This is a genomic window from Marmoricola sp. RAF53 (assembly GCF_052114005.1).
In the GTDB taxonomy this organism is placed as follows: Bacteria; Actinomycetota; Actinomycetes; order Propionibacteriales; family Nocardioidaceae; genus Marmoricola.
On the sequence record NZ_JBFRDX010000004.1, the window covers coordinates 112,629 to 166,917 of the forward strand.

Annotated in this window: 56 protein-coding genes (2 of these 56 only partly in view); 28 read left to right on the top strand and 28 right to left on the bottom strand. The window is 72.6% G+C overall.

All coding sequences use genetic code 11. The annotated features are described in order from the left end of the window. Together AB4Y76_RS04705 and deoC are read right to left on the bottom strand one after the other, a co-directional pair. A protein-coding gene (locus tag AB4Y76_RS04705; protein WP_441922635.1) for an aldehyde dehydrogenase family protein crosses the window boundary here: on the bottom strand, nt 1–327 show its 5' portion. Its footprint begins 1,131 nt before the window's first position; the window shows 327 of its 1,458 coding nt (coding positions 1–327); its start codon is at nt 325–327; its stop codon lies beyond the left edge, outside the window. A gap of 2 nt (nt 328–329) precedes the next feature. Next, complete coding sequence (gene deoC, locus AB4Y76_RS04710; protein WP_441922637.1) at nt 330–1,301, bottom strand: deoxyribose-phosphate aldolase; 972 nt, start codon at nt 1,299–1,301, stop codon at nt 330–332. 93 nt (nt 1,302–1,394) lie between these two features. On the opposite strand from deoC, the gene AB4Y76_RS04715 reads away from it, so the two are divergent. After that, nucleotides 1,395–1,982: a hypothetical protein gene (locus AB4Y76_RS04715; protein WP_441922639.1), complete on the top strand. Its 588-nt coding sequence runs from the start codon at nt 1,395–1,397 to the stop codon at nt 1,980–1,982. A 10-nt stretch (nt 1,983–1,992) separates the two neighbouring features. Here AB4Y76_RS04715 and AB4Y76_RS04720 read toward each other — a convergent pair whose 3' ends face one another. Then, a complete protein-coding gene (locus AB4Y76_RS04720; protein ID WP_441922641.1) occupies nt 1,993–3,627 on the bottom strand; it encodes a phospho-sugar mutase in 1,635 nt (544 codons plus the stop codon). Between the two features lie 31 nt (nt 3,628–3,658). Between AB4Y76_RS04720 and AB4Y76_RS04725 the strand changes: the two genes are divergently transcribed. Next, nucleotides 3,659–4,120 carry an SRPBCC family protein gene (locus tag AB4Y76_RS04725; protein ID WP_441922643.1) on the top strand — a complete coding sequence of 154 codons (462 nt, stop codon included), beginning with the start codon at nt 3,659–3,661 and terminating at the stop codon, nt 4,118–4,120. On the opposite strand, the gene AB4Y76_RS04730 is transcribed toward AB4Y76_RS04725, so the two are convergent. The 5 genes from AB4Y76_RS04730 to AB4Y76_RS04750 are packed head-to-tail and all read right to left on the bottom strand — an operon-like array spanning nt 4,095 to nt 7,336. Continuing rightward, nucleotides 4,095–4,514 carry an OsmC family peroxiredoxin gene (locus AB4Y76_RS04730; protein ID WP_441922645.1) on the bottom strand — a complete coding sequence of 140 codons (420 nt, stop codon included), beginning with the start codon at nt 4,512–4,514 and terminating at the stop codon, nt 4,095–4,097. The two genes, AB4Y76_RS04725 and AB4Y76_RS04730, sit on opposite strands and share 26 nt — an antisense overlap. A gap of 34 nt (nt 4,515–4,548) precedes the next feature. Further along, nucleotides 4,549–5,043 carry a thiol peroxidase gene (gene tpx, locus AB4Y76_RS04735; protein WP_441922647.1) on the bottom strand — a complete coding sequence of 165 codons (495 nt, stop codon included), beginning with the start codon at nt 5,041–5,043 and terminating at the stop codon, nt 4,549–4,551. A gap of 32 nt (nt 5,044–5,075) precedes the next feature. Beyond that, nucleotides 5,076–5,879 (bottom strand): crotonase/enoyl-CoA hydratase family protein, encoded by an 804-nt coding sequence (locus tag AB4Y76_RS04740; protein ID WP_441922649.1) that lies wholly within the window; start codon nt 5,877–5,879, stop codon nt 5,076–5,078. 33 nt (nt 5,880–5,912) lie between these two features. Beyond that, entirely contained in the window at nt 5,913–6,917 is a 1,005-nt protein-coding gene (locus AB4Y76_RS04745; RefSeq protein WP_441922651.1) for an aldo/keto reductase, read from the bottom strand. A 47-nt stretch (nt 6,918–6,964) separates the two neighbouring features. Beyond that, nucleotides 6,965–7,336 (bottom strand): MerR family transcriptional regulator, encoded by a 372-nt coding sequence (locus tag AB4Y76_RS04750; protein ID WP_441922653.1) that lies wholly within the window; start codon nt 7,334–7,336, stop codon nt 6,965–6,967. Nucleotides 7,337–7,446: 110 nt separating this feature from the next. Between AB4Y76_RS04750 and AB4Y76_RS04755 the strand changes: the two genes are divergently transcribed. Next, on the top strand, nt 7,447–7,887 hold the full coding sequence (locus AB4Y76_RS04755) for a cyclic nucleotide-binding domain-containing protein (RefSeq protein ID WP_441922655.1): 441 nt from the start codon (nt 7,447–7,449) through the stop codon (nt 7,885–7,887). A 9-nt stretch (nt 7,888–7,896) separates the two neighbouring features. On the opposite strand, the gene AB4Y76_RS04760 is transcribed toward AB4Y76_RS04755, so the two are convergent. Together AB4Y76_RS04760 and AB4Y76_RS04765 are read right to left on the bottom strand one after the other, a co-directional pair. Beyond that, nucleotides 7,897–8,691 (bottom strand): purine-nucleoside phosphorylase, encoded by a 795-nt coding sequence (locus AB4Y76_RS04760; protein ID WP_441922657.1) that lies wholly within the window; start codon nt 8,689–8,691, stop codon nt 7,897–7,899. Between the two features lie 23 nt (nt 8,692–8,714). Further along, nucleotides 8,715–9,170 (bottom strand): gamma-glutamylcyclotransferase family protein, encoded by a 456-nt coding sequence (locus AB4Y76_RS04765; RefSeq protein WP_441922659.1) that lies wholly within the window; start codon nt 9,168–9,170, stop codon nt 8,715–8,717. Nucleotides 9,171–9,226: 56 nt separating this feature from the next. Between AB4Y76_RS04765 and AB4Y76_RS04770 the strand changes: the two genes are divergently transcribed. The 3 genes from AB4Y76_RS04770 (at nt 9,227) to AB4Y76_RS04780 (ending at nt 12,757) form a co-directional block, all read left to right on the top strand. Further along, entirely contained in the window at nt 9,227–10,615 is a 1,389-nt protein-coding gene (locus AB4Y76_RS04770; protein WP_441922661.1) for an NAD(P)H-quinone dehydrogenase, read from the top strand. A 131-nt stretch (nt 10,616–10,746) separates the two neighbouring features. Next, a complete protein-coding gene (locus AB4Y76_RS04775; protein ID WP_441922663.1) occupies nt 10,747–11,925 on the top strand; it encodes a SpoIID/LytB domain-containing protein in 1,179 nt (392 codons plus the stop codon). Nucleotides 11,926–11,944: 19 nt separating this feature from the next. Beyond that, entirely contained in the window at nt 11,945–12,757 is an 813-nt protein-coding gene (locus tag AB4Y76_RS04780) for an SDR family NAD(P)-dependent oxidoreductase (protein WP_441922665.1), read from the top strand. On the opposite strand, the gene AB4Y76_RS04785 is transcribed toward AB4Y76_RS04780, so the two are convergent. Then, nucleotides 12,754–13,962, bottom strand: a complete 1,209-nt coding sequence (locus AB4Y76_RS04785) for an oxygenase MpaB family protein (protein WP_441922667.1) — start codon at nt 13,960–13,962, stop codon at nt 12,754–12,756. The two genes, AB4Y76_RS04780 and AB4Y76_RS04785, sit on opposite strands and share 4 nt — an antisense overlap. A 57-nt stretch (nt 13,963–14,019) precedes the next feature. Between AB4Y76_RS04785 and AB4Y76_RS04790 the strand changes: the two genes are divergently transcribed. Next, nucleotides 14,020–14,634 (top strand): TetR/AcrR family transcriptional regulator, encoded by a 615-nt coding sequence (locus AB4Y76_RS04790; protein ID WP_441922669.1) that lies wholly within the window; start codon nt 14,020–14,022, stop codon nt 14,632–14,634. On the opposite strand, the gene AB4Y76_RS04795 is transcribed toward AB4Y76_RS04790, so the two are convergent. After that, on the bottom strand, nt 14,627–16,423 hold the full coding sequence (locus AB4Y76_RS04795; RefSeq protein ID WP_441922671.1) for an acetyl/propionyl/methylcrotonyl-CoA carboxylase subunit alpha: 1,797 nt from the start codon (nt 16,421–16,423) through the stop codon (nt 14,627–14,629). The genes AB4Y76_RS04790 and AB4Y76_RS04795 overlap by 8 nt on opposite strands. A gap of 101 nt (nt 16,424–16,524) precedes the next feature. Next, nucleotides 16,525–16,977, bottom strand: coding sequence for a hypothetical protein (locus AB4Y76_RS04800; RefSeq protein WP_441922673.1), 453 nt, complete (start codon nt 16,975–16,977; stop codon nt 16,525–16,527). A 63-nt stretch (nt 16,978–17,040) separates the two neighbouring features. Between AB4Y76_RS04800 and AB4Y76_RS04805 the strand changes: the two genes are divergently transcribed. The 3 genes from AB4Y76_RS04805 to AB4Y76_RS04815 are packed head-to-tail and all read left to right on the top strand — an operon-like array spanning nt 17,041 to nt 20,222. Further along, nucleotides 17,041–18,234: an acyl-CoA dehydrogenase family protein gene (locus AB4Y76_RS04805; protein ID WP_441922675.1), complete on the top strand. Its 1,194-nt coding sequence runs from the start codon at nt 17,041–17,043 to the stop codon at nt 18,232–18,234. Nucleotides 18,235–18,280: 46 nt separating this feature from the next. Beyond that, a complete protein-coding gene (rffA, locus tag AB4Y76_RS04810) occupies nt 18,281–19,432 on the top strand; it encodes a dTDP-4-amino-4,6-dideoxygalactose transaminase (protein ID WP_441922677.1) in 1,152 nt (383 codons plus the stop codon). Between the two features lie 10 nt (nt 19,433–19,442). After that, nucleotides 19,443–20,222 carry a GNAT family N-acetyltransferase gene (locus tag AB4Y76_RS04815; RefSeq protein ID WP_441922679.1) on the top strand — a complete coding sequence of 260 codons (780 nt, stop codon included), beginning with the start codon at nt 19,443–19,445 and terminating at the stop codon, nt 20,220–20,222. Here AB4Y76_RS04815 and AB4Y76_RS04820 read toward each other — a convergent pair whose 3' ends face one another. Next, nucleotides 20,223–21,188, bottom strand: a complete 966-nt coding sequence (locus AB4Y76_RS04820; RefSeq protein ID WP_441922681.1) for a glycosyltransferase family 2 protein — start codon at nt 21,186–21,188, stop codon at nt 20,223–20,225. 39 nt (nt 21,189–21,227) lie between these two features. Here AB4Y76_RS04820 and AB4Y76_RS04825 point away from each other — a divergent pair, with 39 nt between their 5' ends. After that, nucleotides 21,228–21,941, top strand: a complete 714-nt coding sequence (locus tag AB4Y76_RS04825) for a class I SAM-dependent methyltransferase (protein ID WP_441922683.1) — start codon at nt 21,228–21,230, stop codon at nt 21,939–21,941. A gap of 25 nt (nt 21,942–21,966) precedes the next feature. Here AB4Y76_RS04825 and AB4Y76_RS04830 read toward each other — a convergent pair whose 3' ends face one another. Beyond that, entirely contained in the window at nt 21,967–24,225 is a 2,259-nt protein-coding gene (locus tag AB4Y76_RS04830; RefSeq protein ID WP_441922685.1) for a hypothetical protein, read from the bottom strand. Then, nucleotides 24,222–24,671, bottom strand: a complete 450-nt coding sequence (locus AB4Y76_RS04835; protein ID WP_441922687.1) for a GtrA family protein — start codon at nt 24,669–24,671, stop codon at nt 24,222–24,224. The genes AB4Y76_RS04830 and AB4Y76_RS04835 overlap by 4 nt, the downstream gene beginning before the upstream one ends. 106 nt (nt 24,672–24,777) lie before the next feature. Here AB4Y76_RS04835 and AB4Y76_RS04840 point away from each other — a divergent pair, with 106 nt between their 5' ends. From AB4Y76_RS04840 to AB4Y76_RS04855, 4 genes are read left to right on the top strand one after another with little or no spacing between them, the layout of a single operon-like run. Beyond that, on the top strand, nt 24,778–25,797 hold the full coding sequence (locus tag AB4Y76_RS04840) for a glycosyltransferase (protein WP_441922689.1): 1,020 nt from the start codon (nt 24,778–24,780) through the stop codon (nt 25,795–25,797). Then, entirely contained in the window at nt 25,781–26,740 is a 960-nt protein-coding gene (locus AB4Y76_RS04845) for an NAD-dependent epimerase/dehydratase family protein (RefSeq protein ID WP_441922691.1), read from the top strand. Before AB4Y76_RS04840 ends, AB4Y76_RS04845 begins: the two co-directional genes overlap by 17 nt. 13 nt (nt 26,741–26,753) lie before the next feature. After that, entirely contained in the window at nt 26,754–27,743 is a 990-nt protein-coding gene (gene rfbB, locus AB4Y76_RS04850) for a dTDP-glucose 4,6-dehydratase (RefSeq protein ID WP_441922693.1), read from the top strand. 7 nt (nt 27,744–27,750) lie between these two features. Then, nucleotides 27,751–28,284 carry a GtrA family protein gene (locus AB4Y76_RS04855; RefSeq protein ID WP_441922695.1) on the top strand — a complete coding sequence of 178 codons (534 nt, stop codon included), beginning with the start codon at nt 27,751–27,753 and terminating at the stop codon, nt 28,282–28,284. Between the two features lie 16 nt (nt 28,285–28,300). On the opposite strand, the gene rfbA is transcribed toward AB4Y76_RS04855, so the two are convergent. From rfbA to AB4Y76_RS04875, 4 genes are read right to left on the bottom strand one after another with little or no spacing between them, the layout of a single operon-like run. Then, nucleotides 28,301–29,176, bottom strand: coding sequence for a glucose-1-phosphate thymidylyltransferase RfbA (gene rfbA, locus AB4Y76_RS04860; RefSeq protein WP_441922697.1), 876 nt, complete (start codon nt 29,174–29,176; stop codon nt 28,301–28,303). A gap of 50 nt (nt 29,177–29,226) precedes the next feature. Then, nucleotides 29,227–29,823: a Maf family protein gene (locus AB4Y76_RS04865; protein ID WP_441922699.1), complete on the bottom strand. Its 597-nt coding sequence runs from the start codon at nt 29,821–29,823 to the stop codon at nt 29,227–29,229. An 18-nt stretch (nt 29,824–29,841) separates the two neighbouring features. Continuing rightward, the gene (locus tag AB4Y76_RS04870) at nt 29,842–30,060 is read right to left on the bottom strand and encodes an acyl-CoA carboxylase subunit epsilon (protein ID WP_441922701.1); all 219 of its coding nucleotides are present in this window, start codon (nt 30,058–30,060) and stop codon (nt 29,842–29,844) included. After that, a complete protein-coding gene (locus AB4Y76_RS04875) occupies nt 30,057–31,646 on the bottom strand; it encodes an acyl-CoA carboxylase subunit beta (RefSeq protein WP_441922898.1) in 1,590 nt (529 codons plus the stop codon). Before AB4Y76_RS04875 ends, AB4Y76_RS04870 begins: the two co-directional genes overlap by 4 nt. Nucleotides 31,647–31,735: 89 nt before the next feature. Between AB4Y76_RS04875 and AB4Y76_RS04880 the strand changes: the two genes are divergently transcribed. Genes AB4Y76_RS04880 through AB4Y76_RS04890 form a run of 3 tightly spaced genes read left to right on the top strand, consistent with a single transcriptional unit; the run spans nt 31,736 to nt 34,060 of the window. After that, nucleotides 31,736–32,518, top strand: a complete 783-nt coding sequence (locus tag AB4Y76_RS04880) for a biotin--[acetyl-CoA-carboxylase] ligase (RefSeq protein WP_441922703.1) — start codon at nt 31,736–31,738, stop codon at nt 32,516–32,518. A 26-nt stretch (nt 32,519–32,544) separates the two neighbouring features. Then, nucleotides 32,545–33,045: a PH domain-containing protein gene (locus AB4Y76_RS04885; RefSeq protein WP_441922705.1), complete on the top strand. Its 501-nt coding sequence runs from the start codon at nt 32,545–32,547 to the stop codon at nt 33,043–33,045. After that, nucleotides 33,032–34,060 carry an adenylate/guanylate cyclase domain-containing protein gene (locus AB4Y76_RS04890; protein ID WP_441922707.1) on the top strand — a complete coding sequence of 343 codons (1,029 nt, stop codon included), beginning with the start codon at nt 33,032–33,034 and terminating at the stop codon, nt 34,058–34,060. The genes AB4Y76_RS04885 and AB4Y76_RS04890 overlap by 14 nt, the downstream gene beginning before the upstream one ends. Before the next feature lie 18 nt (nt 34,061–34,078). Here the strand turns inward: AB4Y76_RS04890 and AB4Y76_RS04895 are convergent, their stop codons facing one another. After that, nucleotides 34,079–34,645, bottom strand: a complete 567-nt coding sequence (locus AB4Y76_RS04895) for a mismatch-specific DNA-glycosylase (protein ID WP_441922709.1) — start codon at nt 34,643–34,645, stop codon at nt 34,079–34,081. Between the two features lie 23 nt (nt 34,646–34,668). Here AB4Y76_RS04895 and AB4Y76_RS04900 point away from each other — a divergent pair, with 23 nt between their 5' ends. Both AB4Y76_RS04900 and purE read left to right on the top strand, forming a co-directional pair. Beyond that, entirely contained in the window at nt 34,669–35,832 is a 1,164-nt protein-coding gene (locus AB4Y76_RS04900) for a 5-(carboxyamino)imidazole ribonucleotide synthase (RefSeq protein ID WP_441922711.1), read from the top strand. Further along, the gene (gene purE, locus AB4Y76_RS04905; protein WP_441922713.1) at nt 35,829–36,359 is read left to right on the top strand and encodes a 5-(carboxyamino)imidazole ribonucleotide mutase; all 531 of its coding nucleotides are present in this window, start codon (nt 35,829–35,831) and stop codon (nt 36,357–36,359) included. Before AB4Y76_RS04900 ends, purE begins: the two co-directional genes overlap by 4 nt. On the opposite strand, the gene AB4Y76_RS04910 is transcribed toward purE, so the two are convergent. Further along, entirely contained in the window at nt 36,356–37,606 is a 1,251-nt protein-coding gene (locus AB4Y76_RS04910; protein ID WP_441922715.1) for an HNH endonuclease signature motif containing protein, read from the bottom strand. The genes purE and AB4Y76_RS04910 overlap by 4 nt on opposite strands. A 341-nt stretch (nt 37,607–37,947) precedes the next feature. On the opposite strand from AB4Y76_RS04910, the gene AB4Y76_RS04915 reads away from it, so the two are divergent. Then, nucleotides 37,948–39,207 carry a fibronectin type III domain-containing protein gene (locus AB4Y76_RS04915; protein WP_441922717.1) on the top strand — a complete coding sequence of 420 codons (1,260 nt, stop codon included), beginning with the start codon at nt 37,948–37,950 and terminating at the stop codon, nt 39,205–39,207. 66 nt (nt 39,208–39,273) lie between these two features. On the opposite strand, the gene AB4Y76_RS04920 is transcribed toward AB4Y76_RS04915, so the two are convergent. Continuing rightward, nucleotides 39,274–39,684: a CoA-binding protein gene (locus AB4Y76_RS04920; protein ID WP_441922719.1), complete on the bottom strand. Its 411-nt coding sequence runs from the start codon at nt 39,682–39,684 to the stop codon at nt 39,274–39,276. Between the two features lie 101 nt (nt 39,685–39,785). Here AB4Y76_RS04920 and AB4Y76_RS04925 point away from each other — a divergent pair, with 101 nt between their 5' ends. From AB4Y76_RS04925 to AB4Y76_RS04940, 4 genes are all read left to right on the top strand, one after another. Beyond that, complete coding sequence (locus tag AB4Y76_RS04925) at nt 39,786–40,955, top strand: acyl-CoA dehydrogenase family protein (RefSeq protein ID WP_441922721.1); 1,170 nt, start codon at nt 39,786–39,788, stop codon at nt 40,953–40,955. A 112-nt stretch (nt 40,956–41,067) separates the two neighbouring features. Next, entirely contained in the window at nt 41,068–41,547 is a 480-nt protein-coding gene (locus AB4Y76_RS04930) for a DUF7144 family membrane protein (protein ID WP_441922723.1), read from the top strand. 26 nt (nt 41,548–41,573) lie between these two features. After that, nucleotides 41,574–42,026 carry a DUF6325 family protein gene (locus tag AB4Y76_RS04935; protein WP_441922725.1) on the top strand — a complete coding sequence of 151 codons (453 nt, stop codon included), beginning with the start codon at nt 41,574–41,576 and terminating at the stop codon, nt 42,024–42,026. Continuing rightward, on the top strand, nt 42,023–42,244 hold the full coding sequence (locus AB4Y76_RS04940; protein ID WP_441922727.1) for a hypothetical protein: 222 nt from the start codon (nt 42,023–42,025) through the stop codon (nt 42,242–42,244). Before AB4Y76_RS04935 ends, AB4Y76_RS04940 begins: the two co-directional genes overlap by 4 nt. A gap of 17 nt (nt 42,245–42,261) precedes the next feature. Here AB4Y76_RS04940 and AB4Y76_RS04945 read toward each other — a convergent pair whose 3' ends face one another. The 3 genes from AB4Y76_RS04945 to AB4Y76_RS04955 form a co-directional block, all read right to left on the bottom strand. Continuing rightward, nucleotides 42,262–44,811, bottom strand: coding sequence for a LuxR C-terminal-related transcriptional regulator (locus AB4Y76_RS04945; protein ID WP_441922729.1), 2,550 nt, complete (start codon nt 44,809–44,811; stop codon nt 42,262–42,264). A gap of 153 nt (nt 44,812–44,964) precedes the next feature. Next, nucleotides 44,965–45,279: an SHOCT domain-containing protein gene (locus AB4Y76_RS04950; protein WP_441922731.1), complete on the bottom strand. Its 315-nt coding sequence runs from the start codon at nt 45,277–45,279 to the stop codon at nt 44,965–44,967. Between the two features lie 28 nt (nt 45,280–45,307). Next, nucleotides 45,308–45,766, bottom strand: a complete 459-nt coding sequence (locus AB4Y76_RS04955; protein ID WP_441922732.1) for a DUF6325 family protein — start codon at nt 45,764–45,766, stop codon at nt 45,308–45,310. Nucleotides 45,767–45,994: 228 nt separating this feature from the next. Here AB4Y76_RS04955 and AB4Y76_RS04960 point away from each other — a divergent pair, with 228 nt between their 5' ends. From AB4Y76_RS04960 to AB4Y76_RS04970, 3 genes are read left to right on the top strand one after another with little or no spacing between them, the layout of a single operon-like run. After that, entirely contained in the window at nt 45,995–48,712 is a 2,718-nt protein-coding gene (locus tag AB4Y76_RS04960; RefSeq protein ID WP_441922734.1) for a cation-translocating P-type ATPase, read from the top strand. Between the two features lie 16 nt (nt 48,713–48,728). Continuing rightward, nucleotides 48,729–49,538 carry a hypothetical protein gene (locus tag AB4Y76_RS04965; protein WP_441922736.1) on the top strand — a complete coding sequence of 270 codons (810 nt, stop codon included), beginning with the start codon at nt 48,729–48,731 and terminating at the stop codon, nt 49,536–49,538. Continuing rightward, entirely contained in the window at nt 49,535–50,038 is a 504-nt protein-coding gene (locus tag AB4Y76_RS04970; protein WP_441922738.1) for a hypothetical protein, read from the top strand. Before AB4Y76_RS04965 ends, AB4Y76_RS04970 begins: the two co-directional genes overlap by 4 nt. Before the next feature lie 191 nt (nt 50,039–50,229). Here the strand turns inward: AB4Y76_RS04970 and AB4Y76_RS04975 are convergent, their stop codons facing one another. Together AB4Y76_RS04975 and AB4Y76_RS04980 are read right to left on the bottom strand one after the other, a co-directional pair. Then, nucleotides 50,230–52,668 carry a CHAT domain-containing protein gene (locus AB4Y76_RS04975; RefSeq protein ID WP_441922740.1) on the bottom strand — a complete coding sequence of 813 codons (2,439 nt, stop codon included), beginning with the start codon at nt 52,666–52,668 and terminating at the stop codon, nt 50,230–50,232. A gap of 6 nt (nt 52,669–52,674) precedes the next feature. Further along, on the bottom strand, nt 52,675–54,289 hold the 3' portion of the coding sequence (locus AB4Y76_RS04980) for a S8 family serine peptidase (protein WP_441922742.1). The gene runs 68 nt beyond the window's last position; the window shows 1,615 of its 1,683 coding nt (coding positions 69–1,683); its start codon lies beyond the right edge, outside the window — the gene reads right to left on this strand; its stop codon occupies nt 52,675–52,677.

Consider the following 54,289-nt stretch of genomic DNA (forward strand, 5'->3'; position numbering starts at 1 on the left):
GACGGCGAACTCGCGGGCCCGCTCCTGGATGATCCGGGCGATCCGGAAGAGGTACTTGCCGCGCTCGGCGCCGGACATCCGCGACCAGACCCGGGTGTAGGCCCGGCGGGCGGCCTTGACGGCCAGGTCGACGTCGGCGGCGTCCGCCTCGGCGATCTCCGCGAGCACCTCCTCGGTGCTGGGGCTGATCGTCTTGAAGCCGCGGCCGGAGGTGGCGTCGGTGAACTCGCCGTTCACGAACAGGCCGTACGACGGCTTGATGTCGACGATCGCGGTCGACTCGGGGGCGGGTGCGTAGTCGAAGGCGTTCGAGGTCTTGGCAGCCATGATCAGTCCAGGGTCACGTAGTCGGGACCGGAGTAGGCACCGGTCTGGAGCTTCTTGCGCTGCAGCAGCAGGTCGTTCAGCAGCGTCGAGGCGCCGAACCGGAACCAGTCCGGGTCCAGCCAGTCCTCGCCGGCGATCTCGTTGACCATCACCAGGTACTTGATCGCGTCCTTGCTGTGCCGGATGCCGCCGGCCGGCTTGTAGCCGACCATCTGCCCGGTCGCCTCGCGGAAGTCGCGGACGGCCTCGAGCATGACCAGCGAGACCGGCAGCGTCGCGGCGGGCTGGATCTTGCCGGTCGAGGTCTTGATGAAGTGACCGCCGGCCAGCATGGCGAGCCAGGAGGCGCGGCGGACGTTGTCGTAGGTCTGCAGCTCCCCGGTCTCCAGGATCACCTTGAGGTGAGCGCTGGAACCGTCCGGCCGGGCGCAGGCCTCCTTGACGGCGGTGATCTCCTCGAAGACCTCCAGGTACCGGCCGGAGAGGAACGCGCCCCGGTCGATCACCATGTCGATCTCGTCCGCGCCGGCCTCGACGGCGTCGCGGGTGTCGGCGAGCTTGATGTCCCGGGCGGCGCGGCCGCTGGGGAACGCGGTGGCGACCGCGGCGACCTTGACGCCGGAGCTGCCGAGCGTCTTCCTGGCGGTCGCGACCATGTCCGGGTAGACGCAGACGGCAGCGGTGCTCGGACACGTCGGGTCGGTCGGGTCCGGGCGCATCGCCTTCGACGCCAGGGCCCGGACCTTGCCGGGGGTGTCGTTGCCCTCGAGCGTGGTGAGGTCGACCATGCGGATCGCGAGGTCGATCGCGAACGCCTTCGCACTGGTCTTGATGGAGCGGGTGCCGAGGCCGGCGGCCCGCTGCTCGGCGCCGACCTGGTCGACGCCGGGGAGGCCGTGCAGGAAGCGGCGCAGCGCAGCGTCGGAGGAGGTCGCCTCCGCCACCGAACTCGCCGTTGAGCTCAGGGTGGTCACCCACGCAGTCTAGGAGCCCCGGTGGACGGTTGCTAATCCCTCGGCACCCGGGTTGGCGACCTTCGCCGACCGGGCCCTGTCTAGGGTGGCGGGATGAGCGACCTGTCACCGGTGAAGCGGTTCGGGCCCAGCTCCGGCGTGGTGGCCGGCGTGGTGGGGCTGGTGGCCTGCGCGGGGATCGCGGCGATCGCGCTGACCGGCGAGGTCACCGAGAGCAGCGTCGAGGTCGCGCTCGGGGCCGCGGTCGTCGCGGTGCTGCTCTGGGCCTTCATGCTCCGGCCGCGGATCGTCCTCGACGAGGCCGGGAGCACCGTGCTGCTGCGCAACTCCTTCGTCGACTGGCGGATCCCGCTCGCCGCGGTCAAGGTCGTCGGGGTGCGCACCGTCACCACGGTCAAGACCGACGACGGCGGGCGCTACGACTGCGCGGCGGTCGGCTACCCGCTGCGCCGGATCGTCCGCGGCCAGACCGGCAACGAACCCCGGCCCGGTGCGCTCCCGTCRCACCGGCCGACCGACCAGCCGCCGCAGGAGATCATGGCCGACCTGGTCCTGGTCGCCGCCGACCGGGCCCGCGAGCTCGGGCACCCGACGGGTCCGGCCCAGCGGCTCCCGGCGTGGCCGGAGATCGTCGCGCTCGTGATCGCGGTCGCGGCGTTCGTGGCCGGCCTGCTCGTCTAGGTCCGGCTGCTCAGAGCCCGGCGGCCTTCTGCAGGTCGCCGCGGATCGCGTCCAGCCGCCCGCTGGCGGCGATCCGGGCCGCGTCGACCCCGTCCTCGACCCCGTCCTCGACCGGTACGACGACCTCGAGGTAGCACTTCACCTTCGGCTCGGTCCCGGACGGCCGGACGATCACCCGGGCGCGGTCCTCCAGGACGTAGCGCAGGCCGTCGGTCGGCGGCAGGTCCGCGGACCCGGCCGCCAGGTCGTCGACCCGGACCACGCCCAGCCCGCCGAGGCTCGTCGGCGGCTGCTCGCGCAGGCGCTGCATCGTCGCGGGGATCGCGGCGAGGTCGGTGAACCGGACGCTGAGCTGGTCGGTGGCGTGCAGGCCGTAGCGGCGGGCGACGTCGTCGAGCAGGTCGCGCACGGTCCGGCCGGCCGCCTTGGCCGCCGCGGCCAGCTCGCAGATCAGGAGCAGCGCGGAGACGCCGTCCTTGTCCTTGACGTGCTCGGGGTCGACGCAGTAGCCGAGCGCCTCCTCGTAGCCGAAGGCGAGGCCCGGGATGCGGCCGATCCACTTGAAGCCGGTCAGGGTCTCCGCGTGCTCCTCACCGGCTTCGGCGGCCATCACGCCGAGCAGGCTGGAGGAGACGATCGACTGCGCGTAGACGCCGTGCTTGCCGCGGGCCAGGAGGTGCTGGGCGAGCAGCGCGCCGACCTCGTCGCCGCGGAGCATCTGCCAGCCGTGCGGGCCTGGGACCGCGACGGCGCACCGGTCCGCGTCCGGGTCGTTGGCGACCACGATGTCCGCGCCGACCTCCGCGGCCAGCGCCATCGCCTGGTCCATCGCCCCCGGCTCCTCGGGGTTCGGGAAGGCCACCGTCGGGAAGGCGCCGTCGGGCTCGGCCTGGGCCGGGGGTTCGTGCGGCGCCCGGAAGCCCGCCCGGTCCAGCACCCGCTGCACGGTCGTGCCGCCGACGCCGTGCAGCGGCGTGTAGACGATCTCCAGGTCGCGCGGGCCCGGCCCGACCAGGGCGGCCACCGTCTGCTCGTAGCGAGCCACGATCTCCTCGCCGAGAACACTGCCGCTCCGGCCGCGCGGGATGTCCGCCACGGCACCGACGGCCTCGATCCGGGCGGCGATCTCGGCATCGGCGGGCGGCACGATCTGGCTGCCGTCGCCGAGGTACACCTTGTAGCCGTTGTCCTGCGGCGGGTTGTGGCTCGCGGTCACCATCACCCCGGCGACGCAGCCGAGGTCGCGGATCGCGAAGGCCAGCAGCGGGGTCGGCAGCGGGCGGGGGAGCACCAGGGCGCGCAGGCCGGCCCCGGTCATCACCTCGGCGGTGTCGCGGGCGAAGACGTCGGAGTTGCGGCGGGCGTCGTACCCGATGACGACGGAGTCGCCTTCGCTCGCGCCCAGGTCGAGGAGGTAGCGGGCCAGGCCGGCGGCCGCCCGCAGGACGACGACCCGGTTCATCCGGTTCGGGCCGGCGCCGAGCGCGCCGCGCAGGCCGGCGGTGCCGAACTCCAGGGTGCCGCGGAACCGGTCCTCGAGCTCGGCGAGGTCGCCCGCCCCGATCAGGGCCTCCAGCTCGGCGCGGGTCTGCGGGTCGGGGTCTTCGGCGGCCCAGGCGCGGGCCGCGGCGAGCACGTCGGTCATGGAAAGGACACTAGGCCACTAGCCTCGGAGCGTGACCGCAGCGGAGTACGAATTCCGGCACACCCTGACCGTGTCCGCCGACCCGGCCGCGGTGCACGCCGTGCTGGTCGACCTGGAGTTCTTCGGGGACTGGTGGCCGCAGGTGCGGGCGGTCGCGAGCCTGGGGGAGGACGACGCGCTGGTGGTCTGCCGCTCGGTGCTGCCCTACGACCTCGAGCTGCACCTGCACGCGGAGAGCCGGGAACCGGGCCACCTGCGGGTGGCGATCGACGGGCCGATCCGCGGCACGGCGGCCTGGACGCTGACGCCGGTCCCCGGCGGCACCCGGCTCGACTTCGAGCAGCGGGTGCGCGCCGTGGACCGTTCCTTCGTGCTGGCGTCGTACGTCCTCAAGCCGCTGCTGCGGTGGAACCACCACCGGATGATGCAGGGCGCGGAGGACGGACTGGCGGAGCGGTTCGGCCTGGTCAGGCCAGCGACGCGTCCAGGGTGATCTCGACCGAGAGTGCCTGCGAGACCGGGCACCCCTCCTTCGCCGCCTGGGCGAGCTCGGCGAACTTCGCCGCGTCGATGCCCGGGACGGTGCCGACCACCGTCAGCGCGGACCTGGTGATGCCCGTGCCCGGCACGAACGTCACGACCGCCGAGACCTCCAGCTTCTCGGCCGGGGTCTCGTTCTTGGCGAGCGCGTTCGAGAACGCCATCGAGTAGCACGCCGAGTGCGCGCCCGCGATGAGCTCCTCGGGGCTGGTCTTGCCGTTCGCCTCTTCGGCGCGCGACGGCCAGGACACCGGGTAGGTGCCGATGCCCGAGGACTCGAACGAGGTCTCGCCGGAGCCCTCGAAGAGGGTCCCGGTCCAGACGGTGCTTGCCTTGCGGTCGGTCATCAGTGCGCTCCTAGGTAGGGGTCGGCTCAGAGGTTCAGCTCAGTGCCGCGATGGCGGCGTCGTAGTCCGGCTCCTGGCCGATGGCTTCGACGAGTTCACTGTGCAGCACGGTGCCGTCGCTGTCGACCACGACGACCGCGCGGGCGAACAGGCCCTGGAACTTGCTGTCCAGCAGGGTGACGCCGAAGTCCTCGCCGAAGGTGGAGCGGAACGCCGACGCGACGGCCACGTTCTCCAGACCCTCGGCGGCGCAGAAGCCGCTCAGCGCGAACGGCAGGTCCAGCGACACGTTGAGGACGGTGGTGTCCTCCAGGCCGGCCGCGAGCTCGTTGAAGCGGCGGACGCTGGCCTGGCAGACGCCGGTGCCGATGCTCGGGAAGATGCTGATCACGGTGCGGCCGGTGAGGCCGTCCGAGGTCAGCTCGGTCAGGTCGGCGCCGACGAGGGTGAAGGACGGGGCCTTCTCGCCCTTCGCGGGCAGGGTGCCGACGGTGCTTGCGGTGGAGTCTCCGAAACCAATGGTTGCCATGCGCATGTTCTACAGGGGCGCCGCCGGCGGTGTCAGCGCAGGGTGCGCGGCCCGAAGACCGGGGTGACCTTCTTGAACGCCGCGTTCCGGGCAGCCGCGGTGTTGGCGACGGCGAGCAGGACCAGCTGCTCGGCCCGCTCGCGGGCGAACGTGGCCCGCGGCGACGACGTCCAGGTCCTGTTGAAGAGTCGCTTGGCCGCGGCCACCGAGTCCGGCGACCGCTCGGCGATCCGGCGGGCCAGGTCCAGGGCGGCGACCACCGGGTCGGCGGCGAGCTCGGTGACCAGGCCGAGGTCGGCGGCCTCCTTGCCGCTGAGCATCTGGGCGGTCATGGTGAGCCGCTTGGCGGTGTCGATGCCGACCAGCTCGGCCAGGCTGCGGATGCCGGTCATGTCCGGGATCAGGCCCCAGCGGGCCTCGAGCACCGACCACTCCGAGTCCGGGGTGGCGATCCGGAAGTCCGCGGCGAGCGCGAGCTGGAGGCCGCCGCCGTAGCAGTGGCCGTCGACCGCGGCGATCACCGGGACCGGCAGCCGGCGCCAGGCCCAGCACGCCTCCTGGAAGGCGTTGGTGCCGCGCCAGGGGAGCGGGACGAACGCGCGCACGATCCCGGCGGGGCTCTTCAGCGCGGAGGCGAAGTCGAGCCCGGCGCAGAAGGACTGGCCCTCGCCGCTGATCACGACGGCGCGCAGGGTCCGGTCGCGGCGCAGCTCCTGGGCGGTCGCGATCAGCTCGTGCAGCGTCTCGAGGGTCAGCGCGTTGAGCTTGTCGGACCGGGTCAGGCGGACGTGGGCGATGCCGTCGAGGGTCTCGTGGGCGACGTACTGGCGGGTCATGCGGGCTATGTTACCCGCTAGTACGTCCGGCGCCTACTGGTCGATGCTCCCCATGTCGCCGTACCGGTCGCCCTGGACGGCCCCGCGCGGGACCACCTGCTCCAGGTGCGCGAGCTCGTCGGCCGTCAGCGTGATGGCAGCGGCCGCGACGTTCTCCTCCAGGTAGCGGACCCGCTTGGTGCCCGGGATCGGGACGACGGCCAGGTCGTGCGCCGGACCCTGGGCCAGCACCCACGCGAGCGCGAGCTGGCCCGGCGTGCAGCCCTTGTCGGCGGCGACCTTCCCGATCGCGTCGACCAGCTTGAGGTTGGCCGCCAGCGCGTCGCCCTGGAAGCGCGGGAAGTACGCCGAGGCGCGGCCGTCGCCCTGCTCCAGCGTGGTCCACTCCTGCTTGCCGGTGAGCATGCCGCGACCCAGCGGCGAGTAGGGCACCAGGCCGATGCCGAGCTCGCGGACCACCCCGAGGATCTCGTCCTCCAGGTCCCGGGTGAACAGCGAGTACTCGGTCTGCAGCGCGGTGATCGGGTGCGTCGCGTGCGCCTTGCGGATGGTGGCGGCGGAGGCTTCGGAGAGGCCGAGGTGGCGCACCTTGCCGGCCTCGACCAGCTCGGCCATCGCGCCGACGGTCTCCTCGATCGGCACGGTCTGGTCGACGCGGTGCTGGTAGTAGAGGTCGAGGTGGTCGACGCCGAGGCGCTGCAGCGAGGCGTCGCACGCCGCCCGGACGTACTCCGGGCTGCCGTTGATCCCGACCCGGGTGCCGTCGGGGAGCCGCTCGTTGCCGAACTTGGTGGCGAGCTGCACCTCGTCGCGCCGGCCGGCGATCGCCTTGCCGACGAGCTGCTCGTTGGTGAAGGGGCCGTACATGTCGGCCGTGTCCAGGAAGGTGACGCCGAGGTCGAGGGCGCGGTGGATGGTCGCGATCCCCTCTGCCTCGTCGGTGGCGCCGTAGAACTCCGACATCCCCATGCAGCCGAGGCCGAGGGCGCTGACCGTGAGCGGGGAGACGGTTCCGAGAGTGCGTGTCTGCAGTGTCATGGCCCCACTCAACGACTTCGAGCGCACTCCAAGTCAAGGCCGTCGGATCAGCCTGGGGAGACCTTGCCCTCGTAGATGCCGATCTTGTGGTCGATCGCGCGCAGGTGCGCGGTCACCTCGGCGAGCTGGTCCTCGACGCGCTGCCGGTGCGCCTTGAGCAGCGCGAGGCGCTCGGCCTCGTTCCCGTCGCCGGCGCGCACCAGCGCGGCGTACCGGCGGACGTCGCGGATCGGCATGCCGGTCGAGCGGAGTCGGGTGATCAGCTGGATCCAGGTGAGGTCGCGCTCGGAGTAGCGCCGGTGCCCGGAGGCGGACCGGCCGACGCTGCCCAGCATCAGCCCGTCGCGCTCGTAGTAGCGCAGCGTGTGCGCCGTCAGGCCGGTCTGCTCGGCGGCCTCGGCGATGGTCAGGGCGGTCACCGGGCCAGTCTCTCCCCTGGAGTGCACTCGAAGTCAAAGGGCCACCGTGTATCAGGATCCGCCCGCGCCGCTCTGGGCTGGTGAGAGCACCCACCCGAGAGGACAGCACCATGACGAACCGGTTCATGACCAGTGGGGACCCGGCGCCGCGGGGCGATGTCCGGGCAGAGATGCGGCTGCTCGGAGCCGTTCCGACCTTCCGCGAGGCGCCGGCCGCGCTGCTCGCCGCGATGGTCGACGTCGGCCACGTCGTCCGGGTGCGGCCGTCCTGGGCGCTGCTCGCGGAGGGGACCGCGCCGGACAAGGCCTACGTGCTGCTGGAGGGCGAGGTCGACGTACGCCGCGACGGAGTCGAGCTCGGCCGCTGCCGCCCGGGCGAGATCCTCGGCGAGCTCGGCATCCTGCGGCACCGGCTGAGGTCGGCGACCGTGGTCACGCCGATGCCGGTGACCGTGCTGCACCTCGACCGGGCCGACTTCGAGCGCCTGCTCGCCGGCCAGCCCTACTTCCGCGACCTCGTCGGCGAGGCGGCGCTGCGCAAGTCGGCGTGACGGGCTGGGTCAGATCCGCGGGACCACGGCGCTGAGCAGTCCACCCATCCGGGTGGCGGCGGACCGCCCGGTCTCGAGGACCTCCTCGTGGTTGAGCGGTTCGCCGGTGATCCCGGCGGCCATGTTGGTGACCAGCGAGATGCCGAGCACCTCCATCCCCGCCTCGCGGGCCGCGATCGCCTCCAGCGTCGTGCTCATCCCGACCAGGTCGGCGCCGATCGCGCGGACCATGCCGATCTCCGCCGGGGTCTCGTAGTGCGGCCCGGGCAGCTGCACGTAGACGCCCTCGTCCAGCGACGGGTCCACCTCGCGGCAGAGCGCCCGCAGCCGGCTGCTGTACAGGTCGGTCAGGTCGACGAAGTTCGCGCCCTCGATCGGGGAGGTCGCGGTCATGTTGATGTGGTCGGAGATCAGCACCGGCGTTCCGGGCGGGCAGGTCTCGCGGAGACTGCCGCAGCCGTTGGTGAGGACGATCGTCGAGCAGCCGGCCGCGGCCGCCGTCCGGACGCCGTGCGCGACGGCGCGGACCCCGAGGCCCTCGTAGAAGTGCGTCCGGCCGAGGAAGACGAGCAGGTTCTTGTCGCCGCTGCGGACCGACCGGATCTTGCCGGCGTGCCCGGCGACGGCCGGGGGAGCGAACCCGGGCAGGTCGGTGGTGCTGACCTCGGCGGTCGCCTCGCCGAGCGCGTCGACGGCCGGGAGCCAGCCCGAACCCATCACCAGGGCGACGTCGTGGCGGGCGACGCCGGTCTTCTCGGCCAGGACGGCCGCGGCCTCGGCGGCCTGCTCTGTGTAGGTGGTCACGGGCCGACTCTAACGGCCTCCGCTCAGCCGCCGAACGTGCTGCGGCACGGCCGCTGGCGCAGCGCCGAGACGTAGTCGGCGGGGGCGTCGGCGGCCTCGGCCGCGTCGGCGAGGACGCCGAGGTAGGTCGCGGACGGCAGGCCGCCCTCGAAGGCGTCGAGGACGTAGACCCAGGCGACCGACTCGTCGGTCAGCGTCGAGACCCGCACCTTGGTCTTGCGGAACAGCCCGGTGTCGGCGGACTCCCAGCCGTCCAGGGTCGCGACGTCCTCGTCGGTGACGTCGTAGATGGCGACGAAGACCTGCTCGAACGGGTCCTGGACGATCGTGGCGAGCGCGCCGTCCCAGCCGTGCTCCTCGCCGCCGAAGGTCAGCCGCCAGCCCTGGAGCCAGCCGGTTCCGCGCAACGGGGAGTGCGGGCACCGCTCGCTCATCCGGGCCGGGTCCAGGTTGGTCCCGTAGGCGGCGTACAGCGTCACGCCTCACAGCGTAGGGCCAGACGCTCCGGTCCAGCGCGTACGACACAATGGGGCCCGTGACTCGTGTGGTGATCATCGGTGGCGGCCCCGGCGGGTACGAGTCGGCCCTGGTGGCCGCGCAGCTGGGGGCCGAGGTCGTCGTCGTCGACTCCGACGGGGTCGGCGGGTCGGCGGTGCTCACCGACTGCGTGCCGAGCAAGACGCTGATCGCCACCGCCGAGCTGATGAGCGACCTCGCCACCGCGCCGGAGCTGGGCATCGGCCTGGTCGACCCGCTGGCGCCGGAGTCCCAGGTCCGCATCGACCTGGCCCGGATCAACGCCCGGGTGCTCCGGCTCGCGGCCGAGCAGTCCGGTGACATCGGCAGGCGGCTGGAGCGCGAGGGTGTCCGGGTCGTGGTGGGGCGCGGTCGTCTCGACGGCCCCGAGCGGGTCGTGGTGACCGGGCCGGACGGCGAGGTCGAGGAGATCGACGCCGACGCCGTCCTGGTCGCGGTCGGCGCCGCGCCGCGGACGCTGCCGACCGCGGAACCCGACGGCGAGCGGATCCTGACCTGGGAGCAGGTCTACGACCTCACCGAGACCCCCGAGAAGCTGATCGTGGTCGGCTCCGGCGTCACCGGCGCCGAGTTCGCCAGCGCCTACCTCGCGCTCGGCATCGAGGTCGTCCTGGTCTCCTCGCGCGACCGGGTGCTGCCCGGCGAGGACGCCGACGCCGCCGAGGTGCTGGAGCAGGTGCTCACCCGGCGCGGCATGACCGTCATGGGCAAGTCCCGGATGGCGTCGGTGACCCGCGACGGCGACGTGGTCACCGTGACGCTGACCGACGGTCGCTCGGTGAGCGGGTCGCACTGCCTGCTGGCGCTCGGGTCGGTGCCGAACACCCGCGACCTCGGCCTGGAGTCGGCCGGCGTGGCCACCGACGAGGGCGGCTTCATCGCGGTGGACCGGGTCTCCCGCACCACCGCCCGGGGCGTGTACGCCGCCGGCGACTGCACCGGGGTGCTGATGCTCGCCTCGGTCGCGGCGATGCAGGGCCGGATCGCGATGTGGCACTTCCTCGGGGACGCGGTCGCGCCGCTGGACCTGAAGAAGGTCTCCTCCAACGTCTTCACCGCCCCCGAGATCGCCACCGTCGGCTGGTCCCAGCAGGCGGTGGACGCGGGGGAGATCCAGGCGGAGTCGGTGATGCTGCCGCTGGCCGGGAACCCGCGCGCCAAGATGCAGGGCGTCCGGGACGGCTTCGTGAAGCTGTTCTGCCGACCGGGCACCGGCATCGTCGTCGGCGGCGTGGTCGTCGGCCCGCGGGCGAGCGAGCTGATCCACCCGGTCTCGATCGCGGTCGCCGAGTCGCTGACCGCCGACCAGCTCGCGAACGCGTTCACCGTCTACCCGTCCAACAGCGGCTCGGTGGCGGAGGCCGCGCGCCGGCTGCACCGGGCCTGAGGCCGCCCGGGCGGGCGTGTGAACGACACTTCTGTAGTTCTCCGCCGCCCCTTCTCCGACCCGGAGGAGTTTCGGAAACCGTGCCTATGATGGCGAGGCTCGCCCGACCTCAACCGCCTCAGGAGCCACGTATGCGTACTCGGATCGCACTGGTGCTCACCGCTCTCACCGGCCTCCTGCTGGTCGCGTGCCCACCCGTGCACGCGGACGGCACCGACGGCGTGGACACGGACGCGGTCCCGGTCGCGGGCGCGCTCACGATCACCGGCAACGGGTTCGGGCACGGCCGCGGCCTGTCCCAGTACGGCGCCAACGGGGCCGCCAAGGCCGGCCTGGGCCCGGCTCAGATCCTGGCGTTCTACTACCCGGGCACCCGGCGGGCCCAGTTCTCCGCCCGGGTCCGGGTCTGGCTCACCGGCGACACCGACCGGTCCCTGGTCGTCCGGCCCGAGTCGGGTCTGAAGGTCGCCGACCTGCGCACCGGGCGCGCGTTCACGCTCCCCTCGATCAAGGTCGGGGCGAAGGCCTGGCGGCTCGCCGTCGTCAACGGCCGGAGCCGGGTCTTCTTCCTCAAGGCCGGGAAGTGGCACCTGCACCGGACAGCCGGACGCATCGCGCTGGCCGGCAACGGCGAGTTCCGCACCAAGGACGGCACCGTCACGGTCGCGTACGGCGGCGCGAACCACGTCTACCGCGGTCAGGTCCGGCTGACCGACGGACGCAGCGTCAACGTGCTCAGCCTGGACAACTACCTGCGCGGCGTCGTCGCCTCGGAGATGCCGTCCTCCTGGCACCCGAACGCGCTGCGCGCCCAGGCCGTCGCGGCGCGCACCTACGCCGCGTTCGAGCGCGCGGCCAACGTCAACCGCAGCTACCAGATCTGCGACACCTCGGCCTGCCAGGTCTACCGCGGCGTCGCCGCCGAGTACCCGAGCACCAACGCCGCGGTCGCCGCGACGGCCGGCTGGATCCTCACCGCGGGCGGGCAGCCGGCCTTCACCCAGTTCTCGGCGAGCAACGGCGGCTGGTCGGCGTACGGCGGCCGCAGCTACCTGCCGGCCCACCAGGACGCCTACGACCAGGCCTACCGCGGCTGGACCAGGTCCGTGACCGCCGCCGCGATCGAGAAGGCGTACCCCGCCCTCGGCACGCTGGTGTCCGCCCGGGTGACCGCGCGCGACGGCGCCGGCGAGTGGGGCGGCCGGGTCACCGCGGTCCTGCTGCACGGCTCCAAGAAGGACGTGACGATCTCCGGCGGGGACGTCCGCTCGCTGGCCGGTCTGCGGTCGGACTACTTCCGCTTCTCCTGAGCCGGTCTAGCCTTCGGGCATGACCCTCCCCGCACCCTCGCCCACGGGCGCCGTCCTCGTCACCGGAGCGTCCTCCGGCATCGGGGCCGAGCTCGCCCGTGACTTCGCCCGCCGCGGCCACCAGGTCGTCCTGGTCGCGCGCACCGAGTCCCGCCTGACCGCGCTCGCCGCGGAGCTGGGGGAGGGCGCGCACGTCCTCGCCGCGGACCTCTCCGACCGCGACCAGCGGGCGGCGCTCCCGGACCGGGTGGCGGCGCTCGGCCTGCACGTCGACGTGCTCGTCAACAACGCCGGCCTGTCCACGCTGGGGCCGGTGAGCGCCGCCGACCCGGCCGCGGAGATGAACATGGTCGAGGTCGACGTGGTGGCCGTGGTGGACCTGACGAGCCGGTTCCTGCCCGGCATGGTCGAGCGCGGCGCCGGCGGCGTCCTCAACGTGGCCTCGACGGCCGCCTTCCAGCCGCTGCCCGGGCAGGCCGGCTACGGCGCCGGCAAGGCGTTCGTGCTGAGCTACACCCAGAGCCTGTCCGGCGAGCTCCGCGGCTCCGGCGTCACCGCGACGGTGCTCTGCCCCGGCCCGGTGGACACCGGCTTCGGCGCGGCGGCCGGGTTCAGCAAGGAGGACGCCGAGAACGCGCTGCCCGCGTTCCTGTGGATCCCTGCGGACCAGGTCGCCCGGGAGGCCGTGGCCGGGTTCGCGAAGGGGCGGCTCGTGGTGATCCCCGGGGCCGGCAACAAGGCCGGCGCGGCCTTCGCGAAGCTCACCCCGAAGCGGCTGCTGATCCCGATCCTGGCGAAGAGCCACCCGGGCCTGCGCCAGGTCATGCCCTAGCCCTCGGGGATCGGGGCGATCGGCGGCCGGTGGCCGGCGTACTGGAACCGCGCCATCCGGTCGAGGGCCCGCTCCGCACGCCGGTCGAGCACCCCCCGGCCGCCGGGCAGACGCCCGACGACGTGGGTCCAGAAGACGTTCGCCGGCACCCGCAAGGCCGGGTACCAGGGCAACCGGGCGGGCTGCCCGACGTCGCGCATGCCGTAGCCGAGGTTGAGGTACGTCGCCATGCTCAGCGCGCGCTCGCGCTCGTAGCGGCGGCGCCAGGCCGGGATCCCCGGCGCGCGGTCGTGCATGTCGATCAGGCCCGCGCCGAGCAGCCGGCTGGACTCCTCCGGCGCGGAGAAGCCCGCGATCACGTTGCCCAGCACCCGGCGGCCGGCGCGCTCGGTGCGCGGCAGCCAACGCTCGTCGACCCCCATCAGCCAGCCGACGTAGGACCACAGGTGCATGATCGCGGCGGCGTCCCCGGCCGGGACCCGGATGCCGAGGCTGCGCGCCTGGAGCAGGAAGCTGGTGCTGAACGAGCCGATCGTGCCGGCGCGGTCGTGCTGGTTGATCGGCACGCCGCGGAACTCCCAGTCCCACGAGGGGTCGCGCTCGAGCTGGTAGTTCACGAAGGCGTGCATGGCGCGGACGTGCACGCTCAGCCGCCAGCCCTCGCCGTCGCGGCGCACCCCGCCCGGGGCGGTGCAGGCGAGCCACCACTGCCCGGTCTCGCCGACCCGCTGGAGGGTCTGCTCGCCGATCCGGCCGGTCCGCACCAGCGGCTGCAGGGCGCCGCCGCTGCGGTAGCCGCCGAGGAGGGAGCCGAAGGCGAGGATGTCGAACCCGTCCTTGCCGATCCGGCGGGCGGCCGCTCCGCCACGCTCGAGGAGCGCGTCGTCGACCCAGGCCGGCCGCTCCTCCACGTGCGCGAAGAAGTCGCGCAGCGCCGCGGGGGCGTCCTCGACGGCGTCGACGCCGTCGGCGAGCGCGGTCCGGAACTGCGGCATGGTCACGGCCTTGTCCTCGCGCACCGCGCGGACGAGAGCGTCGCCGGCCTCGTCGCGGCGCAGCAGGGCGGCTTTCAGGTCGGCGAGCTCCTCGCCCCGCATCCGCGCTCCCGGGCCGGCCAGGGCGAGCATCGGCCGGGCGAACCGCTCGGACCAGGCGGGCGCCGAGCCGAACCGCGTCGGGGTGGTGAGGGCTGCGTCGGTCGTCATGGATCCAGGCTAAAGTGAGTAAATGCTCAGGTTCCACTCGCGTTCCAGGACCATGTCGTGACCGCCGTACGCCGCCGCAAGCAGCCGGTCCAGGCCCGGTCGCGCGCGATGGTCGACCAGATCCTGGCCGCCGCCGTTCAGGTTCTCGGCGAAGTCGGCTACGGCCAGATGAGCACCAACCGGATCGCCGAGGAGGCCGAGGTCAGCGTCGGTTCGCTCTACCGCTACTTCGCCGACAAGGACGAGGTGTTCGCCGAGCTCCGGCAGCGGGTCACCGACGCGATCATGGCCGACCTCACCGACGCGATCACCGACGCGGCCGGCGTCCCGCCGGCCGAGGGGATCCGCTCGGTCGTGGCGACGCTGGTGTCCTCGCTGCAGCGGCACGAGGCGGTGATCCGGGCCCTGGTCAACGAGGTGCCGCTCGGCACCCAGTCCAACGTGCTGCCGGAGATCGAACGCGGCCTGGCCCAGTTCACCCGGATCTACGCGGTCCAGCAGGCCCGGCACCTGTCCCGCGCCGAGCTCGATGCCCGGATCTACCTCGCGATGGGGATCACCCTGAACAGCTGCCTGCGGATCGCCCTGGAGCGTCCCGCCGACCTCGACGAGGACCACCTCATCGACCTGGTCGCCGGGATGCTCGCGCTCGGGCTGGTGGCCCCTACTTGATCTCGCAGAGCACTTCGCCGTTGCCGACGGTCGCGCCGACCTCGGCCTTGAGCCCGGTGACCGTGCCGGCCTTGTGGGCCTTCAGCGGCTGCTCCATCTTCATGGCCTCGAGGACGACGACGACGTCGCCCTCAGCCACGGTCGCGCCCTCCTCGACGGCGACCTTGACGATGGTGCCCTGCATCGGGCTGGTGACCGCGTCGCCCGAGGCGGCGGCGCCGGCCTTCTTGCCCGCCGAGCGCTTCGGCTTCTTCGCTCCCGCGGCGGGACCCGCGCCGACCCCTGCGCCGATGCCGCCCAGGCCGGCCGGCAGGACGACCTCGAGGCGGCGGCCGCCGACCTCGACGGTCACCTTCTGGCGCTCGCCTGCCTCCTCGGCCTCGCCCGCCTCGCCGCCGTAGGGCTGGAGCTGGTTGTCGTAGTCGGTCTCGATCCAGGTGGTGTAGACGGTGAACTCGCCCTCGCCGGACGGGTTCGAGGCGCCGACGTAGGCCGGGTTGGTGATCACGTCCTGGTGGAACGGGATCACCGTCGGCATGCCGTCGACGACGAACTCGCCGAGCGCGCGGCGCGAGCGCTCCAGCGCCTGGGTGCGGTCACGGCCGGTGACGATCAGCTTGGCGATCAGCGAGTCGAACGAGCCCGGGACGGTCTCGCCCTTCTCGTAGCCGCCGTCGACGCGGATGCCCGGGCCTTGCGGCGGGTTCCACTCGGTGAGCGTGCCCGGCGCCGGCATGAAGTTGCGGCCGCCGTCCTCGGCGTTGATCCGGTACTCGATCGAGTGGCCGATGATCTCCGGGTCGTCGTACCCGAGCTCCTCGCCGGCGGCGATCCGGAACATCTCCCGGACCAGGTCGATGCCGGTGACCTCCTCGGAGACGCAGTGCTCGACCTGGAGGCGGGTGTTGACCTCGAGGAAGGAGATGGTGCCGTCCTTGGCGACCAGGAACTCGCAGGTCCCGGCGCCGACGTAGCCGGCCTCCTTGAGGATCGCCTTGGACGAGGTGTAGAGCCGCTCGACCTGCTCCTCGGTGAGGAACGGGGCCGGGGCCTCCTCGACGAGCTTCTGGTGCCGGCGCTGCAGCGAGCAGTCGCGGGTGGAGACCACGACGACGTTGCCGTGCTGGTCGGCCAGGCACTGGGTCTCGACGTGCCGCGGCTTGTCGAGGAACTTCTCGACCAGGCACTCGCCGCGGCCGAAGGCGCCGATCGCCTCGCGGGTCGCGGACTCGAACAGCTCGGGGATCTCCTCCAGCGTGCGCGCGACCTTGAGGCCGCGGCCGCCGCCGCCGAAGACCGCCTTGATGGCGACCGGCAGGCCGTACTCCTGGGCGAACGCGACGATCTCGTCGGCGTCCTTGACGGCGTCCTTGAGGCCCGGCGCGAGCGGGGCACCGGCGGCGAGCGCGATCTGCTTCGCCTTGGCCTTGTCGCCGAGGCCGTCGATCGCCTCGGGGGAGGGGCCGATCCAGATCAGGCCGGCGTCGATCACGGCCTGCGCGAACAGCGCGTTCTCGGCGAGGAAGCCGTAGCCGGGGTGCACCGAGTCGGCGCCGCTGGTCTTCGCGATGTCGATGATCTTCGCGATGTCCAGGTAGGTCTCGGCCGGGGTGGCCCCGCCCAGGGAGTACGCCTCGTCGGCGAGCCGGACGAACAGGGCGTCGCGGTCCGGGTCGGCGTAGACGGCGACGCTGCCGATGCCGGCGTCCTTGCAAGCCCGGATGACCCGGACGGCGATCTCGCCGCGGTTGGCGATCAGAACCTTCTGCAACGGGCGGATCTCGGGCACGCTCACTCCTGAAGTCAGTGGGATCTCGGGGAGTCTATTGGTCGGCCGGTCCGTCTCCGCCGCGGGTCCGCGTACCGGGCGCTACCGGTCGGTAGCGCGGTTCAGCTCCCGGGCTTGTAGACCATCAGGAAGACGATCGCGGCGAAGATCAGCCCGACCACGCCGCCGGAGGCCGCGACCCTGCCCTTGAGGTTGTCGACGGACTCGCCGGCACCGATCCGGGTGGTGGCCTGCTCCAGGGCGGGTGCGATCACGCCGAGGCCGAGCCCGACGGCGACGAGCCAGAGCAGCGCGGAGATCCAGATGTACGGGTCGCTGAAGGAGGCGACGTTCTCGTCCGGGTTCCACGGCGCCTTCGCCGACATCAGGCCGAAGCCGAAGACCACCACGAGCACGGACACGTACGAGTAGATCGTCACGGTCCGGGCCGACGAGGCGGTCGCGGAGGCGTCCGCGGTGCGCAGGCCGCGGGCCGCGGTGGTGGCCGCGTGGACCAGCGGGCCGATCGCGAAGATGGCGGTGAGCAGGTGCAGGGTCAGCAGGATCTTGAACACGGACGAAGGCTAACCCGTCGGTAGGGGTTAACAGACGTTAACTCGGCCGACTACGATGCCGCCATGAGCTTCGAGTTGTCCGCCGAGCACGAGCAGTTCCGACGTACCGTCCGCGACTTCGCGGAGAAGGAGATCGCCCCGCACGTCGACGCGTGGGACCGCGAGCACCACTTCCCGGTCGACGTCGTGCACCGGATGGGCGAGCTCGGCCTCTTCGGGCTCACCGCCCCGGAGGAGTACGGCGGCGCCGGCCTGACCGGCGAGGAGGGCGGGTTCACCAGCCTCTGCCTGGCGATCGAGGAGATCGGCCGCGTCGATCAGTCCATGGGCATCACGCTGGAGGCCGGGGTCGGCCTCGGCATCAACCCGATCCTCACCTACGGGACCGAGGAGCAGAAGCAGACCTGGCTGCCCGACCTGGTGGCCGGGAAGACGCTGGCCGCCTTCGGGCTCACCGAGCCGGGAGCGGGCTCCGACGCCGGCGCCACCCGGACGAAGGCCACCCTCGACCACGGCGAGTGGACCCTCGACGGCTCCAAGCAGTTCATCACCAACTCCGGTTCCTCGATCACCTCGGTCGTCGCCGTGACCGCGCGCACCGGCACGCTCACCACCGCGAGCGGCGAGGAGAAGGCGGAGATCTCCGCGCTCCTGGTCCCGGCGGGCACGCCCGGGTTCACCGCCGAGAAGGCCTACGACAAGCTCGGCTGGCACGCCTCCGACACGCACCCGCTCACCTTCGAGGGCGTCCGGCTGCCGGAGGAGAACCTGCTCGGCCAGCGCGGCCGCGGCTACGCCCAGTTCCTGGCCACCCTCGACGACGGCCGGGTCGCGATCGCCGCGCTCGCCGTCGGCTGCATCCAGGCCTGCCTCGACGAGTGCGTCCGGTACGCCGGCGAGCGCACCACCTTCGGGGTGCCGATCGGCCGCAAGCAGGGCGTCGCGTTCCAGATCGCCGACCTGCAGGTGATGCTCGAGGCCAGCCGGGTGCTGACGTACAAGGCGGCCGCGATGAAGGACGGCGGCGCCCCGGTGGCGCAGTTCAAGCAGGCCGCCTCGATCGCCAAGCTCTACGCCACCGAGTCCGCGGTCACCGCGACCCGGATCGCGACCCAGGTCTTCGGCGGCTACGGCTTCATGGAGGAGTACCTGGTCGCCCGGCTCTACCGCGACGCCAAGATCCTCGAGATCGGCGAGGGCACCTCCGAGGTCCAGCGGATGCTGATCGCGCGTGGCCTCGGGCTGCCGGTCGAGTAGCCGACGCGTCCCGGCCGGGAGCCGGTCAGGAAGTAGCCTGTCCCGCATGGCCGAACGACCCACGATCCCCTTCACCACCCCGTTCCCGGCGCCGGGAGAGGCCAAGTACGTGGCCGAGTCGCTCGCCTCCGGCCTGACCAGCGGCGACGGCCCGTTCACCCGCCAGGCCACCGAGCTGCTGGAGCCGCTCGTGGGCGGCGGGCGCTGCCTGCTCACCACCTCGTGCACCCACGCACTGGAGATGAGCGCCCTGCTGCTCGACATCCAGCCGGGTGACGAGGTCATCCTGCCGTCGTTCACCTTCGTCTCCACGGTGAACGCGTTCGTGCTCCGCGGTGCCGTCCCGGTCTTCGTCGACATCCGGCCGGACACCTTCAACCTGGACGAGACGCTGGTCGAGGCGGCGGTGACCGGGCGGACCCGCGCGATCGTGGTCGTCCACTACGGCGGGGTCGGCTGCGAGATGGACGTGATCGGCGAGGTGGCCCGTCGCCACGGGATCGCGGTCGTCGAGGACAACGCGCACGGCCTCGGCGGCCGTTACCGCGGTTCCGCGCTCGGCTCCCTCGGCGTGCTGGCGACGCAGAGCTTCCACGCCACCAAGAACATCTCCTGCGGCGAGGGCGGTGCCCTGGTCTCCAACGACCCCGTGCTCTTCGAGCGCGCCGAGATCATCCGCGAGAAGGGCACCAACCGGAGCCAGTTCTACCGCGGCATGGTGGACAAGTACCGCTGGATGGACGTCGGCTCGAGCTACCTGCCCTCCGACGTGCTCGCCGCGCTGCTGGTCGCCCAGCTGGAGCACTTCGACGCCATCCAGGCGCGCCGCCACGAGATCTGGTCGGCCTACGACCGCGACCTGGCGGACTGGCGTGCCGCGACCGGCTCGGTCGGCCAGTACGTCCCCGAGCACTGTGAGCACCCGGCGCACGTCTACGCGCTGCTGCTCCCCACCGCCGAGGACCGGACCGCGTTCATCGAGCACCTCGCCGCCGCCGGGATCGTCGCCCCGTTCCACTACGTCCCGCTGCACGACTCCCCGGTCGGCGCCCGGCTCGGCCGGGTCGGCGAGGGCGGCTGCGAGGTCACCGGCGACGTGTCCGCCCGGCTCGTGCGGCTGCCGCTCTTCGCCGGGCTCGGTGACGCCGACCTGGGCCGCGTCCTCGAGGCGATCACCGCCTTCGCGCCGAGCGCTTGAGGCCGGGCGCATGAGCTGGCAGGAGCTCACCGGCACCGGTCCGGTGCAGGTGCGGGCGTCCGCGGTCGAGTCCGACCGGTTCGGCGTGAGCGTCGACCGGGTCCTCGCGCCGCTGGACACACCGGACGGTCCCGCCGGTGTACTCGCGGCGGTGGCGGCCTCAGCCGCCGACGTCGTGGTGCTGCGCTACCCGACCGCGTGGGTCGGGCTCGCGGCCTCGTTGACGGGCCGTGACCTGGTGCCGGCCGACCAGCTCACCTACTGGCGGTTGCGCACGGGCTCCGGGCGCCGCCCGGCGCCGGACCCGGCGCTGGCGGTCGTGCCGGCGTCGGAGGAGGACGCCGCCGCACGGGACGCGCTCGTCGACGACCTGGTCGCCGACATCTTCACCGGCTACGGCAACCACTACTCCGCCAACCCGCTCTTCGACCCGGCGCTCGCCCTGGCCGGCTACCAGCAGTGGGCTCGCGGCTCGGCCGCTGCCGGGGGCGCGCTCGTGCTGCGCGACTCCGGCGGCCCGGTCGCGGTCGCGACCACCTCGACCGTCGACGACGTCGTCGAGATCGAGCTGGCCGGCACCCTCACGGCGCGGCAGGGGAGCGGGCTCTACCCGCACCTGCTCGCCGGCGTCGAGGACCTGGCCCTGGCCGCGGGAGCGATCGAGGTCCTGATCTCGACGCAGACGCACAACACCGGCGTGCAGCGTGCGTGGGCGCGGTACGGGTTCGAGCCGGTCGCGACCTTCTCGACCCTGCACCTGTTGAAGCCGGGCCTGATCGAGCGGGCCTGATCAGCCGGCGCTGACCCCGCCGTCGTCCGGGAGGTCCGGGTGGGCGTCCACGTCGGACCGCTCCCGCACCACGTACGACGGCCGCCCGGCGTTCGCCGAGTGGATCCGGCCGATGTACTCGCCGAGGACGCCGATCGCGACCATCTGCGCGCTGGAGAAGATCGCCACCATCGAGGCCAGCGTCGTGAATCCGGCCACCTGGATCTGGTCGGAGAAGTACTCGTAGAGGATCACGGTCAGCAGTGCGACGCCGAGCAGGCCGCAGGCGATGCCGAGGTAGATCACGAAGCGCAGCGGGGCCGTCGAGTAGCCGATCACCATGTTGAGCGCGTGCCGGACGAGGAGCTTCGGCGTGTAGTTGGAGGTGCCCTCCTCGCGCTCGGCCATCTCGATGGTGACGCTGGCGGCCCGCGTGGTCGCCCAGGAGAGCGCGACGTCGAGGTTGACGTCCGGGGTGCCGAGCCCCTCGAACGCGTCGCGCAGGTAGGTGTGGAACGCCCGGAACGCGCTGATCTGGCTGGCGCCGTCGATCTTCATGCCGGCTCCCATCGCGCTCTTGACCGAGCGGGAGGCCAGGCTGCGCAGGTAGCCGTGCTCCTCGAGCCGCGGGACGCCGTACACGAGCTCGACGTCGGCGGAGAGCGCGGCGAGCAGGGCCGGGATCTCCTCGGGGAGGTGCTGCAGGTCGTCGTCCATCGTGACCGTGGTCGCGTGCCGGGCGAGCCGGATGCCGGCGAGCAGCGCGTTGTGCTGGCCGTAGTTGCGGGAGAGCCGCACGGCGCGCACCCCGGGGAGGGTGTCGGCCAGTCCGGCGGCGACCTCCCAGGTGTTGTCCGGGCTCCCGTCGACGACGAGGATCACCTCGTGCGCCAGGCCCTGTGCGGTCAGCACGTCGACGATCCGGGGGACCAGGCGGGGCAGGGTGGCCGCAGAGCGGTAGCAGGGGATCACGACGGAGATCGACATTGGCGAGATTCTTCCACGGATGACTAGGGTGATCGCGTTATGGCTCATGTGAACCAGGCGTCTTCGTCGTCCATCGCCCAGCCCGACTACTGGTGGTACCGGGCGCGGTCCGAGCTCCTCCGCACGATCCTGCAACCGTGGATCGGGACCCCCGAGCGGGTCCTCGACGTGGGCAGCGCCGACGGGCCGAGCGTGTCCTGGATGCGCGAGCACGGGCACCGGGTGGCCCTGGACGTCGACCTCGACGCGCTCTCCCCGGGCGACGTCTGCGGTTCGGCGATGGAGCTCCCGTTCTCCGACGAGACCTTCGACGTGGTCGCGGCCTTCGACGTGGTCGAGCACTGCGAGCCGGAGTCGAAGGCGGTATCCGAGCTCGCCCGGGTGCTTCGTCCGGGGGGCCGGATGTTCCTCGCGGTGCCGGCGTACCAGTGGGCCTGGACCCAGTTCGACGTCGACGCGGGCCACTACCGCCGCTACACCCGCAAGCGGCTGACCGCTGCGGTGGCCGCCACCGGGCTGACGGTGGAGCGGAGCACCTACATGTTCGCCGGGACGCTGCCGATGTTCAGCGCGGAGCGGGTGCTCCGCAAGCTGCGGAAGGCGTCCGCCGAGCCGGACACCAGCCTGCCCGAGGTGGCGCCGGCGGTGGAGAAGGTCCTGATGGGCCTGTGCCGCTGGGACCAGCGGGTGCTGCGGCGGCGCGACCTGCCCTTCGGCTCCTCGGTCGTGCTGGTCGCGACGAAACCCTCCTGAGGACCCTCCTCAGGAGCCGGCGCGGTCAGCGCAGCTCGAAGACCGTGTAGACGCCGGAGCGGAAGCGCCGGGTGGCGTGCTCCTTCAGCCCGTCGATGTCGACGGGGAAGCGGCGGTCGACCAGCAGCCAGCTGACGCCGTACTTGTCCCGCAGCGCGCCGAGCGTCTCCGGTCCGGGGTGGAGGAACGCGGCGTCGTTCAGCGCGAGCCGCTTCGGGTCCCAGAACGGACCGGTGGTGGTGTTCTCGTCGGCCGGCGCCGGCAGGCCGACGCTCGAGCGGGAGACGTAGGACCAGCCCTCGACGAGGAACTGGCGCTCGCCGTACCCGGCCATCCAGAACGCGCGCGGGACGCAGGTCGGCGTGTTCACCCACTGGCAGTGGGCGTTGGTCGCCACGACCGTGTCGACCGCGGTGTGGTCGCGGAGCCAGCGAGCCGCCTGGATGCCGCCGCGGCCGATGAGGGTGGAGCCCTTCCCGAGGTCCTCGGTGCCGCGGACGTCGGTGACCACGTCGGGCAGGGTCCGCACCGTCGGGGCGAGACCGGCGCCGGCCAGGGTGAGCACGAGCACCGGAAGGACCAGGGCCGAGACCGGCGTCGCGCCGAGGCGGGACCGCCAGCCGCGGAGCACCCCCCAGGCGACCAGCCCGCAGAGGGCCAGCGTGACCAGCATCGGGACCACGAACCAGCGCAGGACGAACACCCCCGCCGAGGACGAGTCGTCGAGCTCCGGTGCCAGCGAGGTCAGGTCCAGCCCGATCACCACCAGGGTCACCACGCAGCCCGCGACGAAGGCGGTCGCCCCGACGCGGAGCACGAGCCGGCCCGGCAGGTCGTGCACCAGGTGGTGCAGGCCGAGCACGCCGCCGAGCAGGATCGGCAGGAAGACGACGTAGACGAAGTAGTACTCCGAGCTGGAGCTCTGGTGGAAGGTCAGCCCGGCGCCGAGCCCGGCCAGGCAGGTGACCACCAGGAAGACGTGGTCGGCACGGCGCCAGCCGGCGCGGGCGAGCAGGGCCAGGGTGCCGGCGCCGGTGGACAGGTAGCCGAGGAACGAGAGCGCGGCGATCGCCGCGGCCCAGCGGGGCAGGTCCCCGTGCTGGCTCGTGAAGGCGAACGGGTCGACCGCGAGGCCGTGGTTGCCCGGACCGAAGAAGAAGGTCTTGCCCCCGTAGAAGGTGATCAGCGCCAGCGCCGCGAGGCCCGTCGCGACCTTGTCGACGCGCCGCTGCAGGCAGGAGGTGAGGACCGCGGCGGCGACGAGACCGGCGAGCAGCGTCGGCAGGGACGTCGACTTCGCCCCGATCATCGCGACCATGCTCAGCCCGGCCAGGACCCAGACCGGCCAGTCCCGCAGGCGACCGCGGAGGATCTCCAGGCACAGCAGGAGACCGAGCAGGAGGGCCGCGTTCACGAACCCGGCACTCGGCGAGGCGATCAGGCGGCTGGCCAGGAGGCGCTCCCCACCGCCGTTGCTCCAGCCCGAGAAGTCGATCGGTGCGATCAGGATCGCGCCGGCCGCCACCAGGCCGGTCCACCGGGCGCCGGTGAGCCGGACGGCCACGTGGGCGAGGCCGAGCACGACGAACAGGAAGAGCGCCGGCAGGGTCATCGTCCGCAGGAGCACGATCGGCTCCACGCCGCTCACCCAGGACGCCGCCGCGACGTGCAGGTGGCTCAGCCAGTGGTAGTCCAGCGGGGTGTCGGCGACGTACGTCACCCGCTGGGGGAAGAAGTGCTTCAGGCCGGTGGCGAGGCTCAGGTGGAACGGTTCGTCCACGTACGCGCGCCGCAGCGACTCGTCGGTCTGCGGCGCCGGCCACCAGGTATGACGGGCGAACCAGATCACCGTCGGCGCCATCAGGGCGGCGACGCCCCAGGACCACCACGCCGGCATCGGCATCCTCGTCGGCCGCCACAACCTGCGTCCGCCCGCGCTGGTCAGCGTGACCAGCAGCATGACCAGCGGCCAGGCCAGGTACAGGCGCGGCGCGCCGACGGCCAGGCAGGCGAGGTACACCGGGAACTCGACGACGTACCCGACCAGTGCGCCGACAGCCAGGTCCTCCGCCAGCGGACGCGGCCCGAGGCGCCGGCCCACGAAGCGCCAGATCAGGGTCCCCGGGAGCACCAGCCACCCGACGAGGTAGGCCCCGAACAGCGCGATGTCGCGGAACGCGACCTCGGCGGCGACGTTCAGCAGGACGGCGGTCAGGCCGACGACCACCGCGGCCGGGACCCAGCCCGACCGCAGCAGCGTCTTCAGGGGCGAGCGGTCGCTCACGCGGCCTCCTGGTGGCGGTGGAAGGAGAAGAACAGGTGGCCGAAGTAGGTCCCGACCACGATCACGCCGAGCGCGATCACCTGAGCCAGCACGACCGGCGCCCCCACCACCTCGACCAGCAGGGTGAGCAGGACCGCGTTGGTCCCGAGCGCGGTGAGCTGCACCAGGACGAAGCGGGCCAGGTCCTTCGCGACCTGGCCCTCGACCCGGAAGACGAACAGCCGCTGCGTGGTGAACGCCACCACGATGCCGACCGCGTACGACGCCAGCAGGACCACCAGGTAGGGAACCTGATCGCCGAGCAGCGCGTGGAAGGCCACGAAGAGGAACAGCCCGAACACGGTGTTGAACCCCCCGACCACGAGGAACCGGAACTCGCGCGAACCGACCAGTGCGCGAAGTCGTCGGAGTGCCGAACCGTCGGTGTCGGCGGCGGGTTCGGGCATGGGGTTTCTCAGTCCTGGTGGGTCGGGGAGCAGCCGTGCGCAGGGCGCGGAGCGACCGCCCGGAATCCGGATCCGGGCGAACGGCTCTGAGACTATAGTCCGCGTCGTGACCTCCTCCCCGCCGGCGCCCAGCGCGTCCGAGCCCAGCGCGCCGGAGCACCTGATCTCGGTCGTGATCCCGGTCTACGAGGGGGAGGGGTGCCTCGCGGCGACCGTCGAGGACCTGGTCGCGCACACCGCGGTGACGACCACGGAGGGCGGGCTGCGCTACCGGGTCGGCGAGGTGCTGCTGGTCCACGACGGCGGTAGCGACGACTCGCCGCGGGTGATCCGCGAGCTCGCGGCCCGCCACGACTTCATCCGTCCCGTCTGGCTGAGCCGGAACTTCGGCCAGCACGCCGCGACCCTGGCCGGGATGGCGTCGGCCGGCGGCGAGTGGATCGTGACGATGGACGAGGACGGCCAGCACGACCCGGCGTTCCTCGGAGCGCTGCTGGACACCGCGGTCACCGAGGGCGCGCGGGTGGTCTACGGCCGCGACGCGCACCCGCCGCGCTCGGTCGGCCGGATGTCCGGTGTCGTGGCTCGTCGGGCCGTCAATGCGCTCAGCGGCGGTCCGGACGCCTCCCTGTTCGGCAGCTACCGGCTCGTCCTGGGCGAGGTCGGCCGCGGGGTCGCCGCGTACGCCGGCTCGGGGGTGTACCTCGACATCGCGCTCGGCTGGGTGGTCGGCAGTGCGGCCTCCACGCCGGTGACGATGCGGGCGGACCGGGACCACCGCTGGGGCTACTCGCTGCGCCGCTCGGTCACCGACTTCCTGCGGATGGTGCTCACCGGCGGGACCCGCGGCCTGCGCATCGTCAGCCTGCTCGGGCTCATCCTGGCCGCGCTCGGCCTGCTCGCCGCGGTCGGCCTCGTCGTCCGCCAGCTGGTCGACGAGGCGCCGGTGCAGGGCTGGACCTCGCTCGCGGTGGTCATCCTGATCAGCTCCGGCGCGATCATCCTCACCCTCGGGGTGATCGCCGAGTACATCGGCGTGACCGTGAACATGGCGCTCGGCAAGCCGCTCTACGTCGCCACCCAGGACCCGGCGGAGGGACCACTCGGTCGTGACGCCGCCCGGTGAGCCCCTCGGGGGCCGCCGCGCGCCGACCTGGGTCGTCGGAGCGCGCGGCCTGCTCGGCAACGCCGTGCGGCAGGCCGTCACCGCGGCCGGGGACGAGGTCCGGCCGGCGTCCGTTCCCTGGTCGGACCCGGAGGCGGCGGTCGAGGCGCTGCTGAGCCAGGCCGACGCCCTGCCGGACGACGGTTGGCGGCTGGCGTGGTGCGCCGGGTCCGGCGTGGTCGCCAGTACCCCGGACCAGTTCGAGCAGGAGCTGGCCGTGCTGGCCGCCTTCCTGGAGCGCTGGCAGCCCCGTGCCGAACCGGCTCGCCGGGCGGTCTTCATGGCCTCGTCGGCGGGCGGGGTGTACGCCGGGTCCAGCGGTCCGCCGTTCACCGAGAGCACCGAGCCGGTCCCGATCTCGCCGTACGGGCACGCGAAGCTGCGTGCCGAGGCGCTGTTCCGGGCGTTCGCCGAGCGGACCGGGACCCCGCTGCTGGTCGGCCGGATCGCGAACCTGTACGGCCCCGGGCAGGACCTGGGCAAGGGGCAGGGCCTGATCTCGCTGCTCTGCGAGGCGCACCTGCGGCGCCGCCCGCTCTCGGTGTACGTGCCTCTCGACACGATGCGCGACTACCTCTACGTGACCGACGCCGCGGCCACGGTCGTCGCCTGCCTCGACCGGCTCGGCGAGACCGGCGGGACGCACGTCCGGATCCTCGCCAGCGGCCGCTCGGTGACGGTCGGGCAGATCCTGGGCGAGCTCCGCCGGGTCTCGCGACGTCGACCCCCGATGATCCTCGGCAGCTCGCCCGTGGCACGCTTCCAGGTACCCGACCTGCGGCTCCGGCCGGAGGTGTGGCCTAGCCTGGACCGGCACGCGTCGACGCCGTTGGCTGTCGGGATCGCGTCATGCTTGGCCGCCGTGGAGGCTAGTCTGCGATCTCCTCTGGAACACAGCACCTGATAGAAGGCAGTGAATGAAGCTCTTGGTCACCGGTGGCGCCGGTTTCATCGGCAGTCACTACGTCCGCACGTTGCTCACCGGGGCCTGGGGTCTCGAGGAGCCGACCGAGGTCGTCATGCTCGACGCCTTCACCTACGCGGGCAACCGGGAGAACCTCACCCCCGTCGCCGACGACCCGCGCCTGCGCGTCGTCGAGGGCGACATCCTCGACCGGGAGCTCGTCGACAAGCTGATGGGCGAGGTCGACGCGGTCGTGCACTTCGCCGCGGAGAGCCACGTGGATCGTTCGATCCTCGGCGCCCGCGACTTCGTGATGACCAACGTGGTCGGCACCCAGACGCTGCTCGACGCGGCGCTGACCGTCGGCGTCGACAAGTTCGTGCACGTCTCGACCGACGAGGTCTACGGCTCGATCGAGGAGGGCAGCTGGGACGAGCAGGAGCCGCTGCTCCCGAACTCGCCGTACTCGGCGTCCAAGGCCTCCAGCGACCTGCTGGCGCGTGCCTACCACCGCACCCACGGCGTCCCCGTCTGCATCACCCGCTGCTCGAACAACTACGGGCCGTACCAGTTCCCCGAGAAGGTCATCCCGCTGTTCGTGACCAACCTGATCGACGGCAAGAACGTGCCCCTGTACGGCGAGGGCACGAACGTGCGCGACTGGCTGCACGTCGACGACCACTGCCGCGGCATCCACCTGGTCCTGACGAAGGGCCGGATCGGCGAGACCTACAACATCGGCGGCGGGACCGAGCTGACCAACAAGGAGCTCACCGGGCTCCTCCTCGAGGCCACCGGCGCCGGCTGGGACCGGGTCGACCGGGTCCAGGACCGGCTCGGCCACGACCTGCGCTACTCGGTGGACATCTCCAAGATCAACGCGGAGCTGGGCTACAGCCCGCAGGTCCCGTTCGAGCAGGGCCTGGCCGACACCGTCGCGTGGTACCGGGACAACCGCGACTGGTGGGAACCGCTCAAGGCTCGCGCGGCCCTGGGGCACTGAGCACGCGATGTCGAGGCGCCTGCAGAGGCTGACCGGGGAGGTCATCCGTTTCTCGGCGGTGAACATCGTCGCCACCGGCGTCTCGCTCGTCCTGTTCAACGCCCTCGTCCACGGCGTCAAGGGCTGGTTCGGCGGCCCGATGCACGGGCACCCGCTCACCGGTTACCTGCTGGCCAACTCGGTCGGCATGCTGGTCAGCTTCTACGGCAGCCGCTACTACGCGTTCCGGCACCGGCACGCCGCCGGCCCCGGTGGCGGGCTGGTGGCGTACGTGATCGTGAACTTCGCCTCGTTCACGATCCCGATCAGCATCCTGTGGGTCAGCCGGAACGTGTTCGGCTGGGACACCATCTACGCCGACAACATCGCCGGCAACGTGATCGGCGCGGTCCTCGGCATGCTGTTCCGGTTCTGGGCCTTCCGGAAGTTCGTCTTCACCGGCCAGCAGGTCCTGCCGGTGGCCGCGACCGTCGAGAACCCGCCGGAGCACAAGTCCGGCTCGCTGCAGCCCGCCGAGGACGTGCCCTCCGGCGAGCTCTGAGCCCGGCCGGGTCGGCTCAGCGGTAGTCGTCCGACTCCAGCAGCCGGAGCAGGTACTTGCCGTAGCCGGACTTCTCCAGGCGCTGGCCGCGCTCGCGCAGCTCGTCGTCGGAGAGGAAACCCTGCCGCCAGGCGACCTCCTCGGGGGCGCCGATCTTGAGGCCCTGGCGGTTCTCGATGGTGCGGATGAAGTTGCCCGCGTCGTTGAGGTCGTCGAACGTGCCGGTGTCGAGCCAGGCGGTGCCGCGCTCGAGGATCTGCACGTGCAGCCGGCCCTGGTCGAGGTAGGTGCGGTTGACGTCGGTGATCTCGTACTCGCCCCGCGCCGACGGCTTCAGGTGCTTCGCGATGTCCACCACGGTGTTGTCGTAGAAGTACAGGCCGGGCACGGCGTAGTGGCTGCGCGGCTTCTCCGGCTTCTCCTCCAGGGAGATCGCCTTGCGGTTCTCGTCGAACTCGACGACGCCGTACGCCGACGGCTCGGCCACCCAGTAGGCGAAGACGGTGGCGCCGTCGACGTCCTGGATCTCCTTGAAGTTCCGGCCGAACGACGGGCCGTGGAAGAGGTTGTCGCCGAGCGCGAGGGCGACCGAGTCGGACCCGATGAACTCCTCGCCGATGGTGAACGCCTGGGCCAGGCCCTCGGGCTTCGGCTGCTGCGCGTAGGTCAGGTTGATGCCGAAGGCGCTGCCGTCGCCGAGCAGCTCCTGGAAGCGGCCGGTGTCGGTCGGGGTGGTGATGACGAGGATGTCCCGGATGCCGGCCATCATCAGCGTCGACAGCGGGTAGTAGATCATCGGCTTGTCGTAGACCGGGACCAGCTGCTTGCTGGTGACGAGGGTGATCGGGTGAAGTCGGGAGCCGGTCCCTCCGGCCAGGATGATTCCGCGCATGGGCCGTATCTTGCCGTGTCCGCGAGCAGGTTTTCGCAGGACCCCGGGATTCAGGACCAGAACTCGTGCCAGACGAAGCCGAGCTCGTCGAACATCAGCCGCAGCAGCGGCACCGAGATGCCCACCACGTTGTGCGGGTCGCCCGTGATCCCACTCACGAACGCGGCGCCGCGGCCGTCCAGCGTGAACGCGCCGGCCACCCGCAACGGCTCCCCGGTGGCGACGTAGGCCTCGATCTCCTCGTCGCTGACGGCCGCGAAGCGGACCTGGGTGGCCGCGGAGCGGCCCAGCCAGACCTCGCGGTGGGTGTCGATCACGCAGTGCCCCGTGTGCAGCACGCCGGCCTTGCCGCGCATCCGCTGCCAGCGGGCGACCGCGTCGGCCTCGTCGCGCGGCTTGCCGAAGATCTCGCCCTCGAACTCCAGCACCGAGTCGCAGCCGATGACGAGCGCGCGCGGCTGGTCGGCCGCGACCGCGACGGCCTTGAGCTCGGCGAGCTTGAGGGCCAGCGACGCGGCGTCCGCGGCCTCGACGGCGTCCTCGTCGACCCCGCTGACGACGACCTCCGGCTCGATCCCGGCGGCGCGCAGGGTCGCCAGCCGGGCAGGGCTCGCCGAGGCGAGGATCAGGCGGGCAGGAGGAGCCATGGCGGGCACCCCTGAGTTCTAGCGGGGCAGCCCGCTGGAGCGCCAGCCGCCACGCCCGTGCGGGTGCGCGGGACGCATCCGGGCGGCGTTCGCGGCCCACGCGGGCACCGGCTTCCTCGCGGCCGGCGCCGCGCCGCCCAGCGCGGAGAAGACGGCCACGATCGCCGCGATCTCCTCGGGCGTCGCGTCCGGGTTCACGACGCGGAGGACCGGCGCCTGCGACTCGGTGCCGGTCACAGCGGGATGTTCCCGTGCTTCTTCGGCGGCAGCGTCTCGCGCTTGGTGGCGAGCAGGCGCAGCGCCTTGACGACCTCGGCGCGGGTCTCGTGCGGGGCGATGACGGCGTCGATGTAGCCGCGCTCCGCCGCGACGTACGGGTTGGCGAGGGTGTCCTCGTACTCCTGGATCAGCTCGGCGCGCTTCGCCTCGACGTCACCGCCGGCGGCCTCGACCTTGGCCAGCGTCTTGCGGTGCACGATGTTGGCCGCGCCCTGCGCGCCCATGACCGCGATCTGGCCGGTCGGCCAGGACAGGTTGATGTCCGCGCCGAGGTGCTTGGACCCCATCACGTCGTACGCGCCGCCGTAGGCCTTGCGGGTGATGATCGTGACCAGCGGGACGGTCGCCTCGGCGTAGGCGTAGATCAGCTTGGCGCCGCGGCGGATGATGCCGTTCCACTCCTGGTCGGTGCCCGGCAGGAATCCCGGCACGTCGACGAAGGTGAGCACCGGGATGTTGAACGCGTCGCAGGTCCGCACGAAGCGGGCGGCCTTCTCGGAGGCGTCGATGTCCAGGGTGCCGGCGAACTGCATCGGCTGGTTCGCGACCACGCCGACCGACTTCCCCTCGACCCGGCCGTAGCCGACGATGATGTTCGGCGCGAACAGCGGCATGACCTCGAGGAACTCGCCGTCGTCGACGACGGACTCGATCACGGTGTGCATGTCGTACGGCTGGTTCGGCGAGTCCGGGATCAGGGTGTCCAGCGCCAGGTCGGTGTCGTTGACGGTGAGGTCGGCGACCTCGTCGAACGACGGCACCTCGTCCATGTTGTTCTGCGGCAGGTAGGAGAGCAGCGCCTTGGTGTACTCCAGCGCGTCGTCCTCGTCGGCACCCATGTAGTGGGCGTTGCCGGACTTGGTGTTGTGCGCCCGGGCGCCACCGAGGTCCTCCATCGTGACGTCCTCGCCGGTGACGGTCTTGATGACGTCCGGTCCGGTGATGAACATCGCCGAGGTCTGGTCGACCATGATCGTGAAGTCGGTGACCGCGGGGGAGTAGACGTGGCCGCCGGCGCAGTTGCCCATGATCAGGCTGATCTGCGGGATGACGCCCGAGGCGTGCACGTTGCGGCGGAAGATCTCGCCGTACAGGCCGAGCGAGACGACGCCCTCCTGGATGCGGGCTCCGGCGCCCTCGTTGATGCCGATGATCGGGCAGCCGGTCTTCATGGCCAGGTCCATCACCTTGGTGATCTTCTCGCCGTAGACCTCGCCGAGGGAGCCGCCGAAGACCGTGAAGTCCTGCGAGAAGACGCAGACCTGGCGGCCGTCGACAGTGCCGTAGCCGGTGATGACGCCGTCGCCGTACGGCCGGTTCTTCTCCAGGCCGAACGCGACCGACCGGTGCCGGGCGAGCTCGTCGAGCTCGACGAAGGAGCCCTCGTCGAAGAGCGCCTCGATGCGCTCGCGGGCGGTCTTCTTGCCCTTCGCGTGCTGCTTCTCGATGGCCTTCGCGGAACCCGCGTGAACGGCCTCGTCGATGCGACGCTCCAGGTCGGCGAGCTTGCCCGCCGTGGTGTGCACGTCGATGTCGGTCGGCAGGTCGGTGCCCTCGCCGGGGTGTGCGCTCACGCTTGTCGACTCCTTCTCAGGGGTGGAACAGAGGTGGATCCTGGGCCAATCTAGTGGGTATGCCGACTCCCCAGACCGCGTGGTCACCCCTCGAACCCCAGGCCCTCTCGACCGTGGCCGGACCGGCGTGGTCGGTCACCCTGCTGGAGAACGCGACCTCCACGAACGCGGTCGCCGCCGAGAACCCGGTCGCCGGGACGATCGTGGTCGCCGACCACCAGACCGCCGGCCGCGGCCGCCTGGACCGCAGCTGGGAGACGCCACCGGGAACCGCGCTCACGTTCTCCGCGGTCGTCGACCCCCGCCTCGACGACGCCGACTGGCCGCTGCTCCCGCTCGCGGTGGCGCTCGCCGTCGCCGAAGGGGTACGCCGCGCGACCGGGGTCGACGTCGCCCTGAAGTGGCCCAACGACCTGCTCCTCGACGACCTCAAGGTCGCCGGGATCCTGCTCGAACGGGTGCAGCCGGCCGGGGGCAGGCCGCTCGCGGTCGTCGGGATCGGGATCAACGTCGGGATGGCCGCGCACGAGCTGCCGGTCCCGACGGCCACCTCGCTCGCGCTGGCCGGGGCCGACGTCGACCGGACCGCCGTCTTCGGCGCGGTGGCCCAGGCGCTGGGGGCCGAGCTGGCCGAGCTCAGCGCCGGTCCCGCGGCGGTCCTGGACCGCTACCGGGCCGCCTGCAGCACCGTCGGCCGGACCGTGCGGGTCGACCTCCCGGACGGCACCTCGTTCACCGGGGCGGCCGAGGCGGTCGACGACCGCGGCCGGCTGGTCGTCGACGGCCGTGTCGTCGGCGCCGGCGACGTGGTCCACGTCCGGGTCACCGACGGCGCCCCGTGAGCCCGGCGCCGTGACATGATCGCCCCGTGGCGATCAATCCGAAGTACCTGAACCCCGGCGAGCAGGTCGTCTGGTCCACCCGCACCCACGTCAAGGCGCTCGTGATGCCGGTGCTGGTCCTGCTCGTCACCGTCGGGTTCGCCGGCTACCTGTCCAGCCTCCCGGACGACAACAAGCCCACCTGGTTCGGGATCATCTGGGGCGTCACGATCCTGGTGAACATCATCTGGGGCCTGATCCCGTTCCTGAACTGGTTCGGCTCGACGTACACGGTCACCGACCGGCGGCTCACCACCCACAAGGGCGTGCTGACCCGCTCGGGCCACGACATCCCGCTGACCCGGATCAGCGACGTGTCGTACCAGAAGGGCGTCCTGGACCGGATCCTCGGCTGCGGCACGCTGATCGTCTCCGACGCCAGCGAGCAGGGCCGGGTCGAGCTTCCGGACGTGCCGAACGTGGAGAAGCGTCAGCTCGCCCTCTCCGACCTGCTCTTCCACGGCTCCAAGGCCGATGACGGGAGCTGAACCCGGGCCTGACTCCCGGACGTCCGTCCCCGGGGACCCGAGCGTCGCGGACCTGAAGTACGCCATCCTCGGCGACGTCCCGACGCTGCGCGGCGCCGAGGTCGCGGCCGCCACCGGGGTCCCGCTCGAGGACGCCCGCCGGCTCTGGCGTGCGCTCGGCTTCCCCGACACCGTCAACGAGGCCGCCTTCACCACGACCGACCGGGACGCGCTCGCCCGGGTGGCCGAGGCCGCCACGGACGCCCAGATCGGCATCGACACGATGGTCCGGGTGGTGCGGGCCGTCGGGCACACGATGTCCCGGCTCGCCGACTGGGAGGTCGCCACCCTCTCCGACGCGGTCGACGACTTCGCCTCCGCGACCGCGGCCAGCCCGGACGCGCTGCGCACCGGCTTCGGCCTGGTGGAGAAGCTCGGCCCGCACTTCGACGCACTGCTCGTCTACGCCTGGCGCCGGCACCTCGCCGCCGCCGTCGAGCGGGTCGAGATCCTCGGCTCCGGCGAGGAGGACACCCACGTCGCGCAGGCGACCGTCGGCTTCGCCGACCTGGTCCAGTTCAGCGCGCTGTCCAACGAGCTCGCCGAGAACGAGATCGGCGACCTCGTGGAGGTCTTCGAGTCGCGCTGCTCCGACGTCATCGCCGACCACCACGGGCGGGTCATCAAGACCCTCGGCGACTCGGTGCTCTTCCTCGAGTCCGACCCGGTCCAGGCGATCGACATCGCCCTCGACATCATCGCGGTGATCGGCCGCGACGAACGGCTCCCGGACGTCCGGCTCGGCCTGGCCACCGGCCCGGTCGTGCTCCGGATGGGGGACGTCTACGGCCCGCCGGTCAACCTCGCCGCCCGCTTCACCGCCGTCGCCCGTCGCAACCGGGTGATCATCGACGAGCGCACCGCCGAGCTGCTCCCGCCCGAGGACTTCGAGACCCGCCCGCTGCCGGCCCGCCCGATCCGCGGGTTCGGCGACCTGGAGCCGGTGACGGTGCGCCGGACCCGCCCGAGGCACTGAGGCCCGTCGCTGGGCCCGTCAGAGGATCCCGGCCTCCACGGCGGGCTCCCGGTACGCCGCCGCCAGCGACGCCGCGGTCTCGTGGGCGTTCAGGCCGGACGGGTTCGGCACGACCCAGAGAGTGGCGCCGGCGAACGGCTCGGGCTGGCGGCCGGGCTTGGCGCCCCGGAACCCGAACGCGCTCCGGTACGCCGTGATCCCCGCGATCGCGACGACCGCCGGACGGTGCTCCGCCACGAACGCGCGCAGGTTCTCCCCGCCCTCGCGCAGCTCCGCGGCGGAGAGCTCGTCGGCCCGGGCGGTGGCGCGCCGGACCAGGTTGGTGAGACCGAGGCCGCGGCCGGTGAAGTGCTCCCGGTCCTCCGCGGTCATCCCGGCGGAGGGGCTGATCGGGCGGGTGATGATCCCGGCGGCGAGCAGCGCCGGGTAGAACCGGTTCGCCGGGTGCGCGAAGTGGGTCTGCACGGCCGCGGTCCACAGGCCCGGGTTGATCCCGACGAAGAGCAGGCGCAGGTCGTCGCCGTACAGGTCGGGGACCTCGGTGTCGCGGAAGGAGTCGAGCTGCTCCCGGGTGAAGCGCTGCATCCGCAGAGGATAGGGTTTCCCGCGTGTCAACCGACGAGCTCGCACCCAGGGTCGCCGTGATCGGGGGCGGTCAGCTCGCCCGGATGATGGCCGAGCCGGCCGCCGCGATGGGGCTCCCGCTGCGGCTCCTCGCCGAGGCCGAGGGCGTCTCGGCCGCCCAGGTCATCGTCGACCACGAGGTCGGCGACTACACCGACCTCGCCGCCCTGCGCCGGATCACCGACGGCTGCACCGCCGTCACCTTCGACCACGAGCACGTCCCGACCGAGCACCTGCGCGCGCTGGAGGCCGACGGCCTCGCGGTGCACCCGGGGCCCGCCGCGCTGGTCAACGCCCAGGACAAGGGCGTGATGCGCGAGTCGCTCGCCGCCCTCGGCGTGCCGTGCCCGCAGAACGCGATCGTCGCGGACGTCGCCGAGGTGGAGAAGTTCGGGCTGCCGTGCGTGCTCAAGACCACCCGCGGCGGGTACGACGGCAAGGGCGTCTGGTTCGTGAAGACCGCCGAGGACTGCGCGGACGCGTTCGCGACCGCCGAGCGGACCGGCGTACGGATCCTTGCCGAGGAGCTGGTCGACTTCCGCCGCGAGCTGTCCGCGCTGGTCGCGCGCTCGCCGTCCGGCCAGGTGGCCGCGTGGCCGGTGGTGGCCTCCGAGCAGCGCGACGGCATCTGCCGCGAGGTGATCGCCCCGGCGCCGGACCTCGATCCCGAGCTCGCGGTGCAGGCGCAGCAGATCGCGATGCGGGTGGCCGGCGAGCTCGGCGTGACCGGCGTGCTCGCGGTCGAGCTCTTCGAGACCAACGACGGCCGGGTGCTCGTCAACGAGCTCGCGATGCGGCCGCACAACACCGGGCACTGGACCCAGGACGGGTCGGTGACCTCGCAGTTCGAGAACCACCTCCGCGCGGTCCTCGACCTCCCGCTCGGGGCGCCGGACGCCCGCGAGAACTGGACCGTGATGGTCAACATCCTCGGTGGCGAGCAGCAGACCGGCCGGCTGTACGACGGCTACCCGCACGCGCTCGCCCGGGACCCGCGCCTGCGGGTGCACCTGTACGGCAAGGGCCTGCGCCCGGGCCGCAAGGTCGGCCACGTCAACGCCTACGGCGACGACCTGGCCGACTGCCTGGAACGGGCCCGGCACGCGGCAGCGTGGTTCGCGGGCGAACTCGGTGAGGAGAGCGAATGACGGAGCAGTCCAGGAACGTGCGCGTCGGCATCGTGATGGGGTCGGACTCCGACTGGCCGGTGATGAAGGCCGCCGCCGAGGCGCTGGCCGAGTTCGACGTCGCCTTCGAGGCCGACGTCGTCTCCGCGCACCGGATGCCCGAGGAGATGATCGGCTACGGCAAGGAGGCCGCCGGTCGCGGTCTCGAGGTGATCATCGCCGGCGCCGGGGGAGCGGCGCACCTGCCCGGGATGCTCGCGTCGGTGACGCCGCTGCCGGTGATCGGCGTGCCGGTGCCGCTGAAGTACCTCGACGGGATGGACTCGCTGCTCTCGATCGTGCAGATGCCGGCCGGGGTCCCGGTCGCGGCGGTCGCGGTCGGCAACGCCCGCAACGCAGGCCTGCTCGCGGTCCGCATCCTCGCGGCCGGGGACCAGGACCTGCAGCAGAAGATGGTCGAGTTCCAGGAGTCGTTGCGCGACGCGGCCCACGAGAAGGGCAAGGTCGTCCGGGAGCAGTCCGCGGGTCCGCGGAAGCTCGGCTTCTAGGGCGGCGAGAGGTCCTGGGTCCCTTCGTGGTCGCGGAGGAACGCATAGCCGTGCGGTGATCGCCAGAGGTAGACGCCCGGCTCGATCGCCGAGTACGTCCAGCGGCCGTGGGTCTTCAGGTTGTGGTGGTGCTGGCACAGCGGACCGAGGTTGTCGGTGTGCGTCCGGCCGCCGGCGGCGTACGGCCGGGTGTGGTCCTTCTGGCAGGTGCGCGCCCGGCGGGCGCAGTACGGGAACACGCACGAGCCGTCGCGTAGGTCGACGTGCTCCTTGATCCGGTCCGGGACCTCGTACGAGCCGGTCCCGAGGGGGCGGTGCAGGTCGATCACCGGCTTCACCGTGACGGCCACGTCGGGGTTCCCGCACCAGCGGGCGACCTGCGCCTGGGTGAGCAGGTGCGGCCCGCCGCCGTTCTCGACGAGTGCGGTCGCGTCGGTGGTGTCGGCAGGGAGGTGGACGTAGAGGGTGACCGGACGCCCGGCGGTCGCGGCCTCGCCGCGGGCCAGCCGTCCCAGCGCCATCGCGCGGCGCGCGTCGAGCGACGCCTCGCACCCGGCGAGCCGGAGCGCCTCGGCCTCGCGGTCCAGGGCCTCGTCGAGGTCGAGCGCGTCGGCCAGGTCCAGGGCGCCGTACACCGCGCTGGTCCCGATGAAGGAGACCTGGCGGTGGTCGACGACCACCCGCTGGAAGGTGTCGGCGTCGGCGAGTTCCTGCGCGCGTTCCGGCAGCACCCGGGCGATCGTCTCGTCGATCATCTGCTGGGTCGCTCGCGCGCTGAGCTTGCCCGCGAGCGGCGCGATCCTGGCGTCCAGGTCCGCGGCGGCGTCCGGCGGCAGGACGACGGTCTCGGCGGCGATCCGGCGTCCCTTCCAGGCGGGCAGCCTGCCTGACTGGATCGCCTCGTAGACCTGGGGGAGCCGGTGCGCGAGCTCGAGGGCGTCCGCGAGGTAGCCGCGGCCCCCGGTCGTCGTCGTCCCGATGACGGCGGCGAACTCACCCACGCACCCGTGGGCGATCAGCGGCGCCCCGTCGCCGGCCAGCGTGATCGGGGTGTCGCCCCAGGTCGCGGCCGCGTCCGGGTCGTCGACCTCGTGCAGCCGCGCCCACTCCACAGCGGCGGCCAGCTTCCTTGCCTCGGCCGCGTGCACGTCGACCTGCGCGGCCCGGGCCGCGGCGAGCACCGCGGCAGCCTCCAGACTCCGCACCGGCTTGCGCGGCCGGGGTGGGTTCTGGAGGGAGAAGGTCATGGCAGAACGCTACGGACGACCACCGACAGTCTTGAGCGCGAACGGGACGCGTTCCTATTCCTGACCAAATAAGCCATCGAACCGCTCAGCAGCGCGGGCGCCCGAACGACCCAGCAACGCCACGACCTGTCGCGGTCCGGGTTCGGTGGTCCGGTCCAGGTACACAGTTGAGGCAACCTCCGTTTCGGTTGCTGTCCTGTTCTATACCGCCCGCCTGCGGAACGAGGGCAGCGCTTGTCGGCCGCGCGGGCACGGGTGGACCGTGAGGGTCAGGGCCCCACCTGTCGCGTCTTCTGTGGCAGGTCTGGCTTCTCAACCTTCAACTGCAGCCGAGGATCCTCATGCTCACCCGCCTACTCGCGGCAACGGCGCTGGCTGTCAGCGCGCTCGCCCTGCCCGCGCTCACGATGGCTCCCGCCGCCCAAGCCGCCACCACCTTGCAGACCCCGTGCGACACGCGGTTCCTGGCGGTCCGGCACGAGGCGTCCGCGGACGCCTACGACTTCAATCGTGACGGCCTGGAGTGCCGCTCGGTCACCAACACCGAGGAGGCGGGTGACAACTTCCAGCTCTCCACGGCCCAGGCTCAGGGCTACTTCACCCGGCGCTTCTACTCCTTCGGCCCCGACCCCACCCGCCCGACCTCGATCACCTTCATCAACACCGAGGACCGGACCTTCGGCGGCTTCATGCGCGGGCAGGAGGACGACCCGGACTTCAACAACTGCCGGGAGCTGTGCTTCGAGGATTTCACCTACGACGCGAACGACAACTTCTACTTCGACTCCGGCTCGGGCTCCACCCGCGTGTCCCTGGCCTACTTCGAGCAGCACGCGCTGCACGCGAATTACTTCTACTTCATGGTCGCGCTGGACCCGAACGCGTCGAATGTCTTCTCCTTCCGCGGCAGCGGCACTGCTCCGCCGCCTCCCGGCCCGACGAACCAGCCTCCCGGCCAGCCGTCGCTCCGCCTGGGCACGAAGACCACCTCCAGCATCCAGTCGATCTGGTCCGCGCCGTCCGCCGAGGAGGGCGGCACCCCGACCTCGTACACCTGGGCGTGGCGCTCCTCCTCCGGGGACACCTGGTCCAAGAACTACCCGGCCAACGACACCCGGATCACCTCTCCATTCATGCTCACCGGCCTGGCCCCGAACACCTCCTACAYGGTCACCCTGACCGCGATCAACGCCGCGGGTCAGTCCACCTCGGCCCAGCAGAGCGGCGCCACGCTGCCTACCTCCGGCAACGCGCCGCCGCCCCCGCCGCCCCCGCCGCCTTCTCCGCCCGGCCCGCCGGCCCCGCCACCCCCGCCGCTGCCCACGGTGAGCCAGGTGCCGTCCAGGCCGCGTGTCGTCAGCGCACGCCGGGCTGGCACGCACAAGGCGCGGATCCGCTGGGCCAGCCCACTGCGCGGGCCGGTGGACCTGTACCAGGTCAGGCGCAAGGGTCGCCTCTACACGGTGGCTGACGCCCGGCGGCGCTCGTTGGTCGTCCGCGGACTGGTCAACGGCAAGCGGTACACGTTCGCGGTCCGGGCGCACAACATCCGCGGCTGGTCGGCGTGGTCGGCCAACGCCAACGTGCGTCCACACAGCTAGGCCCGTCCGGGACGCAGCCCGGGCGGCCTCGACAACGAGTTCTGTCTGGCCTGAAGGGCCGGGCGTCTACCGCTTGCCCCACTCGATGAGCGGGCAGGTGTCCATCACCATCGGGACGCCGGCGGCGAGGGTGCGCTCGAAGGCGGTCTCGTCGATGACGCCGAGCTGGAACCAGACGCCGCGGGCGCCGATCGCGACCGCATCGTCGGCGTACGGCCCGGCGCTCTCGGAGCGGCGGAAGACGTCGACGACGTCGACCGGGAACGGGACGTCGGCCAGGGAGGCGTAGCCCTGCTCGCCGAGGACGGTGGGGGCCGAGGGGTGGATCGGGACGATCCGCTTGCCGGCCTGCTGGAGCGCGCTCGCGATCCGGTACGCCGTCCGCCCGGGGTCCCCGGAGAGGCCCACGATCGCCCAGGTCTCCAGCTCGTCGAGCATCAGGTCGACGTACTTCTGCTCCTGCCAGTTCTCGCTCACGCAGGGTGAACACCCGTGCCCGGACAGGTGTTCCGCGCCCGAGACCAAGGTCACCTCCCAGCACGGTTAGTGACCGTTCACCCGAGCCTAGAATCGAGGACATGTCTGACTTCCCGATGTACGGCCTGTCCGAGGAGCACCGCGAGATCCGCAAGGTGGTGCGCGAGATCGCCGAGGCGAAGATCGCTCCGTTCGCGGCGGCCGTCGACGAGGAGGCGCGCTACCCGGCCGAGGCGGCGCAGGCGCTCCTGGAGACCGACTTCCACGCTCCGCACGTGCCCGAGCAGTACGGCGGCGCCGGCGCCGACGCGCTGGCCACCGTGCTGGTCATCGAGGAGATCGCCCGGGTCTGCGTGTCGTCGTCCCTGATCCCCGCGGTGAACAAGCTCGGCTCGCTGCCGGTGCAGATCTCGGGCTCGGAGGAGCTGAAGGCGAAGTATCTGACCAAGCTGGCGAAGGGCGAGGGCGGCTTCTCCTACGCGCTGTCCGAGCCGGACGCCGGGTCGGACGCGGGCGGCATGACCACCCGGGCGGTCCGCGAGGGTGACGAGTACGTCCTCAACGGCGTGAAGCGCTGGATCACCAACGCCGGTGAGTCGGAGTACTACACGGTGATGGCGGTGACGAACCCCGAGTCCCGCACCCGCGGCATCTCCGCGTTCGTGGTCGAGAAGTCCGACGCGGGCGTCTCCTTCGGTGCGCCGGAGAAGAAGCTCGGCATCAAGGGCTCCCCGACCAAGGAGGTCTACCTCGACAACGTCCGGATCCCGGCCGACCGGATCATCGGCGCCGAGGGCACCGGCTTCGAGACCGCGATGCGGACCCTGGACCACACCCGGGTCACCATCGCCGCGCAGGCCGTCGGCGTCGCCCAGGGCGCGCTCGACTACGCGCTGGAGTACGCGATGGAGCGGCAGCAGTTCGGCAAGCCGATCGCGGACTTCCAGGGCCTGCAGTTCCTGCTCGCCGACATGGGCATGAAGGTCGAGGCCGCCCGCCAGATGACGTACGCCGCCGCCGGCCGCTCCGAGCGCGGCGACACCGACCTGACCTTCTTCGGCGCCGCGGCCAAGTGCTTCGCCTCCGACGTGGCGATGGAGGTCACCACGAACGCCGTCCAGGTCCTCGGCGGCTACGGCTACACCCGCGACTACCCGGTCGAGCGGATGATGCGCGACGCGAAGATCACCCAGATCTACGAAGGCACCAACCAGGTCCAGCGGATCGTGATGGCCCGGCAGCTGCTCGCCGGGGTCCAGTCCGAGCTCTGAGCACCGGGCGCGCCCGCCCGCTCCCACCCCGCACCCAACCCCTCCGGGGGTGATGCCGTGCCACCCGCTGCGCCCTGAGACTGCGAGGGCCGACGAGTGCGAGGAGGAGCAGATGAGTGCGACCGAGGGATCCGGGGCCCACGCGGGCGAGCCGGCCACGATGACAGCCGAGCAGAAGGCCGCCTACGACCGGGAGGTCTACGAGTACTCGGGGAAGGCGGCCGTCGCCGACCTCACCACGACGTTCGCCGCGATCCTGCTGATCGTGATCGCGGGCCTGGAGATCCTGCAGGGGATCGCGGCCATCGCGAACGACTCGATCTACGTCAAGACCCCGGACTACGTCTTCGAGTTCGACGTCACCGTCTGGGGTTGGATCCACGTGGTCCTCGGCATCGTGGCGGTCTTCGTCGCCGTCGGGATCCTGCGGACGCAGTCCTGGGCGCTGATCGGCGGTGTGGTGATCGCCGTGCTCTCCACGTTCGCGAACTTCGCGTCCATCCCGCACTACCCGTGGTGGTCGCTGACGGTGATCGCGTTCAACGCTCTGCTGATCTGGGCGCTGTGCACCCGGCGCGCCCGGCCGTACTGACGGCACCGACCCGGACAGGGGAGCCGATGCAGCCGGAGCTCGTCCCCGCCACGACGGACCTCGACCTGGTCGAGTACTTCGTCGTCACGGTGGCGAGCCTGTCGGCGACCGCCGCCGTGGCGGACGCGCTGCAGGAGCTCACCACGGCCGGCCAGCTCCGCGTGCTCGACGTGGTCGGGGTGGCGACGGCGGCGGACGGCACCTACGCGCTCACCGAGCCGGAGGTGCTGGCCGGCTTCGCCGCGCTGCGGCCCGCGGCCCCGGACGCGCTGCTCAGCGAGGACGACATCGCGCTCGCCTGCAGCGCGATGCCGCCCGGGACGTCGGCGCTGATCGTGGTCGCGGAGGACCGGTGGGCCGGGTCGCTCGCCGAGGCCGCCCGGGCCGGGGGAGGCCGGCTCGCCGGGGGCGAGCGGATCCCGCGGCACCGGCTGGAGCAGGCCCGCCGCCGCAGTGCGGGCGCCGGCGGTGCGTCGTGAGGCCCCGGCACCAGAACCGGCGGCAGGCGGTCGACCTGCTGCGCCGCCGTCCGGTGCTCTCCGTGCCCGAGCAGGCCGGGGAGCAGGCCGGCCGGGCCCGGACCGACGTGGTCGCCGGCCGGATCGACGGGTTGCGGGAGCTGCTGCGGCTCGTCGACCGCGGGCTGCTCTCCGAGGCCGAGTTCGAGCGGCAGCAGCGGCGGCTGTTCCGGTCCTGAGGAAGGACAGCGACGGGTCAGCGGCGCAGCAGGCCGAGCCGGCGCGCCCGCTCGACGGCGTCCGCCCGGGAGTTGACCCCGAGCTTGCGGTAGATGAGCCGCAGGTGGAACTTGAGGGTGTTCTGCGAGACGAAGAGCTCGGTGGCGATCTCCCGGTGCGTGAGCCGGGTCGGGAGCAGCCGCAGCACCTCGCGCTCGCGGCTGGTCAGGTGCTCCACGGCGCCGTCCTCGGCACCCTCGTCCAGGCCCGGGACGAGCACCCGCCGCAGCCGCTGCATCCACCCGTCCGGGACCCGCCACGCGGCCAGCTCGATGGTCTCCACCAGGCCCGCGCCCCACCAGGCGACCGTCTGCAGCATGCCGTGCTCGGCGGCGGTCTCCACCGCGGCGGTGACCGCCTTGACCGCCCGCTCCCGCTCGCTCGCGGGCAGCACCCGGGCCGCGACCAGGTCAGCGACCACGCGGTGCCGCGGGCAGCGCGGCACGGCCGGTTCCAGCGCCGCCGCGGCGGCCGGGCGGTCGCCGCCCGCCAGGTGCACCCGAGCGGCCTCGACCGGTCCCCAGAACGGGTCCTGGACCCGCTGCGCCCACCGCGTCGCCGCGGTGAGGTCCTCCTGGGCCAGGGCGAGCGAGGTGCCGGTCCGGGCCAGCAGGCTGGCCGCCCCGGCCGCGCCGAACTCGCGCAGCCCGAGCTCCTCGCGGCAGATCGTCTCCGCCGCCCGCAGCGCGACCGCCGCCTCGTCCAGCAGGCCGTCGCCGACGGCCAGCTCGGTCAGCTGGATCCGGGCGACGAAACCCGCGAACGTCATCGGGTACGCCGTCCGCGCGACCAGCCCGTCCAGCTCGGCGCGGGCCTGCTCGCGGTCGCCGATCTCCACCGCGACCAGTGCGTCGGCCAGGCTCAGCTCGGTGCGCAGGGTCTGCATGCCGGCGGCCCGGGCGACCCGGCGCACCCCGGCGGCGGCCCGGAGGGCGTCCAGCGGCTGACCCGCGAGCGCGAGGCCGATCGCGCGCGGCCCCTCGAACGCGGTCCGCCGGTCGGGGTCGGCCGCCGCGCCGAGACGGGCCTCGAGGACCTCGGGGCCGTCGTCGTCCCAGCACTCCGTCAGGGCGAGCCCGTGCGCGACCAGGCTCCAGGCGTGGCCGGCGACCGGGTCGAGCCCGGGCCGGATTCCGGCGCCGGCCACCGTCTCCCGGGCTGCCCGCGCGGCGCCGGCCCAGTCCCCGTCCGCGAACCGCGCGGCCGCGCGGAGAACCGCGAGACGTTCCCGGGTGGCCTGGTCGGCGGCCGCTTCGTCGACCGCCGGAAGTGCCTCGACGAAGCCGGTGCGGTCGACGTGCAGCCGGCACCAGGCGACCCGGACCTGGGCGGCCGGGTCGGTGTGCGCGACCTCGGCGGGGAGCCGGTCCAGCACCCGGGTCACCAGCGCGCCACGGCCGGCGTGCGCGAGCGGTGCCGCCAGGTCCGCCAGGAGCAGCAGCGCGCGCTCGGGGTCCTCGGCGTCGAGCCAGTGCTCCAACGCGGTGGCGCCGTCGCCGACGGACTCGAACCACCGGGCCGCCCGGGCGTGCAGCGTGCGCAGGTCCTGCGCCGAGCGGCGCCGGGACTCGGCGGTGAGCAGGTCCCGGACCAGGCCGTGCACCTCGAACCACCCGCTGGTGTCCAAGCGGGTCACGAAGAGCCCGCGGGACTCGGCCTCCTCCAGCAGGTCCCCGGCGTCGGCCCGCCCGGTCAGCGTCTCCGCCAGGCCGTAGTTGACCCGGTCCACGACCGAGACCGCGAGCAGCAGGTCGATCAGGTCCGGTCGCTCCGCGCGGAGCACCTCGTGCCAGACGTAGTCGTCGACCAGCGCGTGCTCGTGACCGTGCGCGCGGATCGCCAGCGCGGCGAGCTGGAGGGCGGCCGCCCAGCCGTCCGCCCGGAGCGCGACCGGTCCGAGCTCGTCGGCGGCGACACCCGGGCAGAGGCCGGCCAGCAGCGCGACGCCCTCGTCGGTGGTGAACCGGAGCACGTCGAAGCCGACGTCGGCCAGGGTGCCGGTGGCCCGCAGCCGCTCCACCGGCAGCGGCGGGCGGCGGCGGCTCAGCAGCAGCAGGTGCAGCCAGTCCGGCTTGTGCTCGACGAAGGAGCGCAGGGTGGCCTCGGTCGCGGGCTCGCCCTCGACCCGGTGGACGTCGTCGAGGACCAGCACCGCCTCCTCGGCGTCGAGCACCGCGAGGTCGTCGGCGAGGACGCGCAGCGACGGCTCGAGGTCGTCGACGCCGTCCGGCAGGACTCCGGCCCGCTCGCCGATGCCGGGGGCCAGCCGGTCCAGCGCCACCACCAGAGCGGCCCAGAACTGGACGGGGTCACGGTCGGACTCGTCCAGGGAGAGCCAGGCGACCCGGTCGCGGCGTCGTACCCAGTCCGCGGCGAGCGCGGTCTTGCCGGCGCCCGCCGGCGCGACCACGGCGGTGACCGGGTAGGCGCTCAGGTCGTCGAGCAGGTCCAGCAGGCGCTCGCGCGCGACCACGTGGTGCGGCGTGCCGGGCGCGGTGAACTTGGACCGGAAGAACGGTGTGTCCACCCGCCGGCGCTGCGACGTCCCACTTGCGTCCTGTCTCGCTGGCACACGACCCCCTGGCGTTCCGGGGAACGGGTCGACCCCCGGTTCGCGCTCACGCTAACCGGGGGTCGCCGTGCTCCGGGACGCCCGAATCGGGGGATCCCGGGGGCGTCGTCAGCCTGCCAGGATCTTCGCCTTGGCCACCTCGAACTCTGCCTCGCTCAGGGCTCCGGCGTCGCGCAGGCCGATCAGCTTCTCGAGCTGCTCGAGCATGTCCGGGCCGTCGTCGGCCGCCGCGACCGGCGCCGGCGGCGGGGGCGGCGGGGCGGCGTACTGCTGCGCCTGCTGCTGCTGGTACTGCTGCGCCTCGTACTGCTGCTGGTCCTGCTGCGACCAGCGGTCGGCCTGGCGGCGCGAGACGCGGTTCGAGACCGCTGTCGCGGTGCCGGCGACGACCGCCGTACGTGCCATTCCTCGGATCAGACCCATGTCCTGTCTCCTTCTTCTGTCCGGGGCCTCAGGCCTCGGCGGCCTCGAGGGCGTCCAGCGCCTCGATGACGTCGGTGACCGGGATCCGGCCGTGGTCGATGAGCGTGGCGTCGGCCCGGCGCAGCGCCGAGATGAACGGGCCCGCCCAGGTGTTCTCGAAGACCAGCAGCCCGATCGCGTCGCCGGGGTTCACCAGGGCCGCGCCGGCCGCCAGGTCCTCGTGGTCGATGAGGCCCGACTCGATCCCGCTGAACAGCGCCAGGTCCAGCTCGCCGTCGCCGTCGATGTCGGTCAGCGCGACGACCGTGTACTCCCCGTTCTCGCCCACGGTCGCGACCCGGAGGTCGAGGATCCGGATGATCCCGGCGTCGACGAGCTTCACCAGCTCTGCGAACGCCTCGCCCCGCATGTTCGCCCCGGGGAACTCGACCACGATGTACTCGATCGGGCCGACGTCGGGCTCGGCGGTGCTGGTGCTGTCGGTCATGTGTCCTCCCACGTCGTGAGGGTGTCGCCCGGCACGGACGGCGCCGAGGTCCTGCGGCCCGAACTTCGCACGCGCACGGGTGGTTCCTGACCACCCGGGCCCGGGTGGGGTTCGGGTTCTGGCGCCCGGACCGCCACCCCGGCGGGGGTGAGGCGTGACCACCCGGCCGTTCGTGAGGATCGAGCTCGGCCGGGCTGCAGTGCACCCGCCGGGACAGGAGCGAAGTCGATGGCGACGACGGACGTGACCACCGCGGTGGACCCGGTGACCCACGAGGCCGACGAGGTGGCCCGCTCGCTGGGGGTGGATCCGCAGCGCGGGCTGTCCGCCGACGAGGCCCGCGCCCGGCTCGCCGCGCACGGGCCGAACCGCCTCGCCGAGACCGCCGTCGAGTCGCCGGTGCGGGCGTTCCTGCGGCAGTACGAGGACTTCATGCAGGTGATCCTGCTGGCGGCCGCGGTGGTCAACCAGATCGTCACCGGGGAGACCGGGACGACGGTGGTGCTGGCCGGGCTGACCGTCTTCAACGCCGTCATCGGGCTGCGCCAGGAGGCCAAGGCCGAGGAGAGCGTCAAGGCGCTGGCGCAGATGATGCGCACCGTCGCCCGGGTACGCCGCGACGGCCAGGCCCTCGAGGTCGATGCCGGTGACCTGGTCCCCGGGGACGTGGTGCTGGTCGAGGCCGGCAACCGGATCCCCGCCGACGGCCGGGTCCTGCTGGCCGCGACGCTGGAGATCGAGGAGGCCGCGCTGACCGGGGAGAGCCTGCCGGTGGCGAAGTCCGTCGCGCCCGTCCCCGGTGACGAGATCCCGCTCGGCGACCGGACCTGCATGGCGTACATGAACACCTCGGTCACCCGGGGCCGCGGCGAGCTGGTGGTGACCTCGACGGGGATGGCGACCGAGATCGGCCACATCGCCGACATGCTGGCCAGCACCGAGACCACCAGGACGCCGCTGCAGAAGCAGCTCGACGCGTTGTCGAGGATCATCGCCACCATCGCGGCCGTGGCCCTGGTCCTGGTGGTGCTGCTCGGCCTGGCTCGCGGGGAGTCGTTCGACACCCTGTTCGTCACCGGTGTCGCGCTCGCCGTGGCCGCCATCCCGACCGGCCTGCCCGCCGTGGTCACCGCGCTGCTCTCGATGGGGACCCGCGAGATCGCCAGCCGCAACGCGATCGTCAAACGGTTGCCCGCGGTCGAGACACTCGGCTCCACCTCGGCGATCTGCTCGGACAAGACCGGGACGCTGACGCTGAACAAGATGACCGCGCGGGAGCTGGTGGTGCCGGGCCAGAACCGGTTCACCGTCTCCGGCGAGGGGTACGGCACCGAGGGCCGGATCAGCCACGTCGGCGGCGAGCGGATGGACCTCGACCCCTACCTGCTGCCGATGGTGCTCTGCGCCGACGCCGTGCTCGACGGGGAGAACCTGATCGGCGACCCCACCGAAGGTGCCCTGATCGTCCTCGGCGCCAAGGGCGGCCTCGACGTCGACGGCACCCGGGCCGCGCACCCGCGGATCGCCGAGGTGCCGTTCGACTCCGACTACAAGTTCATGGCGACCTTCCACACGATGACCGCCGCCGACGGCCGGCCGGTGGCGCGCTGCTACGTCAAGGGCGCGCCGGACGTGCTGATCGCCCGGGCGACCACGTTCCGCGCCCCCGACGGCACGCTCGTCCCGATCACCGACGAGAACCGGCACCTCGCGCTCGAGGCGAACGACCGGATCGCCGACGCCGGGCAGCGGGTGATGGTGGTCGCCCAGCGCGACGTCGACCCGGCCGCCCTGGAGGCGACGGCCAACCCGTTCGAGCTGGTCACCGACCTGACCCTGCTGGCGATGGTCGGCATCGTCGACCCGCCCCGGCCCGAGGCGAAGGCCGCGATCGCCGAGTGCGTCGACGCCGGCATCCGCGTCCGGATGATCACCGGCGACCACGCGACCACCGCGGCGGCGATCGCGCACGAGCTCGGCATCCAGGGCCGGGCGATCACCGGTGCCCAGTTCAGCGCGATGAGCGACGAGCAGCTCCGCGCCGAGATCGACGACATCGGCGTGGTCGCCCGGGTAGCGCCGGAGGACAAGGTCCGGCTGGTCCGCGTCCTGCAGGAGACCGGCAACGTGGTCGCGATGACCGGTGACGGCGTCAACGACGCCCCGGCGCTGAAGTCCGCCGACATCGGCGTCGCGATGGGTATCACCGGCACCGAGGTCTCCCAGGAGGCCGCCGTGATGATCCTGACCGACGACAACTTCGCCACCATCGTCGGCGCCGTGTCCTACGGCCGGATCCTCTACGACAACCTGCTGAAGTACCTCCGCTTCCAGATGTCCACGCTGGTCGCCTACATCGCCGTCTTCCTCGGCGCCGGGATCATCGGCATCGCCGACGGCGAGCCGCTCAACCCGCTGCAGATCCTCTGGCTCAACATGGTCATCGACATCCCGCTGGCGATCGCGCTCGGCTTCGACAAGCCCACGCACAGCGTGATGACCCGGCCACCGCGCCCGGTCGGGGCGCCGGTGCTCTCGACGGCCGACTGGGTGCGGCTCTGCGTCCAGGGAGCGGTGATGACGATCGGGTCGCTGGCGGCGTACCAGATCGGCGACCACCAGGACGGCGCCCTGGTCGCGGGCACGATGCTGCTGACCACGCTCTCGGTCTTCCACCTCGTCGCCGCGCTGCTGTCCCGGGACCAGCACGGCACGGTGTTCGACCGGGACGCGCTCCCGGGGGCGGTCCAGCTGCGCCGGTACGGCGTCGCGGCACTGGCCCTGGTGGCGATCGTCGGGCTGGACTTCCTGAACCGGATCTTCGACACCACCGCGCTCACCTCCGGGCAGTGGTGCACGTGCATCGGCATCGCGCTCAGCCTGCTGGTGGTCGAGGAGCTGATCAAATGGGTACTACGGCGTCGTACCGCCGCCGTGGCGGTCTAGGGGAGGAAGTGGGCCGATGGCGAAGCCGGTCGCCCGGGAGACGAAGGCCCACCGCGTTCCGGCTCCGCGCCTCCCCGGTCTCGACGACGACCAGATCACCCGGCTGCTGGCGCTGCTCCCGGACGTGGACGCCGTCGAGCTCAAGGTGACTGTCCCCGACTCGGACCGGCGCCCGGTGCTCGCGGCCCTCGGGGTCGACCCGCTCGATGCGGAGATCCGGCAGGTCGCGTTCATCGACACGCCGGACCTGGCGGTGCTCGCGGCCGGGGTGGTGATCCGCGCCCGACGTACCCAGCACCGCGCGGCCGACGTCGTCGTCAAGCTCCGCCCGGTCGCCCCGGAGTCGGTGACCGAGGAGCTCCGCGCCGACGACGGGTTCGGCCTCGAGCTCGACGTCTCGCCGCGCGGCCTCTCCTGCGGCGCGACCCTGCAGGCCGAGGTCCCGGACCGCCGGTTGCGGGAGCTGCTCTCCGGCCGGTTGCCGGTGACCGAGATCCTCAGCGCCGGGCAGCGGGCGCTGCTCGCCGACCGGATCCCGGAGCTGCTGGCCCGCGACGACCTCGCGGTGCACGGTCCGATCCACGTCCTGAAGCGGAAGTTCCTGCCCACCGGACTCGACCTCCGCCTCGTGGCGGAGCTCTGGTTCCTCCCGGACGGGTCCCGTATCTTCGAGCTCTCCACGAAGTGCAAGCCGTCGGCGGCGTTCCAGGTCGCGGCGGAGACCAAGCACTTCCTCGCGACGAACGGAGTCGACCTGAACGCCGAGCAGGACACCAAGACCCGGACCGCGCTGGTCGCCCTCACGGCCGGGAGCGAGAGCCCGTGAGCAATTCCGCCGACAGCCTGCGCCAGGTCGTCCGGGTGACCGCGTGGGGGGAGGGGGCGATCACCGGCACGGTGCTGGTCGCCGCCGTCATCGCGTACGCCGGCGCCGGGAAGTTCACCAGCACCTGGCAGCTCTGCCTCGCGATCGTCGGCACCCTGCTCGTCTACTGGATCGCCCACCTGCACGCCGCGACGCTCGGCGACGCGCTGACCAAGCGGCACCACCCGATGCAGGCGTTCCGGCACGCGCTGGTCGCGACCACCGCGATCCCGTTCAGCGCGATCCCACCGGTCGTGCTGCTGGTCGTCCTGGACTGGCTCGGGGTCACCTTCGACCACGCCGTCTGGGCCGCGCTGGTCTTCTCGATCGGGATGCTGACGCTCTACAGCTACCTCGCCGGGGTGCGCGGCGGGCTGGACACCCGGGGCCGGATCGCGAGCGCCCTGATCGGCGCCGGGATCGGCCTGCTCGCCGCGGGGCTCAAGGTCGCCCTGCACTGAGGCTCGCGGGGACGCGAGACGGGCCGGCACGCAGCGCTGCGATCCGGCCCGCCTCTCCCCGTCACGGGCAGCGGTGTTGAAGTCCGACCCCCGCACCGACCCCCATCGGTGCCCGGCACTGCCGCCCTGCACCTGTCCAGAGACGGTCCGGCGCGTGCTGATACGTCCGGTCCGAAGAATTTTCTGCTCGGCTACCAGCCGGCGCCGAAGCTGAGCAACGGCACCACGTCCTCGGTCTCCGCGCACACCTGGGCGAGCGCGTCCGCCGGCGGCGTCCCGGCGGCGACGAGGAGGTGCCAGGCGGCGAAGACCTCGCAGGCGACGTCGTCGGCGAGCAGCGCGGGGGACGAGATCACGGTCCGGGCGCCGGCGTGCAGCCAGGCCGCGCTCATCCCGACGGACTCCTCGCCGTGCAGCACGGAGACCCGGCCCAGGTCGCAGGCGGAGAGCAGCACCACGTCCGGGGTGCGCGGGAGCAGGTCGACGTCGTGGCCGAACCAGGGTCCGTCGGCGAGCTCGACCGCCGCGAACAGCGGGTGGTCGCCCGGGTGCAGGCCGTGCCCGGCGACGTGGAACAGGTCGACCCGGGAGGCGAGCCAGCCCGCCCTGGCGGCGTCGGCGTCGGCTCCGGTCAGGACCTGGGCGGTGGGCCAGGCGGTCGCTGCGCGGCGTACTTCCTCCTCGGCGCGCTGCAGCCGGGGTCCGGCGACGAACCCGGCGATCGCCGGCGGCCGCACCGGGGTGGCGGTCTGCTCGATCCACCGGGTCGCCGAGGCCGGGATGGTCAGCGGCCGGCCGATCAGGCCGGGCAGGCAGTTCCACGGCGTCCCGGCGAGGGCGGCGGACGGGGTCAGCACGAGCCGCCGGTAGCCGACCGTGCCGAGCAGCGGCCGGACCAGGTGCTCGGCGAGGGCGCTCAGGTCGGTGCGCAGCGAGCCGCGGACGGCGGCGGCGATGTCGCCGGTGCGGTTCTGCGCGGCGAAGTCGAGGTCGGCCGAGACCCGGTCGAGCAGCGCGCGGATGGGGGCGAGCGGCCCGATCGGGACGACGGCCGCATCGCGCGCGGTCACGGCGAGCGCGGTCACCTCCTCGTCGAGGACGACGTGCGCGACCAGCGCGGCGTCGTCGGTCGCCAGCCGCTGCTGCAGGGTGGCCAGGCCGATCGGCTCGCCGACGGTGCCCTCGGCGGCGAACCAGGTGTGCGACCGGATCCGCTCCTTGAGCTCGCGGACGCGGGCCCGGTCCTGCGGGTCCGCGACCCGGAGCTCGGTCAGGTCGGCCGCCAGGGCGGGGTCCGGCGGAGGACGCAGCGAAGTGACCCGCGACGCCAGCGCCCGGGCCCGCTCGGACCACTCGAAGACGACCTCGGGCGACCCGTCAGCCATCGCTGCGCGCAGGCCGAGCCGGGCCAGGTGCTGGCCGTGCCCGACGGTGGAGGACTGCAGGTCGAGGCTGCCGAACGTCGCCTGCCAGGTGTGCAGCTCGGCCAGCCCGCGACGGGCGTGGGACCGCATCCGGGCGGACTGTCCCTGCGCCTCGGCGAGCTCGGCCCGGACCTCCCGGGTGAGCAGCTGGGTGGTGATCGGCGAGTCCTGGGTGGTCCGGACCCGGTTGACCCGGGCCGCGGCGTCGGCGAAGTCGCCACGTCGTACGACGAGCCGGGCGGCGTGCAGGGCGAGCCGGTCGGCGTCCAGGGTGTGCCCGGCCTTGCGGAGCCCGGCGACCACGTCGTCGCAGACCGGGATGAGCGCCTTCGCGGACGCCCCGCTCTCGATCTCGGCGACCAGGGCGATGGAGTCGGCACGCAGCGCCCACGGGTCGCTGCCGTGCGCCCGGAACCGGCGGGCAGCGGCGCGCGCGACCGTCCGGGCCCGGGCGGGCTCCTCCGCGAGCAGCGTGCGGGCCAGGATGTACTCGCACTCCGCCTGCAGCCGCCGCAGCCGCTGGCTTCCGTACGCCGCCGACGCGGCCTCCAGTGCCTCGATCGCCTCCCGGGTCCGCCCGGACGCGACCAGCACCTCGGCCCGGTCCTGCTGGGCGATCGCCCGGTTCACCGGGGACAGCTCGACCAGGGTCTCGGCCGCCTCGTCCATGCCCCGCATCGCCGCGACGAAGTCGTTGCGCAGCAGGTGGGTGTAGCCGAGGTTGAAGACCGCCTTGGCCCGTTCGACGGGCTCGCCGGCCCGTTCGAAGCTCTCCGCGGCGCCGGAGAAGTCGGCGGCCGCCGACGCCGGGTCGCCGCGCTGGAGGTGGACCAGGCCGCGGTTGATCAGGACTCTGCCGAGGTGCAGCGGGTGGTCGGCGAGGACATCGATCCCGAGGGCGAAGTGCTCGAAGGCCGCCGTGCTGTCGGCGTGCATCATGTAGAGCATCCCGAGCTGGGAGTGCGCCAGCCCCGCCGTCAGGGGCACCACGCCGTCACGGGTCAGGACGCGCTCGCAGAGAGCGATGGCCTTGTCCGGGTCGCCGGTCTCGGCGACGCCCCGTGACGCCGTCACGTCGAGCCGGTCGAGCAGGTCCGGGTCGTCGGTCAGGGCGCGGGCCTGCTCGGTGAGCTCGACCGAGCGGGCGAACTCGTTGTTGTTCGCGGCCTCGATCGCGCGCAGGTGCAGGGACTCAGCGTCGTCCACGCGACCTCACGGCTTCAGGTCGGTGCCGGCCTGGATCGCCGCCCAGGCGCGGTCGACGGCGGACTTGCTGTCGTCGGAGCCGGGGTCGACCGGACCGATCTCGGCGGCCAGCCAGCCGGCGAAGAGCGGTGCCGAGAACGAGGTCCCGCTCCAGAGCGCGAACCCGCTGCTGAAGTCGTCCGGGTCGACGGACTGCCGGACCCGGCCGTCGAGCGTGGTCTGCGCCATCGACTGGTAGCCGCCCTGGAACGGCGGGGAGGTGCTCATCACCGCGGCGCCCGGGGTGTGCGCCCGGACCCAGTCGCCGGCGTTGCTGAACATCGCGTCGCTGCCGTTCGGGTTGAGGGCCCCGACCGAGACGATCGGCACGACGTCGGTCTCGGGCTTGGTGGTCCCCCCGCCGTTCTTCCACGGCGCCAGCGCCGCCGGGTACGCCGGCCGCACGGTGGAGTCGTTGCCGGCCGAGCAGATCACCGCGACGCCGTGACGACCGAGCCGGCGAAGCGGCTTGTAGACCTTCGGGTCGAAGGCCAGGTCCTCCGGGGTCTCGTGGTAGTAGCTGAAGGACAGGCTGAGCACGTCGATCGGGTACCCGCCGTCGCTTCCTTCCCGGTGCCGGCTGGCCAGGACGGCGATCGCCTTGAGCGCGTCCAGCATCTCGCTCTCGAGGATCGGGCCGGCCGACGGGGTGAGCCGCCAGGACAGGATGTCCGCGTCCGGGCAGGCCTGGTGGACGAGGCCGGCGATGAAGGTGCCGTGGCCGGAGTAGGTGTCGATGCCGCCGTCGAGCGGCCCGGCCTGGTCCGGGTGCTCCTCGGGGTCGGTGAGCGGGTCGGTGACGCCGATCCGCTGGCCGTCCAGGGTGACGTCCTCGCGGACGACCCCGTCCAGCCACGGGTGGTAGGCGCAGCCGGTGTCGAGGATCGCCACGACCGGTCGGCGGCCGTCGAGCCGCTCGGAGCGGACCGGCGCCGGACCGACGTACGCGATCGGCTGGCGACCGCCGGCTCCCGGCACCCCGTACGACGACACGGCGGGCCCCGGGTTGCCGGAGCTGAACGGGTTTCCCGAGGAGAACGGGTTGCCGGAGCTGAACGGGTTGCCCGAGGAGAACGGGTTGCCCGAGCTGAACGGGTTGCCCGAGGAGAACGGGTTGCCCGAGGAGAACGGGTTGCCCGAGCTGAACGGGTTGCCCGAGGAGAACGGGTTCCCGGTGACGTCCGAGATCACCAGCAGGTGGTCCAGGCTGAAGACCCGCGACGCCTCCACGCCGATGCTCTGCCGGACGTGCTGCAGCAGCGCGAACGCGTCCGGCGCCTCGGTGGCGTCGTCGGCCGCCGCGGTGATCGGGATGCGCACGACCCCGAGCTCGCGCTCGTCGTCGTCCACGTCGCGGACCTGCGCCTCGGTGACGTCGGCCTTCCAGCCGAGCGCGCCGGCGATGCCGTCGAGCCGCTCCAGGACGGCCGGCTCGGCGAGCGCCGCCTCGCGGGAGATCAGCAGCCGGTTGCCGGAGTACCAGGTCGGCTGCGGGGTGACCCCGTCGACCGGCAGGGCCGAGGTCGGGTCGAGGAAGCGCGGGGCGATCTCCTTCATCCGGGCTGCCCAGAGCTGCTCCAGG

Coding starts and splice junctions, on each gene's coding strand:
- AB4Y76_RS04720 (WP_441922641.1), bottom strand. CDS start 3,627: ATGACCGACGTGCTCGCCGCGGCCCGCGCCTGGGCCGCCGAAGACCCC.
- AB4Y76_RS04730 (WP_441922645.1), bottom strand. CDS start 4,514: ATGACCGACCGCAAGGCAAGCACCGTCTGGACCGGGACCCTCTTCGAG.
- tpx (WP_441922647.1), bottom strand. CDS start 5,043: ATGGCAACCATTGGTTTCGGAGACTCCACCGCAAGCACCGTCGGCACC.
- AB4Y76_RS04740 (WP_441922649.1), bottom strand. CDS start 5,879: ATGACCCGCCAGTACGTCGCCCACGAGACCCTCGACGGCATCGCCCAC.
- AB4Y76_RS04745 (WP_441922651.1), bottom strand. CDS start 6,917: ATGACACTGCAGACACGCACTCTCGGAACCGTCTCCCCGCTCACGGTC.
- AB4Y76_RS04755 (WP_441922655.1), top strand. CDS start 7,447: ATGACGAACCGGTTCATGACCAGTGGGGACCCGGCGCCGCGGGGCGAT.
- AB4Y76_RS04775 (WP_441922663.1), top strand. CDS start 10,747: ATGCGTACTCGGATCGCACTGGTGCTCACCGCTCTCACCGGCCTCCTG.
- AB4Y76_RS04780 (WP_441922665.1), top strand. CDS start 11,945: ATGACCCTCCCCGCACCCTCGCCCACGGGCGCCGTCCTCGTCACCGGA.
- AB4Y76_RS04785 (WP_441922667.1), bottom strand. CDS start 13,962: ATGACGACCGACGCAGCCCTCACCACCCCGACGCGGTTCGGCTCGGCG.
- AB4Y76_RS04805 (WP_441922675.1), top strand. CDS start 17,041: ATGAGCTTCGAGTTGTCCGCCGAGCACGAGCAGTTCCGACGTACCGTC.
- rffA (WP_441922677.1), top strand. CDS start 18,281: ATGGCCGAACGACCCACGATCCCCTTCACCACCCCGTTCCCGGCGCCG.
- AB4Y76_RS04815 (WP_441922679.1), top strand. CDS start 19,443: ATGAGCTGGCAGGAGCTCACCGGCACCGGTCCGGTGCAGGTGCGGGCG.
- AB4Y76_RS04820 (WP_441922681.1), bottom strand. CDS start 21,188: ATGTCGATCTCCGTCGTGATCCCCTGCTACCGCTCTGCGGCCACCCTG.
- AB4Y76_RS04825 (WP_441922683.1), top strand. CDS start 21,228: ATGGCTCATGTGAACCAGGCGTCTTCGTCGTCCATCGCCCAGCCCGAC.
- AB4Y76_RS04835 (WP_441922687.1), bottom strand. CDS start 24,671: ATGCCCGAACCCGCCGCCGACACCGACGGTTCGGCACTCCGACGACTT.
- rfbB (WP_441922693.1), top strand. CDS start 26,754: ATGAAGCTCTTGGTCACCGGTGGCGCCGGTTTCATCGGCAGTCACTAC.
- AB4Y76_RS04855 (WP_441922695.1), top strand. CDS start 27,751: ATGTCGAGGCGCCTGCAGAGGCTGACCGGGGAGGTCATCCGTTTCTCG.
- rfbA (WP_441922697.1), bottom strand. CDS start 29,176: ATGCGCGGAATCATCCTGGCCGGAGGGACCGGCTCCCGACTTCACCCG.
- AB4Y76_RS04865 (WP_441922699.1), bottom strand. CDS start 29,823: ATGGCTCCTCCTGCCCGCCTGATCCTCGCCTCGGCGAGCCCTGCCCGG.
- AB4Y76_RS04880 (WP_441922703.1), top strand. CDS start 31,736: ATGCCGACTCCCCAGACCGCGTGGTCACCCCTCGAACCCCAGGCCCTC.
- AB4Y76_RS04890 (WP_441922707.1), top strand. CDS start 33,032: ATGACGGGAGCTGAACCCGGGCCTGACTCCCGGACGTCCGTCCCCGGG.
- AB4Y76_RS04895 (WP_441922709.1), bottom strand. CDS start 34,645: ATGCAGCGCTTCACCCGGGAGCAGCTCGACTCCTTCCGCGACACCGAG.
- purE (WP_441922713.1), top strand. CDS start 35,829: ATGACGGAGCAGTCCAGGAACGTGCGCGTCGGCATCGTGATGGGGTCG.
- AB4Y76_RS04910 (WP_441922715.1), bottom strand. CDS start 37,606: ATGACCTTCTCCCTCCAGAACCCACCCCGGCCGCGCAAGCCGGTGCGG.
- AB4Y76_RS04925 (WP_441922721.1), top strand. CDS start 39,786: ATGTCTGACTTCCCGATGTACGGCCTGTCCGAGGAGCACCGCGAGATC.
- AB4Y76_RS04930 (WP_441922723.1), top strand. CDS start 41,068: ATGAGTGCGACCGAGGGATCCGGGGCCCACGCGGGCGAGCCGGCCACG.
- AB4Y76_RS04935 (WP_441922725.1), top strand. CDS start 41,574: ATGCAGCCGGAGCTCGTCCCCGCCACGACGGACCTCGACCTGGTCGAG.
- AB4Y76_RS04950 (WP_441922731.1), bottom strand. CDS start 45,279: ATGGGTCTGATCCGAGGAATGGCACGTACGGCGGTCGTCGCCGGCACC.
- AB4Y76_RS04955 (WP_441922732.1), bottom strand. CDS start 45,766: ATGACCGACAGCACCAGCACCGCCGAGCCCGACGTCGGCCCGATCGAG.
- AB4Y76_RS04960 (WP_441922734.1), top strand. CDS start 45,995: ATGGCGACGACGGACGTGACCACCGCGGTGGACCCGGTGACCCACGAG.
- AB4Y76_RS04965 (WP_441922736.1), top strand. CDS start 48,729: ATGGCGAAGCCGGTCGCCCGGGAGACGAAGGCCCACCGCGTTCCGGCT.